Here is a 42873-nt window from a genome sequence, read left to right on the forward strand (position 1 = left end):
TATGAACTTCGGCTCAGTCAAAGGTAAGATGAGTAAAACTTATGACTGGCAGCTAGCAATCGTCTAATTTTAGACCCCATATTACCCCAGCGACGACTTTTGCAAGAGGTCTAATGGACTTCCAAACTGCGTTACAGATTGTGGCACGTCGGCACCAAAACAGTGTACGTCGCATCAACGAGAAAATCCCTCAAATGGAACGACGAGAAGCCTTATCAGAACAGGTGCGGAAAGAGCGGGAAGAACGCAAAGATTTATTGACCAATGGTTCTCGCTCTAGCACAGGTAAGAAGGGTTTTTGGCAAGGTATCGGTGACTGGTTCTCAGGCAAATAATTAAAGATGAAAGCTGATGCTTAATTTAAATAATCATCAGCCTCACCACGAGGCTGATTCCTTTCTTGATGAATCTCAAGTTGAAGAAAGTAAGGCAATCAAGTTTTATCGGTTCTCTGGGAACATCTCTGAGTTCGGTTTGTATTTTTCGGGCGGATTGACCCTAGCTCTACTCTGCCGATTAATTCCAGGAATGCTCATCACTTACGCTTTGTTATTAGCGTGTGCGACGGGTTATCTCGTTCTAACTGCCAAGGAAAATTCACAAATAAACGCCATTATTGGTTTGGCAATCACTGCTTCTTTAATCGGTAGCTTTTGGGATTTAATCATTAGCTTAATTTTGGTGGTTAATCCCCTGTGTTGGATAGGGATGATTTTGGCAGGATTCGCAGCCGGTTTATCGATATTTATCAGGAGGTCGGGGCAGTGAATCCAAAGCTAATTATGTTGTCTGCGATGGCATTGGGTGTCATTGGTTCGGCTTTCGGAGTGCAAGGAAGTTTCGACGGCAAGCTTTACTACTGCCTACCTGTAGAGAGTGGCTGCGAACAGCGCTCAATTCCCGACTGGATGCAACCTCCAACAGAAGCGCTAAACGTGCGACGAACCCCAGGAGCCGCGGGATGGAAACTGCTTGGCTCATTCGTGTCTCTCGCTGGCTTTGGAGTATCGATGACATTGGCGCGATCGCTCTCGGAAATGGAATCGAAAAAGCAGAAATATTCTCAAGTTTGGGAAGGAGTGAACCTCCAAAAACTTAAGTTAGAAGCACAAGCAGAGTTGGAAGCATTCAATCAGCAAGTGATGCTCCTTGCAGCGGAACAATCCTACTCTGTATTAGCACCGTACCAAGAGCCGCTGGAAGCTGAAGTTGTTTCCGAGGCTCAATCACCTGATACAAAAAATGCATCGGGCGAACCGTTATCGATTGAAAACAACAATCCACAAACTGTAGAACCCAGCACACCTAGCAGTCCTCCCTCAGAAGGTTTATCAGGCACAGTCCTAAACAAAGACTCAGAAACAATCGGCATGGCAATCCTGGATGGATTGGTGGGTTCTCGTCGCTCTACCTTACTTGTTGGCAGCACTGGCGCCGGTAAATCTGTCACCGAGGCATATCTTCTCTCTAAGTTTCAACAGCGTTACCCGAATGCAGAAATTTGGGCGATCGCTCAAAAGAATGATTCCTTCGGTGGTTTGGATAAAAAAGGACGAGTGATTTTATTCGATGCACTTGACCCATCAGAAGCCTTGAGAGGGATTGACCACATCCACGGCATTTACGATAAACGCCGCAGGTTGCCCGAAAGCGCCCGAACCGACCTCAACCCAGTGCGATTAATTCTCGCTGACTGGCTGAGTATCAATCAGGCACTAGAAGAGTTAAAGAACGAAGAACCCGTTAAAAGCTCTAAATATCTCACCAAGCTGGCAGACATCATTTACAACGGACGTGAGCTGAATGTCTGTCTGGTTGTGGACTTACAGAGCTTTAACTTAGCTGCCATTGGAATGAAAGCAGACCGGAACAGTCGCAAAAACTTTAATCTCGTTGGATTGGGAAACTACTCAGTCGATGAGTTTGGCAGCATTAACGAATCCTACGGCGTGTTGTCCAACATGATTGGGAATAAAGATATGGTTGCCGACGAGGATGAACGGTCAGTGCTGCTAGCAACATTCAAAGAACTCAAGCCAATATCCAAGGATAATCAGCGCCCAATTATCTTCACCACATTAGAGCCGAGTCGGGTCGCTTTACTTCCCGATTTGAGGCACTACAAGCCTGGTCAATCGGTACGGATGAAACTGGAAGGATATACCCCTGAATACCTGAATCGAATTCTGAGTCTTGAGTTTGACATTGATACTCCAGCACCACCAGAAGTACCTGGTGAGACGGCAGAAGTCATTCACGACAATGCTCAAGCCAAAGAAGTTTTGAGAAGTTGGTTTGCAGGTAAAGGATGGGTGAAAATTAATCGCGCTCGGACAATGTGTAAGTCGCTTCTAAAGCTAACGAAAGATTCAGATGAAGTCCGTTCGCTCATCAATGAACTCGTTCAAGAAGAACTGGTAATCGTCAATGAAACTGACGAATTTAATGTGGATGTGACCTCGTGACCAGGCGTGAGAAATCCGGTCAAAATCTCTAAATTCGTGATTGGGTCACGAATGGTCACGAGCGGTCACACCCTTATCCAGTGGGGGTCACAGGGTTTACACACTTCGGTGACGCTCGTGACCCGTGACTAGATGGTGACTAATTCCAATTGGTGATTGCTCACGTTGCTACCACTGATAATTGCCTGAATCTGCACTTGTGTTTGAGAGCTGAATCTCCGTCCCAATTGGGACGGAAAAATTTAAAGTATCCCGCTTGTGTAAGCAGCTAGGTAACGCAGTTACTAAAGTCTTTCCCCTCATTTCACAAATAACGAGTCAGCTCACTCACGATATATAGGAGGTGTTCAATGACTCCCAAACCTTTAACTGAGCGTCAACGTCAACTCATCCAAAATTACGCTTACTGCCAGTTACAGATGACCCCTCAGCAGTTCCGTAGTAAGTGGGCATTAACCTATGAAGAAGTTTCTCTAATCTGCGCTCGCTCTCCAGGAACAGTCAATTCTTGGTTCTCTCCTCAGAAAAAACATCGTCCCACTAGAAATGATATGCGTCACCTTGCTTTAGTTAATTTTCTCTTAGAGAACTACGAGTCAATTCCAGAAGACATCATAAATCTACTCTGTCCACCCTATTTAGATTAAGAGTCATCCTCGGTCAACAGTCAATGTCAAATCGGTATTTTTTGACTTAAGGCTTTCTATTATTTTTTAAAAGTTAGCAGATTGTTGGGAGTCTTCGACTCAGATTTTCTGCGCTCTTTTACTGGAGGAATCCTAATGAGTTTAACTTCATTCGTCAATGAAAAGGATGTTCGCGAACGCTTTAACGCAGAATTCCTTAAACCAGTCTTGATAAAAAATCAGGCGCTACTCGTTCCCCCTCTCACTCAAAATTCTCGGATAATGGGAACTGCTTTTGATTATCTGATGCGCTTTCATTTGAAGAGACTGAATCCACAAGCGGTTGAGCTTCCCTGGATAGCCGAAAATGCTTGGTACATTCTGGATAGCAGAGGTTTAGATGAATTGTGCCAGCAAGCATCTGGGATTCTGACTCAAGCAAAAGAACGTTATGCAGAGTTTCTCTCAACCCAGACTTTGACTGATGAACTTCTTGCCTCTACCTTACTACTGGCTAAACTAGATGGCTTTTATCGTGCCCTAAGAATGGATGAGAATCTTCTACAGGTTAATGAAGAAGACGTTCGGGATTTAAGAGCTTTAATCAGTGCCGTGGATTTCAGTTTATTTCAGACTTCAGGGACTGTTATCTTAAATCCACAATTCAAAAGCTCCTCTTTAGTGAAGGGTGCAGATGCAGATTTAATCCTTGATGATTTACTCGTCGATATCAAAACGGTGAGGGAACTGGATTTGCAGAGAAGGGACTTTAATCAACTGGTTGGATACTATGTGTTGAGCCGGATTGACGCTCTAAAAGGCGTACCGCTTCCCTACGATATCAAACGCTTAGGCATCTACTTCTCCCGCCACGCTTATCTTTTTACCTTCAATGTTGAAGAAGCTATTGATGAGGAAAAATTCCCTGAGTTCTTAGAATGGTTTCAAGTGAGAGCAGGAAGGAGCTTTTAAATCGGAATTTATCAATGGTTGACGCGATTGGGTCAGTCCATCTTTATGCCGATCCCCCAATGTAAATGAAGCCCCGCAATGTACCGGGGCTTTTTTCTGGGAGGGGCAATTGCCCTCAAAAAAAGATAATAGAGGATTGATAATTACAGCTCTACGGCAACTAATCGATCTAACCAGAAATGAACTAGCAGGATAGGGGTTTTACTAGCACCCCAAGGCTGAAGGCTTGGACATGAAACAATTACAGCAGCAGATTGAGGGGTGGAAAGCGTTGCTAGAGAAGTTGAGAGGGAATAAATAAGCGATCGCCTAATTACTGCGGGAATTAGGTGAGCGCGGTTAGGATTTGTTGGAGAGGTATTTTCTAGAAAGAGAGGCTAATAACTCTTGGAATAGAGATGGCTAAATAAGTTTGAGCCTTCACCAGTATCACTTACCAAGATGAAAAGTTTGTCAGTCTCAATCGTTCACTGTACAGACCAAGATTTTCTTGAAGCTTTTCGAGCAGATCTAGCTGACGCTACTGAGCAAGTAACAATTCTGTCCCCTTTTCTCTCTCAGAACAGAGCTATCCATTACTATTCAGTTTTGCGATCGCTAACCTTAAGACAGGTCTTGATTGATGTTTACACGAAACCAAAGCCTGAGCAGCCTCAACGCCTACGCGAACACTTTGACGGAGTTGAACGTAGATTAAAAGAGACTGGCGTGGGCTTTCATGTACGATCTGGTATGCACGAAAAAGTTGGTGTTCTCGACAACAAAATTCTTTGGCACGGTAGCCTGAACATTCTGTCCCATAACAATACGCGAGAATCTATGCTCCGGTTTGAGTCTCCTGAACTTGTCCGAGAGGTTTTGATTGATTTGGGACTTGCGACTGATGCTGTTGAGAGTGAAACCAACGAGTTTAATCAGGCGGATAGAAGCATTTCGACAGACTTGGAGTTCTACGAAAACACTCCCGGTTGTCCCCAATGTCAACAACCAATGCTCTTATACTCAGATGCAGGGTTGTGGATTTGTAAACATAGTCCTACCTGTTCTGGAACGTTACCGTTGAGTGGCACAATTTCTAAATTTCAGAGTGTCGAAAACATTAGAACTGTTCAGCGCTTAGAACTACCCTGTCCATTGTGCAAAGCCCCTTTGGAAATCAGCCAAGGTTATTTGACGCGCGTTGCCTGTTTATCCCCTGATTGTGGGTTCGCTCTAGATTCGCGTTTGGCAAATAGTCTTCTTAGGGTGCTTCGTCGGAGAGTAACAACATGAGTCTTCCATTTGAAGTTGAAAGTAAAGTCCGCTGCCGGAATCAAGTCTGGGAAGTCCTTAAGATTACTGATAATCAGGATGGTTCCTGGACGATTCGACTGTTGCCAGAAGACGGCGGCAAGCCTCTAAACTTCCTTTATCCTCATACACCAATTGAGCTGATTCGCTCCAGTCTCGATCAGTTACAAGAAGGGCGGATCGATCATATCGATCACTACCGTCTGTTCACCAGCGCGACGCGCCTATCTCTTGTCTATGAGTATGACAAACTTTTGAGCATCAGTAACTCAAAAATGGTGCCAGAACCTTACCAACTCTTGGCAGTTAAGAAAGTGATGGAGTCACTACGCCAACGGTTTTTAATTGCTGATGATGTTGGTTTGGGAAAAACGATTGAAGCTGGATTAATTATGCAAGAGCTAACTGCACGGGCTAGAGGAACTCGTGTCCTAATTGTTGTGCCAGCTTCTCTACAAGACCAATGGAAAAAGGAAATGCGGCGGCATTTTCATCGCACATTCTATATCTATAACCGTCATAAAATTGAAGGAATTCAGGAATTAGTCGATGAAAATCTGAACCCTTGGTTAGCCAAAAATTCGATTATTACCTCGATTGATTGGGTAAAACCTCTGTATGAAGGAAGTGGTATTTCTCGACGCAATATCAACCCAGTTTTTGACCAAATCGTGAAGGTGGAGAAACCTTGGGATTTAATAATTATTGATGAAGCGCACTATGTATCAACGGATTCCAATCGAGCTGACTTGGCTAAAGCCTTGCAAGAGCGGTGTGACAGTCTCTTGCTAACTACAGCTACTCCTCATTCGGGTAATCCAGAACATTTTTTCAACCTCCTGAATCTAATTGACCCCTTCATGTTTGCTGATTCGGAAGACCTTGATCGCACTGATGCTCGCGAACGTATAGATAAGGTAATGATTCGCAGAGGAAAAGAAACTATCTTTGAACTCAATGAAGCGGGAGAACTGGTCAAAAAGTTTAAAGACCGTGAGCCACATCCCATAGAAATCCCTTTTTCTAAGGAGGAGCGAGAGCTATACGAAGCTGTTTCTGAATATACGGCAACGGGATGGGCAACCCTAAGCCGGAAGCGCAAGCTCTCATCTGCCGAGAAAAACGTTGGTAAATTCTTACTTACCTTGGTACAAAAGCGTATGGTATCTAGTCTCTATGCGTTACGAGCTACCTTAAAACGACGGATTGATAGCATTGTTGAAGACCGAACAGCTAACAAGATACAAGGGGTAGATACTAAGCAAATCAAGCAGCTATTGAAAGATTACAACAAAAACGAGTTCATGGATGATGAAGACCAAGAGCTGGTTGAACGCTATCTTGAAACTAGAAGAATTCAGGCGATGTATGCCGAGAGAACAAATGAGAATAAAACTCTCCGTGAACTGTTAGACAAAGCTGATGAGTTAATCAAAACCGAACAAGATAGTAAGGTGCAATGGCTAACTGACTTCCTCAAGAAGTTGTTCGCTTATGACTCGAATGAGAAGGTAATTATTTTTACTGAATACCGTGACACTCTAGACTACTTGAAATCAAAATTGGAAAAGGAATGGTTTCTGGGAAGCGGTAGCATTGTTACCATTCACGGACGTATGCCCTTGGGTGATAATGAGGCGGAAATTGGCTCAAAGATTTATGCAGAACGGCGGTTTAATGAAGCAGATACCCGAATTTTGTTGGCGACTGATGCCGCTTCTGAAGGTTTAAACCTCCAGAGGTATTGTCATATTTTGATAAATTACGAACTCCCTTGGAATCCTAACCGTTTAGAGCAGCGGATTGGTCGGATTCACCGCTACGGTCAGCGGCGCAAGCCACAAATTTATAATCTGATGATTGAGGATTCCAAAGAAGCTGAGATTTTTAAACGGCTCCAAGAGAAAATTGAGATTATTCGCACGCAACTCGGCAGTATGGCTGAGGTGCTAGGAGTTTTAGAGAGAGTTTCCCTTGATGAGCTGATTCTAAAGGTTTTGGATCAGTCGGTTGATGTTACAGAGGCTGGGGTGATCGCTGATAAAGAACTCAAGCGTATGGAACAAATAGCTGCCGAGCTAAAAGAGATGCAGTTTCTCTCTGGTTGCCGTCAGTTTACCAAAGAAGATATCGAGTCTGCTGATGTAGCGATCGCAGACTCCCAAAAAGCGATTCCCCAGCACACTGATGTCCAAGCCTTTGTCGAGACGTTCCTGCGCGTTTATGGCGATTCAGGACGCAACGATCAAGATGGACGCAAGCTTCACCCAACTAAGCACAAGGGAGTATATCGGCTCTTGGTGCCTTCAGTTATCCAGGATGACAAACTGCCTAAGTATTATAGCCGCGTGACTTTTGATCGCAGTATTGCCACAAAAGATTGGTCGCGTCAGGACGAACCAGAGTTTATTGCCTTTGGACACCCTTTGCTGGAACGCATGGTTCATTACTGCCGAGTCACTAAAGCCGCAGAGTTGGGAGGTAAGTTATCATGCTTGGTTGCCGATTATATGGGTTTGCCAGGAGTGATTTTCAATTTCCGGCTCCGGTTTGAAGACCAGGTAGGGCGCGTAATCCGGGAGGAATTAGAGCCTGTATTCGTCGATCAGGAGGGTGCTATCCAACCGGAACTAGGGCGTAAGCTTTTCTTAGCGCCAAGTGTTCCTCAGACCGAACCCAACCACGATACTTTGGCAGTCGTGAGGCAGAAGATTAACCAACTGCAACAGGCGGCTGGCAATTACATTCGCTCCCAGTACCAAGACTATTATCAGCGAGTGGAAGACAGGCGAAACCAGGATATCGCTGTCTTAATCGAGGATTTGGAGCGGTTTGACTGGGGCATGAGAGAACATTTGCAAAATCGACGGAGTGAACTTGACGGCGGACAACAGTGGCTGTTTGAGGAGTTGGAAGACTCAACTGTCAAGGGACAGCGAACTAGGATTGAAAACCAACTCAAGATACACCAGCATCGGATGCAAGAGCGTCAGTCTGAAATAGAGAAAATGCGCGTGGGAGCCTTTCCAGCACCGGAGTTATTGAATATGGTTATAGTTACACCAGCATGAGGGAAAGCTGATGAGTAATCGTGTGGAAAGACTAACCCAGTTGCGCCGTCATGAGCAGGATAGCAAAGGCTATGCCCCCTCTAGTCGCTGGTACACAAAGCTAAGTTATGCCCTCAAATTTCTGGAACGGGCAGAGACGGAGACTGACCACATTAACCGCTTTCGGGAAGCCTGGTTTGCCATCTATAACCTCTCCATGATGATTCAAATTCCTGGTGAGGAGGAAAATAAAACCCTTATAAAACTTAGTAAGGAGTTAGAAACAGCCCCGGCTATCAGATCCCTTTCACAGGATTTCCCAACTTCCTTTTTAGAACTGCTGTTAACGGCTAAAAAACAGCTTCTCTGGGACGCTCAACGCAATCAGTGGCGGGAATCAAAACAATGTGTAGAAAGCTGGTTGCAAAAGCGCCAGAAGTCTCAAGAGTTATCCCCTGAAAAAGCCTGCACCTATGTCTTTCTGATTTTGCGAGATTTACGCAACACCGTAAGCCATTTCGATTCCAATCCTAGTAGTTCAGCGACAAAGAAGGCTCTGAATGCAGCGGCTGATCAGTTTATCCCTCTAGCAGCAGCGGCAATTGAAACCATCATTGAGCGTCCAATTAAAGGAACAACTGGGCGGACGATCGCTTACCATTCCTTTCTTTACCCCTTCCTGAAAAACTCGGATAGCTTCTTTTCCGACTATTATCTGGAGCGCTTATTTCCTGAAGAAGAGTTGGCAGATTTTGCTGAAGCAGAAGTCAAGGAACAACTCAGAGGTATTGCTAGGGAATGGCGATCGCGCCAAAGCACTCTGAGAACTGCTAACGAGAATACAACGCGGCAGTTATGGTATGAGTCGGTCTTGTTTCCTGCTCTAGGAACAACTGTCCATCAGGGAGTAACACTGGTAGCAGAGGATGGGGTATTTGACCCCACCTATGTTCTAGTGCGGACAGACTCAGGCGGAACCCCCCAGGCAGAATATCAAGGCAAAGATGCCAAAGGCAACCTGGCTTGCTTATTTTGGGTTTTGCCGTGGCTCACAAGTTTGGATGCGATATCCACCAATCCAGAGTTTGAGTCTCTGCCAGTGATGGAAGTTGCTCACCGCGCTTTAACTGCCTCTGACGTGCCTTGGGCAATTTTAACCAATGGGCAACAACTGCGTCTGTTGAGCCGGAGAACTGCCCACAAGCCTCGCTGTTTTTTGGAAATTGATTTGGCAGCAGTCATCGATCGCCGAGGCGATACAGAAGCGCTGTTATCATTCCGCTATCTCTTAGGTTTATTCGCTGGGGCTTCTTTCATCGAAGAAGATGAGCAGGGGCGGACTCGCTTAGACCGAGTTGTAGCCGGAAGCGATCGCCACGGTCAAGAGATTAGTGACGAACTGAAACAAAACGTCTTCGGTGCCTTGGAGGAAATTGGTGATGGGTTCTTAGATTATCTTCGCAATCATTCAGAGGAACTCGAAGCATGGCGACAGAAGAAACACTCAGCTGTAGCAGTAGCAGCCTTTCTTAATTCTGAGCAGTTACTGACGGATATTTATCAGGAATCCCTCAGTTTAATGTATCGGCTGCTGTTTTTGTTCTATGCAGAAAGTCGTAACTTGCTGCCGATAGAAAATGAGATTTACCGGGATTCTTACAGCCTGGAATCGATTCGTGATGACATTATTTCAGTGTTGGATGACCCCGATCCTACCAAGTTTTACGGTAAGGGAGATACTCAACTTTGGCAGCGGTTGCAGGAACTGTTTGGCTTAGTCAATCAGGGAGGATTGGGAACCCTTATCCCAGCTTACAACGGTGGTTTATTTGACCCAGAACTTCATCAGTTTCTCGAACAGTTTCAGGTTGGAGACTATCACCTATCACGGGCGATTGATTTGTTAAGTCGTACCCGCCCAAGTCCGAATCGACCACGGGGAGGGCGCATAAAAGTAACGTACCGCGACCTTGATATTCGGCATTTGGGCAGCATTTATGAGGGGATTTTAGAGTATTCCGCTCACATTGCCGACCAAGAATTAGTGGTAATGAAACGGGGGTCAAACGGCAAAAATTATGACGAGTATGTGTCTGTCTCGGAGTTGAAAGCAGAGGAGAGACAGCAGTTACAAGCTTATCGGGAAGCGACAGAAGAGAACCCAGAAAATCCTAAGTTACCAAAACGGTGCAAGGTGGTAGGGGTGAAGCCTCAAGGTTCCTATTTCCTGGTCTATGGCAGTCGAGAGTCGAAGCGCAAGTCTAGCGGTTCTTATTACACTCCGGATTACATTGTCCAGTACATCGTTGAGAATACCTTGGGTTCACTGGTGGCGGGTAAGAACCGGGAAGGCGAATTACAGAATGTGCCACTAACTGCGGATGAAATTCTGGGATTGAAGGTACTTGACCCTGCGATGGGTTCGGGGCATTTCCTAGTGGCAGCAACAGAGTTTTTGGCGCGTGCTTATGGGGAGGCGCTGATTAAAAAACCAAATAATAACGAGGCAATGAGTGATGAAGAGTTTGTCCGATATAAGCGGATAGTGGCGGAACGCTGCATCTATGGGGTGGATTTGAATCCGATGGCAGTAGAGTTGGCGAAGCTGTCGATGTGGTTATTCACGATGGATAGAAATTGTCCGCTGTCGTTCCTCAATCACCATTTAAAGTGTGGAAATTCGTTGATTGGTGCTTGGATTGATGATTTAGCAGAATTACCGGAGCCTGTCCGCCAGGGGAAGCCAAAGAAGCGCCAGAAGTCACCTGGACAGTTGAATATGTTTAAGGAGCAGTTTAAGGCGCAGGTTCCGGGAATGGTAAAGGATTTGTTTAGAATTATGGACCAAGAAACGCTGACTTATCAAGATGTTCAGGATAAAAAAGTGTTGGCTCAGGCAATTGAAGAGAAGAAGCGTCCGTTTAAAAGTTTTGCGGATATGTGGGTAGGAACGTTTTTCGGGGAACAAGCAAGGGATTATTATGCATTGTTAACGAATGTTGATCTGGCAAAAAATCATCAATCTCCGGCTGCTCAAGATAATAATTTTTTTAATTGGGAGCTGGAATTTCCAGAAGTATGGTTTGAAGAAAGTGGTCAACTAAGAAATTTCCCTGGTTTTGATTGTATTTGCCAGAATCCTCCTTGGGGTGCGACTTTCAATAATTTAGCGAAAGTTTTTTTACTGAATTGTTTTAAGGAGATTATTGTCAGAATACCTAACTCATTCATGTATTTTGTTTTGCAAGCAACTAGACTTCTATCTAAAAACAGTTATCTTGGATTTGTTTTACCAGATACATTGTTGTCACAACCCGAAACAGAAAGGGTTCGTGATTGTCTAAGCGAAGAGTTTAATTTAGAACGTGTTGTTAATCTAGGAAGTGGAGTTTTTGTTCAACCGGACGGTTCTGAACCGACAGCGCCAGCTTGTATAGTTTCTGTGTCTAGACCTTTAAAAGAAACAAAAGTTGGCATTTTAGATATTTCCCAAGTCAATAAAGATGAAAAACCGGCTTTCCTGAACTCAAAAAATCTGGAGTCTATTCCTAAATCAGCTTACTTAAGCCTACCTGGTAAGAGATTTTTGGCTACCGACTGTCTAGAGGAAAAATTGGTTATAGCATCAAAGTGTTATGGCAAAGGTCGCTTACTACTTGAAGATATAAAAGAAGATTTGTCTCAAGGAATCACAACGGGCGGTGATTACGCATTTGTTATAAATATCATTAATAACCAAATTAAAATTGAAGAAAAAGTTATAAAAAAAACCTTGACAGGTTCTTACTTAAAACCTTATTTGATACAGGATTGTCCTCTAAAAGTCATTTATACAAACGCTAACTTTAAACCAGAATTATTTCCACAAGCTACGAAACATCTCATGAAATTTCGCCCTCAATTAGAAAATAAAGTGGAAACACGTCAGGGAATTCGCCCTTGGTATCGTCTTCATAGAGCTAGAGATGAGGAAAAACTTTCATTTCCAAAGATTTTGATTAGGCAGACAGCAGATCGGTTAGTTGCTGCTCTTGACAGAGAGGGTTTATATGTTCTAGATAGCCTATATTTTATAACGCTAAAAAACGCCGGAATAAGCAGTATATATACTCTAGAAATTCTAGAAGCATTATTGAATAGTAGTGTCTGGAATTTCTTGTATATGTTAATAACGCAGGAGAAAGGGCGAGTTTTTTCACAAGTTAAAGCTGAAAATGTTAAGTGTCTCCCAATTCCCAAACCTGACGAATTAGAGGATCTAAAAGATGCCTTACAACAGAAACCTATAAAAATATCCACTTCTTGGCAAAATGATATAGATTTTTATGTAAGCTTAGCTTTTGGTCTTACTCTTTCAGATCATACTTATATTAGACAGATATTAGGTCGTGCATAATTGATAATAAATATTCACTTAAGGTAATACGAACCTGAGTTTCATCCCTATTCGCAGGAATGTAGTTATCTTACCTATAGATGCAACATTACAAACATTCCAATTAATTAGGGCTTCATATTCCTGCATTTACAAAACGAAGCCATCTAGCAGACTCTGCACTCCATCTACATTGATCTGCCACATAATAGGATTGGTTTTCTTTAAGCGGTTATCCGGTACAGTTAACAGCGCCAATACTCATTTAAACTCCTCAATACGCTCTTTAGTTACTTGCTACTCTAAATTATTTTAAATTATTGTTTTTATCTCATTAAATTTATAGCAATTTTTCTCTTTGGGCTTGGTCTTTTATCAAGCTAAAAGAGTCTTCAAAAGTTAATTCTGTGCCATCAGCTATCAACTCAGATGGAATTGGACTTGTCATATAAAACCTATATCACCTCTAACTGTGGATGAGCTATCAAGAAGGAACCCTAGAATCCTGAAGCCATCAAGCGGGTAACAGAGCCATAATAGAGCTTAGTGACTTTGGGCTTTAAGCAATTATACAATTCTCATGCAACCCATTGAAATCGTTGAACGGGTAAAATCCACCTACAAAAATTACATCAAAACGTCCTTCCCCATAATCAACGATGGGTTGCGCCAGCAGATGCACTCCCAGATTGACCAGGCGAACCTCCTCTGGCGGGGACCGTTCCTGTCTCTCCAGTGTCCCTATCAGCGTGGGGAACAAACCCTGGCACAGCAACAACAGACTCTGGGACTGCATCCCAAACTGCTAACAGCAGGGGCGTATATAGATGATAAAGGCGAACAACATCTGCCCTTCGGTCAGTGGCGACTCTACAGCCACCAACAAACCGCGCTCGAACAAATCCTGGCAGATGAGAACACGATTATTTCCAGCGGTACGGGTTCTGGTAAAACCGAATCTTTCTTTCTCCCCATCCTCAATCATTGTCTTCAGAATCCCCGACCCGGAATCAAAGCCCTGATTCTGTATCCGATGAATGCCTTAGCGAACGATCAATTTGATCGCTTTGCCAGGTATCTCGCAGGCACTGGCGTTACCTTCGCCCGTTACACAGGGGATACCCCTGAAGATGAAAACGATAAAGACAAAGACCCCCGCCCAGAAGGACTGTGCGAAGAAGCCATCTGGTATCGCCGCGACATCCGCGACCCGCAAAAACGCCCCAACATCCTGATGACTAACTACTCCATGTTGGAGTATCTCCTCCTGCGGAGACTGGATCGGGTACTCTTCGATGGGCAGTTGCAGTTTATCGTGCTGGATGAAGTCCACACCTACCACGGCGCACGGGGTATTGAAGTCGCTTGCCTTATCCGTCGCCTCAAGGAACACGTTGGCAAACTAGAGGGAAGTCTCACCTGCATCGGCACCAGTGCCACCGTCAAAGGGGATGACACCGCACCCGTAGCGCAATTTGCCTCCGAACTCTTTGGCGAAACCTTCAAACTCGAATGCGTTCGCACCGAACATTATCTCCCACTCCAGACGCAGCAACACCCTTACCTCCCTCCCACTCCAACTATTGAAGAGACAGACCTGCAAAAGCTGCGAGACCTTTCCAACCTGGATTTAGTCTATGACTTTTGTATCGACCACATCGCACCCGAAAAGTTAGTCGTCGAGGCGATGGATGCCGTAACTGCGATCGCAATCCAAAAGGAGGCAGCAGCAGAGTTTTTAGGACGGGTGCTTTCTGATAACGCTCTATTTCGCGCCATTGAAGAGGTACTGACACAACCCTGTTCTCTGGAAGAAGTCACTGCCTTCTTCCAGACTGGGATATCTCCCCAAGCAGCTCGGCAAGGTGAACGAGTAACCTTGGCTAACCAGCAAGGACTCAGGGCTGGTGCTGATGAAATTTATCTGCAACGTGAAGTAGAAGCTTACCTGCTGTTGGGGGCAAAAGCCAAGGTAGACGGTCAACCCCTAATTCGCCCTAAAGTCCATATATTCTGGCGGGGTCTACAGGGATTCTATCGCTGTACTAACGAACACTGCGGTACTCTCTATACCGAATACGTCGATACCTGTGAAATCTGCTATTCCCACTGCTTGCCTGTAGAGGCTTGCCGAAACTGCGGACAGGACTTTTATCGAGCTTATCCCAATAGCTTGGATGTAGATTTAGAGTCCTTTGTCACCAAGAAGACAACGAAGCGGAAAAAGGGCGGCAACTTACCCGCTCCCTTTACTCTGATAGATGAAGCGATTGGCGACGTTCTGCCCATTCACTTCACCTATGAACTCTACGATAATACGGAAACTAGCGAAGAAGAAGCCGATCCAGATAGCGACGAGGCTCAAGCTCAGACGGCTCCGGCTCGCTACTGTGCTGCTTGCGGCAAACTTTATCTAGATGGCTCTTCTGCCTGCAATTGTTCTGAGCGCCACACCGTTCGAGAGGATGCCCGCCGACTCTTCACCCCCAAGACTTACATCGGCAATATCTACAAATGTCCTGCCTGTGAAGGCGTCTATGGGGGAGGCTATGAAGTCGTGACTCCCTTGCGGTCTGCGACAATGGTCAGCATCAACATTCTGGTGGAGGCTATTTTCCAGCACCTCGCTCCAGAGCAGCGGCGGCTGCTAATCTTCTGTGATAACCGTCAGGATACAGCATTTCAAGCCGCCTATCTCAACAACAAGCACGGTCAGTTCATTGGTCGCCAGCTCATCTATCAGGTATTGCAAGACCATCACCAATCTGAAGGCGGCTCTCCTGTGAGTTTTGATCGGCTGCAAAAGCTGTTGTATCAACAACGCGATCACCACGCCATTTACTCTCCCAAATCCGTGCGGGATGCCAACGGTCGGCTCACTACAGAAATCCGCAAACCCCAAAACCCGGACGAAGTGGCGCAGGAGTACGTTGACATTCAGTTGTCTCTCGTGGGGGAAATTGCCAAGCCCGGTTCCCGCCGCATTAGCTTAGAAGGACTAGGTTTGCTGGCGATCGAATACTTTAATGGAGAAGAACCCCTGAGGGAAGTAGCCCGTCGTGCTGTAAAACTTCAGAGCGACTGGAACCTATCAGAGGAAGAAGTATTTCACATCTTGGCAACTCTACTGGATGAGATGCGTTTGAAACGGGCGTTGTCTCACCCCATGTTGCTCAAACCCCTAAGTAACAAAGACAGTGTATTTGGTCGTGCCAATCTTCCCGTTGGCTTCAAAAACCGGAAGCTGAACACACAAGGGCAACCTTACCGCACCTACGGCTTCTTTTCTGTTGCAGGTGGCGAAACCGCACTCTCGAACTTCTTAGGCAAACTCTTCGGCAAAGAGCAAGGGATTTCGGCTCTAACAGACTTTATCGACTTTTTGGTTAGAGAGGGGTTCTTGCTTGAGAAGGAAATCGGCAATGAGAAAGCCTCCCAAGAAGTCTGGATGGTCAATCACAACCGCATCATGCTCACCATCCCACAAACTTTATACCAATGCAACCGCTGTCGCAGCGTTACTACCCACAATGTCCGGGGAGTCTGTTCCCGCTGGCGCTGTGAGGGACGCTTAGAACCCTACAATGCGGCTCCCAACCAGAACTACTACGTCGATACTTACACTCATCGGAAACCCTTCCGGATGATTTCCAACGAACATTCTGCCCAGCTCTCTGGCACTCGGCGGATGCAAATTGAGCGGGACTTTAAACAGGGACTTTCAGATGTGCTGGTTTGCACGCCCACAATGGAGATGGGCGTGGATATTGGCGACCTCCCCAGTGTCTTCATGCGTAACGTACCGCCTGGACCGGCTAACTACGCCCAGCGGAGCGGACGCGCAGGACGAAAAGAGAGAATTGCGCTAATTAATGTCTTTGCCTTAGCCAGAGCGCACGATACCTACTTCTTTGACCGCCCTTCCGATATGATTTCAGGGGAAATTGAACCTCCTGACTTTTCTATAGAAAATGAGCGAATTATCCGCCGCCAAATTAACTCGTTGATACTTGAAAAGCTAGACTTCCAATTCTCGCAAAATTTGGGCGATCATGTCCCAGAAGGAGAAGAAGATTTTGCCTTTCCTGAACTTGAAACTGAAGTGCAACATTGCCGGAATACCATTGTTGTAGCTGTCTTTAAGGCATTTAATAAAGATAAGCAAGATGCCGAAAAACGTGAAGCCCTGGCTTGGTTAAACCAGTCTGAAGTAGAGCGAATAGTTGATAAATTTTATGTCGATTTACTTAAAGCGTTTGAGCCTTGGTTGACAGAGCGCGAAGCCCTTCTTGAAGAAATTTTTAATATCAGTGTGGAGAAGGCGAAAGTAGGTCGCAAGAATCCTAAGAAAGCCGCTGAGTTTACGGAGCGAGAAACCTTGCTTTATCAGTTAGTGGAGCAAACTGATAAAAAGTACCCGCTCTCTTACTTATCAGACCAAAGCTTTCTGCCTTCCTATGCATTCCCCTCGGATGCTGCCCGCTTAATTGCTAAGGATGAAGTGAAGCGTCCGATTCTCCGAGGAATGGGGATGGCTTTACGTGAATATGCTCCTGCCAACACAATCTACATGGACGGACGGAAGTATCAGGTGATTGGCTTAGACTTCCATCGTTCTCCCATACCAGACCTTAACCAGGAATATAAAACTTGTGAGGTTTGTGATTATGTCACTCTTGAGCAAGCGAAAACTCACTGCCCTTACTGCCAGCAAGAACTGAACCCCCAAACGCACTCAATTTTGTTAAATGCTACCTCTTTTGTGGCAGAACGCGCTGAGGCAATTGGCTCGGATGAAGAATACCGTCAGCGGGCTTTTTACGGAGGAAACACCTACTTACTTCAGGCAGCCGGGGAAAGCGATCGCTGCAATATAGACGGAGTTCTTTGTGAGTACTACCGACGTGGTGAAATCTTGACGCTCAACACAGGGTTAGTTGAGGAAAAAGGCAAAGGCTTCGTTCTGTGCCGCACCTGCGGTCACTGGCACGCTCCCACTAGCAAGTCCTCTTTTGAAGAACACAAGCTGCTGCACAATCGAAAGCAGTCCTGTGGCGGCAATTCTGGGCAATATCATCTGGGCTACAAATTTCCAACAGATGTGTTAATTTTGCGCTTCCAAGGAGTTCCTGAACGAACGGAAGAATTTTACGCCAGTCTGAAGGCAGCGGTGATTGAAGCGGCGAACTCAGTAGTTCGTGCCGAAACGGGTGAAATCGGTGGTTTTACACGCACTATTAAGGATAAGGGAGAAGAGCGTTGTGAGTTGATTTTGTACGACAGGGTTTCTGGAGGTGCTGGCTATGTTCGCAAAGTGGCGGCAAATCTAGAAGATGTCATCGCCGCTGCTAGAGCTATCCTCGACGGTTGCCAGTGCGAGAAATCCTGCTACAAGTGCCTGCGTTCCTACGAAAATCAATTTGAGCATCGATTACTGAATAAGCAATTGATTCGGTCTTACCTTGACTACCTGCTAGTTCTCAACAGCCCAGAAGAAAAAGCTCGGTTAGCAGAGTACGGAGAGGGAAGCCAACGTTTTAGTGGCAGTCATTCATCAGCTTGGCTACAACGGAGAATCAGAACTTTAGGGGGTTCACTTATCCTAATTTGCTCCGCCATTGATAACAGTGAAATTTCTCAAGCTAACCCTTGGGTGCAGTTTCTGGTTGACTACGCCAAAGATAATCCAGCAGTTCAGATTGAACTGGGATTGACTCAACTGCCAAGTCTTACCGAAATCCACGAGAAGAACTTCCTGGCCGTGAAAGCACTTCTCGATCTGATGGAAGCAGGTATTCAATTATTCCATATCCAAAAAGCCAATCTTGACGGTTGGCAGATGGTATTTGGCATCAATGGAAAAGAAAATTTAGCAGTCGCCACTCTTGATGAGCTGCCCTCCTTGTCGGCTCAATTCGATAGTCAACCTATTGCTTACAACTTCAATGCAGCTATTTGCCAGGAAACAATTAATAAACTTCGTTCCTTTATCGAGAAAGGCAAGTCCATCACCCCAGCGTATTTGAAGGTTCCAAGCAAGGAATCATTCCAACTCAAGGCAATTAAGGATGGCGAACAAGGCATAACCTACGAAGGGCTATTTGGTAAGTACTTAGCAGAAGCTCAATGGATTCGCATTGTCGATCCTTACGTGCGGACTGAACACCAAATACAAAATCTTGAAGACTTAATAAGCCAAGTTAGTGCTGCACCAGGATGCTGCTTAGAATTAGTAACAATGTATGAGAAAAACGACGAGTATGTGATGTCAGAAGAACAGATGTCCCGGAAGCGTCTGGATTCTCTTAAGCAACGCCTTGCAGCTAAGGGCATCGAGTTCTCGTACTCTTTTAATTCTCAGATTCACGATCGCCTCGTTGAAACTCAACAGTGGCAGATTATCTTGGGGCGTGGACTAGACATTTTCTACCCACCAGAATCGGGACCCATCGCCTTGCGTCGCAACAGACGGGCAAAAGCCTGTCACATTATCTATATTCCGAAGGGGGTTGTGTCGCAAAAATGAGAGGGGGAGAGGATTTATTTTTTTCTGACTTCAACCTAAATGGTATCCCAATGTTCAAGTAGCGGTACTTTTTGCCTGAAATCATCCTACTGAATGTGCGGTGGTAGTGTTGCTATGCCTATAAGCTACCGGAACTTAGCGGGACTTAGAGTGCGATTCGTTGCAGTATGAATCACGGTATAAAAAGCCCGTACATAATACTGCAAGACGACGAACGCTCAGAGGAATTGAAGCCATGAGTATGATTCGCAAAGAACCGATTACAAGACGAATTTAAGGGAATTTCCGAACGTTTGGAAATTCCCCAAATTCGTGTCTCTTAATCTTGTCTCATAATCTTATCTTTGACAAACGCGGAGCGATAGCAGCTTTCCTTAGATATTGATATCAATATTGATATCAACACCTGCCCATACTACTGATATCAGTGCTAGCAATATTGATATCAATAGCGATGACCCTTCTAGCCATTAAGCATCGCCAGCTTCGATTCTCTTCGGAATACCTTCATTGACTGCACCCTGCACCAGCGTCCTTCCGTACGGCAGATGCAGCAACGATACAGCCCTACGTTTCGTTTCTTCACCGCGACGGTCGTAACGAGCGGTGGTCAGGGGCGAACTATGTCCGACTAATCTTTGTACCGTAGAAATATCCGCCCCCGCATCCAACAAATTACTAATAAACGTTCTGCGAAAGTCGTGGGGTGATAAATCTTTCACTGACGCTTGTTCGCTACGTTTTTCCAGCGCATTTAGTACCGCCTGAGACGATAAGCGCTGTCCGACCAGAATTGTCCCGCCCTTATTCACTGGGTTGAGCAATGCTCCCAGATTACTCCCTCTCAGCTGTAGCCAATCGGCAATTGCTTCTCGACCCGCACCGGGCGTATAGCACAACCTATCTTTCCTGCCTTTCCCACCCAGTACCTTAATCTCCCCGGTTTCCAAATTGAAATCCTCAACATCTACCTTAACGACTTCCGACCTTCTCAATCCCGCCATCAAAAACGCCAACATCGCCGCATCTCTAAATCCAGCAGGCGAGGCATCCTGACAGCACACATCCATCAGTGCAGCAATTTCACCACCCGATAACGCTCTCCCACTCGGCAATCGCTCAGAAGCAATCTGCTTCAGGTCGCTCGCATTCAGGTAATCATCGGCGGATATCAACCCTAAGCGTCGGCACTCTCTCAATACTCCCCGCAGCGCCGACAGCATTTTATTCGCCGTCGCCGGGGAGTATCGCTCCATCAGTTCTGACCTCAGCGCCGAGGTGTGTTGATACCTGAGCAGCCACCAAGGAAGAGTCGTGGAATCGCAGCTCCCCAGCGTTAACATCCCAGCGATCGCGTTCAGTGCCTGCCGCATCGTCCGCCGAGAACCGCTACCCAAACCGGATAGATAAACCAATGCTGGATTCGCTTCCGCCAGTACGGTGACGGTGGGGGATAAGGCTTGGAAATGAGAGACCGTGACCAGCTCTTTCATCTTCAACTGTGGGAAGATACATTCTCATAAGATATATTATGGGGGAAATGCTCGGAATCAAGCGTTTTGATATCAAGATTGATAGCGATTGATATCACTAGAATTGATAGCATTGGGCTATCAGTATTGATATCGATAGCATTGGGCTATCAACGCTGATATCACTGGATCTCCCTCTACTCTCAATCATTCGACTGCCTTGATATCAGGACTGATATCGAGAGCGGTTGAACTCCTTAAAATTGATAGCATTTGGCTATCAATACTGATATCACTGAATCTGCCTCTCAATCATTCAGCCGTATTGATATCAAGTATTGATAGCATTGGGCTATCATTTTTGAGATCGCCTTTGATATCACCATGCCTGACTCTCCTGCCAGCCAAATGACTCGCGTTCCTACGCCGCTAATCCCTGCCGTGCGTGAATTATCTCGTCTGCATCGGCAGGGTCGGACGCCTCAAATTCTCTTAGGCTTACAGTCATTGATATCAGCGATTGATAGCAATATTGAGTTCAATCCTGCTATCGAGATTGATAGCACCGCGATCGCAGAACTGACTCAAAGGATTGAAAAGTTAGAGGCGGAAAGGGGTGATATCAATTCTGATAGCACCGCGATAGCAAAACTTAGAGAACGCTTATCTAGTCTGGAAACGGAACTGAGAAAGCTAGGGGAGTTGAGAGAAATGGTTGTTGAGCTAGCGGCGGCAGTAGAATCATTGCCCCGAACGGAAGGGGAAAAACGAGGCAGCCAGCTCTCCAGTAAGACTGTCCAAAAAAGTAACCCGCCTCATTCTAAAAAAAGTAGGGAGTCTCAAAAGCGTCAGTCTCCACGATCGGAACCGTTCATCCAGAGCCGTCTGGCAGAAAGGCTGGGGATAGATACCAGCACGCTCACCCGACGCCGAAATAGAGATGATTTTGGACAATGGGTTCAAAGTTTAGATCCAGATGGTTGGAGCTGGGAGTACGACTGGGAAGAGAAGAGATTTTATCCCGTTTAATTTCTCTTAAGTCTTGCAGGAGCGTTCCTGGCACTGCCTAATTTTTCCGACATCCACTTAACCTATGAGATAGGTGCTTCATCAAAAATAATCGGGCAGCGGTTGCTTTTCACTGCCATCAACAATGAACACGGGTGCGAAGGCTAACGGCGTGCCAATTGGCACGTCCCCTTATTGTGAGTCATAAGTGGCGATCGCCGATTGGCAAGACTAGAGAAAAAGCGCCGTGCCAATTGGCACGGGCGATCGCCCTGTATAAAGGATGCCTTGTTCTGTACTGGTAGATGGGCGATCGCATCTGCTTACAAGGAGGTTTTCCCTAGCCAGCGGCATCGGAGTGTGGGCAAGGACAGCGGTCAAACCAGCTTAATTGAGCGCTTCAATTGCACCTTACGGCAGCGAGTATCCCGGTTAGTGAGAAAGACGTTATCGTTTTCTAAGAAGTTAGAGAATCATGTTGGTGCAGTGTGGTACTTTGTCCACTACTACAATGCATCCTTACCTGTTTAGGACTATTAAAATACGTTATTATTCCGGATGCAGAAGGTTTTAAATGAATAACTGAGTGACCCCTCAAGAGGTTTTGTATGAGAAAATCTAGTTTTTTCAAGGTTTATGCTGTTTTTTTGTTAATAGTTACATTCGCAAGTTCTTTATCAAGTCCAGTTCATGCGTTCGGGTTGTCGGATCTTGATCCAACTAATCCAGATTCAGCCGTTCGCGATGCTGCAACCGAAGCTGATCCAACCAATTCTGATTCAGCAGTTCGCGATGCTGCAACCGAAGTTGACCCAACCAATCCCAATGCTTTCGTAAATCAGGGAGTTGCTGGAGAAGTAAATCCTGTTAATCCTAATTCAGCAATTAACGACGGATTAATAGAACTTGATCCAACTAATCCAGATTCAGCCGTTCGCGATGCTGCAACCGAAGTTGACCCAACCAATCCCAATGCTTTCGTAAATCAGGGAGTTGCTGGAGAAGTAAATCCTGTGAATCCTGATTCAGCAATTAACGACGGATTAACAGAACTTGATCCAACTAATCCAGATTCATTAGTTAGAGAAGGATTAACTGAAGTTGATCCAACAAACCCTGACTCAGCACTTAGAGAAGGATTAACAGAACTTGATCCGACAGACCCTGAGTCAGCGGTAGGAGAAGCTGTTGATAGAGCTAATCCAGTTTCATCCATTAGTAAATCTGCCAATGATCAACTAACTACAGCAGGACAAAATTTTCAGGATAGCTTCATTGAGCCAGCCAAGCAGCTAATTTTTCTTGCAGGAGGAGGGATTCTATTGTTAATGGCAGTTTCTAATCTTCTCTCGAAGTTGAAGGGGAATAAAAGCGCGTAAATGCGATATTGCTGAAGAGCAATCTGTTAAAATTGAGAGACGTTAATTCGACTGCGATATAGCAATCCTATATAAATTGTAGAGATTTTTGAAAACTCCCTTTCAAGAAGCTTTCTCTATTTAATGAACCATGTAGGATTGCTATATAAGAGTAAAGCCTGATTAGAATTACTATCAGTCCAACTTAATAGAACCCTAGCGGAATTTGATATCTACCAGGAATCAATAGATGAAACTTAATAAATATTTATCTTTATTCATTTGCACTTTTTTTATCTTACTACTGATACCAATACTTATTGGGACAATTGGAACTTCAGTAGCACAAGCTCAATGTGTGATTGTCTTCGGGCGAGAAATTTGTGGTAGCGATATAGATCCAACAAGAATTATTCCAGGTTCAGCAGAGGCGGCTGAGGAAGCATGGGCTATTGCAGGTAGAACAGGATATCCAGCAGCAGCTCGTTGGATGGAAAAGAATAACGGGCGTGGTCAGAGCTTGGACGAAACTCAAAAACAGTATTTACGTCCTTGGTTTGATAGTTTAGTTGATGACGTAGCAGTTATTTATAACGCCAATTTGATGGATGAATGGTCAGCGGCAGGCTACAGGATAGATGTTGGTAATTCCCACCAAACATACTGCTGGCGGATCTACATAGATGATCCCTATCAAACAGGAGAACTTAACCAAGTTTTCGACCAATTAGTTGATTTAGCTCACGAACTTGTACATTCAAAACAATGTCAAGCTCTGGCAAGTGAAGTTAACTTTGGTTATCAATACTTCAAAGAATATAAAAGAGCTGGACAAAATTATAGAAATAATATTATGGAACAAGAAGCGTATAAGCTTGAGTCTGAATTCAGGAAATGGCTAAATAATCAAAGATCCGCTACTCAACAAGCCACTACTATTCGTGCTTGCAATGAATCAGCACACTGGGCAATTGGTGCTGGCGTAGCATTTTGGTCTAACAGTACAGATGATTGGAGTACATACGGCTCAGCGTTTATTCCACAAGGGGAGTGTAGAGATATAACTCTACCCAAGTCTTATACGGGACCAGTTCATATGCTTGGCTTTGTAACTGATGAACCAGCTATTTCCTGGGGTCCTAGCCGATTTCAGAATTGGTTTTGTGTTTTCGCGGGAATAGCCGATCCAAAAAAATATTACTTGGCAAATGCAGCCACTGTCAATTGTGCATCATATCCAGACTGCCGACGTGTTCTAGGAACAGAACCGTGGGACGTTCGTCCTGGACTCAACACTTTCTCCTTCAGGTAAATACTCTATATGTCACCTATGCTGAAACTGCCAATGACGCACTGGTGCAGTACCCCCTCTTGTAACAACTGAACACTTCCCTAAATGGGACAATTAATTAGGCTCTTTCCCGACGCTGAATTGAGCATTCTAGTTGCTGATTTTTTAGGGGTTTAAATGGGACAGCTAAAACCGCATCGGGTCGCAATTTATTGTCGCGTTTCGACGGATGAGCAAAGTTGCGATCGCCAACAACGAAACTTGGATAGTTACGCATAACTATCCGGTTTTGAAGTCGTAGCAGTTTACAAGGAAACAGCATCAGGGGCACAATCCAACCGACCAGAACGAAAAAAAGTTATGACGCTAGCTAAGGCACGAAAAATTGATGCCATCATCGTCTCTGAATTAAGCCGATGGGGTCGCTCGACTCCTGACATTCTCAGCACCCTTGAGGAATTACGAACTCGGAAAGTGTCACTTCTCGCTCAATCAGGATTGGAATTTGATTGAACCAGCCCTCAAGGAAAATTGATTGCAACCCTACTGGCAGGATTAGCAGAGTTTGAGCGCGACATCATTCGGGAACGGGTTTGCTCCGGAATGGCAGCGGCTGCTTTTCACTGCTATCAACAATGAATGTGGGTGAGAAGGCACGCCGGTGTGCCAATTGGCACCGGGACGATGCGCTGTCAGAGTGTTGGGTTAGAGATTGCAGCTTTTACCAGAAGAGGACTAATCTGCCGCAACAGTACACGCGAAAGTTTCGCATTCTCAATAGAAAAAGGAACCCAGAATACATATAGAAAGCCATCATCACCGCCTGATTATTTCGATTCTGATGTCGGCTACATTTGATTGGTTGTGCTGTGCTTATTCCTGCACTGGCACCCCTTCGCGTGACGCTAGGACACCAAGGACAATTGCTACCAAGATTAATGCTGGAACATCGCCTAGGAGATGTCCACGTTCCGCAGAATCAATTACTGCGTGTACCGCCATGAACTCTATTCCAGCGATGAAACTGCCCCTCCAGGTTGGCATTTAAAGGAACAATTACGCAAAGGACTGCGCCAGCAAGTTCGGGCAAATGTATTTAAACTAGGACTGAAAAACTGGAAGGAAATTCCCACTAAAGTAGACGAATATGCGGTTAAGCATTTCATCAAAATTTAAGCGTATAAAATACTGAAATCTCTCTACCATATCTACCGTTTTAACACAAGTAGATACTAACAAAAAGAGTAACTTTCAGCAGCTATGCTTTAAACTCCTTCAAGGCTGTTTCCACTGAACGAAAGCCCAATTCTAGAGCCAAGTTATACCAATCTCTTTCTTCCTCTCCAAAACCTGTAGGCAAATGTTTAATTTTAAATAAATAGTCAGGGTCTGAATAATTGACTGAGCCTGCTGTTGAAATAGCGTTCCACCAAATCCCTTGGCTCGTAAAAACAATTCCAGCTTTGGCATTATTAAACATACTCAGATCGACTAAAGCAATGATTTTCTCTTCTTTCTCTAACTGAGCATACTTAGAAAGAGTATTAGCTACCTTTTGAATGGGAATTTCGGGAGAAATATATACATCGTAAGTATAAACGTCATTCTTTCCTGCTAAATACTTATCGACTGTAGCTACCAGAGGACTCTCTAATTTATCAACCAAAGTGTAGAGGAGAGGTTCTAACTTTTCTAAAACGGGCTTTGTCTCATTCTTCCTTCCTTTCAGAACCTGCCAGACTCCCAAGCCAGCACTGAAGGCAATTAAAGCAGCTCCTCCAGTTAGGACACTCGCTCCACCGAGAGCAGCCATAGTCGCACTAATTGCAGCAGCTCCTGATAAGCTACTTGCTGCCCCAAAAGCACTGATGGCAGCCCAAGCCGTTCCTACCGTCGCTGCACTGGTCAAGGTGCCAGCGACAGCAGCAATCCCCAAGTTCTTGCGGTCTTCTGTATCCATTTCAGAAACTAAAGAGACAGATACGAGAGCAGCAGCTCCAATCAATGCTGCTCCCCCTGTAGCTACTGTCAATCCTCCCAGCATTCCCAAACCACCCGCCGCGACGGACCCCCCACCTAAAGCAGCGAGGGTAGCATTCGTAGCCGCTGCTCCGCTCAAACTGCTAATTGCTGTTCCGGTGCCAGAAGCTAAACCCAAAGCACTAAAAATCTGGGTAGCGCTGGGAATAAATCCGGCTGCTGCTTTAGTGGCGGACTTGGCTCGTTTAGCAACTTGAGCTAACTCAGCCCCGGCATCTTCTGTATCTTGGTCAAAAAATCGATTCCGTGCCAGATTGTAAACACTTTTACACTCTTGTATCAGATTCGAGCGGAGAACTAAGAAATCCAATGCTCCTAAAGTGTATTGGTCGTCAATTGGCTGCCCAGTGCGAACTTTATGGTAAATCGCTAAATAGTGCTCCTTTTCTTCGGTACTAAGCACCGCATCGTTTTTAATTAAAGCTAAAATTTCTCGATCTACCGTGAAGGCTCTAGTTTTAGCACTAGAGAGAGAAAACACTTGTTTAAAAAAGGTAAAAATCTGAGCATTCTGAATAATGGAGTCAAGTTCAGTCAAAAGAGTTAAATAACTAACATCCGGTAAAGCTTCACCAGCACGGACGTATTGATAACTACTTCTCAAAGATTCCTTCTTTGGCTCATCGAGAGTTGAGAGCGATAAAGTTTCTTCTAAGCAAGACTCAATGGGGATAAGCTTGGCATTTTGACTTGCCAGTTGGTAACGTTCGTGAAGCTTTTGGTCTAGATGTTCGTCTGGATCTAATTGAGAAGAGGCAATTAAGACATCTAAGAGTTTGAGAGCCGCTAGATCTGAGGTGAACTGGGCTGAAGCAATTGAACTGTATGCGGCTCGGCATCGTTCCCGACTGTTCGGTTTAATTTCCGCAGTAGAGATGATTTGTTCAACCTTACCATCAATATCCGTAGCAGAATCAAACAAGGTATGCAAAACAACGACTGCATCGCTGCCCTGAACTCCGCAACCCTTAACGGTAATTTTTGAGCCTTCGACGCTATGAGGAGGAATTTTAATCTCAGTACTCTTCCCCGTTCTAAACGTTACTGTTCGCACTCCACCGCTTCTGGCTGTCTCTTTAGCGATAAAGATATGGTAAATCTCCTGGCTAGAAGCTTTCTTAGCCGAAGCCTCGCCACTGTTAGCGCTAGCACTTGCTGGAGAGAGCCAATCACTGGCAACCAGACTAAGGGTGCTGAAGGCTAACAAACCCATGAAGTGACGGCGGCTGTAGCAAGAAGCCTGGGAAGAGGCAGTAAGTCGGCTCGGCGACTGGATATCTAACTGTTTAGCAGGTTGTAGAAATGGCAGCCAAGTCATTGTCAATTAGGATAAGTCAACTAAAAGATCATGTTTTTAGAGTTCCCAACCGAGGAACTAAACTCACACTTTTTGAAAAGATGGTATGCAGCGTCCAGCTTATTTTCTTTAATAGGATAAAAATAGCTTTGGTTATAACGAAGTGCCACGTAATGCCTGAAATTATTGCTATATAAGGATTTCCGAAAATTTTTGGGACATTAGCTGAAACATCCCGGAAAACAGCTATTTACGGGTAAGTTTTTTAGCAAAATGGGTTAGAATGCTGATTCCGTCGTGGCTGTTGTCAGCCACCCAATCATCATTTACGGGCAAGTTGCAATTTTCCCGGATTTTTAACTGAATTTTCTGTTGTTCAAGTTTTTCACCAATGTACGTGGCACTTCGTTGCAGCGAAAGCTACCTTTAACCCTGGTTACGGAAAAAGCCATTAGCACCATACAATTATCTTTAAAAAGGTTACTTTCCACAGACAATAACTCTAGCTGCTAGCCGGTGCTAGCTTATCATCCTCCGTCAAAATGTTTGACTCTACTTGACTAAGATACTTGAGATGCATCTGTTCTAAATCGTTCAATACTGTACTTGCCTCAGTATCAAATTTGTAGTATTCAGTTAAGCTACCCAAGCGATAATTAAAGGGCTGGTAACGATGCTTGAAATAAAGCTCAACGTTGCCTCTGTGTTCCCAAGTACCCAGTACCTTAAGTTCAACGTTTTTGTAGTGCGAGTGCAAATCCCGCTTGATTTCTAGCATTCGTTCTTCAATGGTTCGCTTAGTCACGCCAATTTTATATAGAGTTTCACTACCACCCTTTATTTCTAAATAGTACAAGCGATGCTCTAAAATCCTTCTGAGCTGAGTTCGGTAAAGCCATAAATCAATTGAACGTTCTTTCAGGTTCAGGGATTTAAGAACCTTAGCAAGTTCAACCTGCCGTTCTACATCAGCTAATTTTTTAAGGAGAAGCGGTTCCTGAATCTGATTAAATTCCTTTAAGGGTAGCGCTCCAACTGGAATCATCCCTAGCTGAGTAAATTCGTAGCCAGGCGGATTTTGATAGGAGTTTTTCTGCAATAGTTTGGCTTTGATTAATGGCTTGAGTTCGCCAGAGAAAGGAATACTCCAGTCATTCTGACCGCATGATTTCCACAGGAGTTTTAGCAATTGCAGTGCTTGACCTGATAGCTCGATATTGAAGTGGTCATACAGAGGTAGGGTGGGGAACTCTCGCTTAACCGTTACGGAGCGACAGGTTTGCCCGGTATGAGCAAAATGATGTTCTTTGACTTGGCCCTTCTTCGCGACTAATTTGACTCCACAATAGGGGCAGATTAAATCGCTTTTTCCGCTAGGGACATCGGCAATATTAACCAACTTATTATCAGCATTGACGCCAAACTTTAGCAGCCACACATAAGCCATATAGGAAAAACTAGCTCTTCACGGACTATTGATAGTTAACTTCGAGGGTAGGTGAAATCAGGACAAGGCGCGATCTCCCCTCACAATCTGGGAACGTTAGGACTATCGCAGATGAGAAGGTGTGATAAACAAACCTGTAATATACCGCTGCCTTCTGCCTTAGTCCTTAGCCTGAAGAGTAAGCGCCAATTGGCACTCCTGCTATTGCGTCGCTGAAAAGTAAGTACCAATTGGTACGGGGAAAGTGCGCTGCCAAAGTGTAGGGTTAGCGATCGCTCCGAAGACGAAGATGGTGAAGACCAACTTGCCGCCGATGGTGGCAGTTTGCAAGCTGCTGTGGTGATAACTTGGAAGAAGCTGCCTTTGCTCGTCGGCAGTTGTATGTAGCCATGACTCGCGCTCAGGATGAGTTGCATCTCTTTGGGAATGGCAATGCCACCATTTTGAATGAATTGCAGCAGAGTCAGAAATTTGAGGTGGTCAGAGATCGAGCCGCAATATTATGGCGACATTTCCCGCTCGCTCTGTTCAAACATTTGGAAAAGTCACTCAAAATTTGTATCTTTAGTAGATCGCAATAGGCGTTCCTGTAGCAATTGGAGTGAATTGTTTGTGATCAGCGGAGTAGCATTGCATCAAACTCCTAGTGGATGGCAGTTTGCTAGTGAAGCGGCATTGGAGAAATTTGTATGGAGCAACCTCAAGCAACTATTTGGTGTTACTCCTCTCAAACAGCAACACGTTTCTAATGGCGAAATATGTGACATTCTTGCGGTGGGCGATGATAGAGGTCTTGTCATTCTAGAGTTAAAGAATGTAGAAGATCGGTACCTGACTCAGCAGCTAACCCGTTACTATTCAAGCCTTTTAGAAGAAAGACCATTTCTGGAAGATGTTGACTATTCTCGTCCAGTTCGGCTCATTGGAATCGCACCGGGCTATCACCGACATAACTTAATTGATAGCAAGTACAGCCGTCTTGACTTTGAGCTTTTTCATTTCTCTATCACTAAGAATGAGGAAGGGTTCTATTTTCATCTCCAACAGCTAGGGCAGGAATTTGTTCAAAAGAAATATCTAATTCCATATCAACCAATTGAATCATTAGGGATAGATAGTATTCCTGAACCCCCAGAACTCCTTGTTAAATGGCTAGGGGGCTGCACTAAGGAAGAACAAGAAGGCTTTCTCAGAGTAAGAAGTAGAATTCTTACTTTTAATCGACGAATGAAGGAGATGGTTGATAAAAGACTTATCCAATATGGGTCTGGGAAGACGAGACTCTGTGCAGAAATATATTTTCAGCAGAAGTCACAAAAGCCCATCCTATTTCTTTGGTTGCCCACTCCTAGTACCTACTTATTGAGCAGCTCTAGAAGGCTTATAGTTGGTCGTTTACGTGTTTGGACGAATGGACAGACTATCTCTCATGTTGGTCATGTAGCAGAGGGGATTGGCAAGATGAGAACGGAGCAGGAATGGGAGCAGATACCACCTGAAAAACGCCCTCATATGTTTCAAAGCTTATCAAGTAAATCGCGTACTCCGGTCGAAGTAGAGAGATATTTAGGATGTTGGAATAGTGCAGAAAAGCCAGATTTTTGGGATGCCCTATCAACTTTGGCTATAGAAAAATGGTTGGAGAGGGGATAAAACGAAACGTAGCGAGCAGCATCAGACCTTGGGCAAATTAGCTCTGATCCAACGGTCTAGGAATTGTTGCAAATTCTCATTGGCAAGGCATCCTGTTTAATCCTGGGGTCTCCTGTAACGCTAGTGTGAGCGATACACGCTCTCTCTGATTGCGTCCTATTCCCAGCTTCAGCCTCTAGGGTTCCGAGTGTTAAAGCAGCAAAGCTAGACTTAGATATTTTTTACTTGTTGCAATCATCACCGTACAGAACCCTGCCATCTCCAAGCTTCTGTGAATAAACATCAACACAGTACCCATCTCGCTTGCGCCAAGCATCATAGCCAGCCGTGAGAGCTGCAATAAAAAGCATCCCGATCCCAACTTTGAAGGCTACTCGCTTCCAACTAATTTGCGGCTGTTGTTGAGTCATTGGTTACGGGTCTATAGCCTCTTTTTTGCCTACAATAGATTCTTTTGCATAATACTTAGAAGTTTACCGCTATTTTCCAGCAGGATTTTGAGTAGATGAACTAATAAGTGCCAATTGGCACGCGGTGCTTGACCACTAGAACTAATCAGCATTCAAAATCACCTGAATTTCTGCCAGCCGCTTCCGAATTTCCTTTAGCTAAGATCAGTAAGTTCCATTGGTTCAATCCGCCAGCGGCTTAAATCTTTGTCCTATCTCTACAGTGCTTTGCCCAAACTGGAAAATTTAGAGCAGAAATATCCAGACCGATTCCAGCTAAAGCTACTAGGAACCTATGGAAAACTTATCGTGTGCGATCGCTCGTGGACGATGCTGGGAAGTCATAAATTTTTAACTTCAGATACCAAAAGCATGGAGCAAGAAGTGGGTTTAAGAACGAATGACCCGCGCATCATTACAGATTTGATTAAGCGGTTTGACACTGCTAAGGATTTGGAGAAGCAGTAGCCTACCCGGTTCTAGGGGAAACTTGAATAAACCAACTGCGAGACTATGCCGAAAAATCCAGAATACGATCGCTGCCAACTCAATCCTCACAATCCTTTTATAGTGTGTGTCGTGCATCCCACGGAACCCAATAGCGATCGCTGCCTCGACTTCCGACCTGCTGCCGAACCAGATGAACCGGACAAAGAATGGACACCAGAGGGAACCAGGCTTGTTAATGGCGATCTAGTGCTGGAGCGACCAACTTATGACGGTGAACCAGTGCCCATGCCTCGGCAACAATTCACGCCAGAGGAAAAGCTAGAGGTACTAGATTTTCACCCGATGTTTACGGGCAGATGTCCACAGTGCGAAATGCCTTTCCCCAAATATAAAACGCCCCCGATGCATTGGGATTGTCCGCAGTGCGGATGGAGGGATGATAGCGTGTAAGCAATCACACCTTTTAATTGCACCAACTCTCCACTAGCGTAGATATTTGTAGGGAGCCGCAGCCAATAATTATCGGTTTTTCAAAATAAACAACCGCCCTTACTTCCCCGTCTCTAATTAGGAAGCGCTGCCTCCTCAATCCGCTTAGGTATGGATTCCGGGAGCGGTTCCGCTGTATTCAATAGCATTTTGTTAAAATAAAACATCATGTTTTATTTTAACAAAATTAAAGATATCCGGTAATAGAACTAGGGCTGAACGATTGTCGTATCGAAAAATAGCTGAGCAGATAAATCTTTCAAGAAATACCGTGATGAGGATTGCGAAAGAGACTAGAGAAACTTCATTCCAGTAGAAAATCAAGTAAAGCCAATTGGCTTAGGAGTTTCAACAAAGGAAATGGTGCTTCTTATCCGTCGTTTATAATAAAAAAATTTATTTAATAAATTAGCGATCTAAACTGAGCCAAATAGTTTAACAAAAAAGACTTGGCACGTTTTTTGTAAAGTGATTATAAAGCAATCGTGAATTATTCAAATCGATAGTCAGTCGTTTACTAAACAGGGGAACACTCTTATCAGAGTTCTAATTTGATTAACCATGACTCTGAACCAGAAAACTCTGTCTAAATTGTCCGCACTCCTGGTATTCAGCATTACTAGCGCTTCTCAAGTAGCACAAGCTCAGCAGAACCGCTATGTAGTTGACCCAAGTAAACCGAAAGCAGCCACTTGCGATCCGGCTTATCCTGACAGAAATATTTGCATTCCCAAGGGAATTGGGAACTCGCTCAATTGTTCGCATATCCCCTTAAAAAACATTACTGTTAAACGTCCTGACCCACAGGAATTTGACGGAAATGACAATGACGGGCTTGGATGTGAGGATAAAAGCAGACCTCTGAACAGAACCACCTATAAGGTAAAGTAGTCGGTCGTATGCTAGACCTCTATTCCATCTGAGTGTGTGAGTAATCAGGTACTATTATCCATTTACCCGACATAGCATAGTACCAATGTGCTATGTCGGTTTTTTTATATAAAACGGAACTTTGTAAGCGCCTCTATTACGGCTAAACATCGCTTAAGACTTCAACAGTTCTCTTGAAGATAATAATGTGAAATTTAATTCTTTTGTGAATTAATTATAAAGCAACTGTAAATTATCTAGCACGATAGTAAGGGGTTAACTGGATAAGGGAACACTCAATCTAGACCCTTACAAACGTGTTCAATGAAAATTTCGCTGAAAGGCTCTGCTCTATCAATCCTCTTTTTATCCACTTCTCTTTTGTCAATCAGCCAAGTACAAGCTCACTCTGGAAGAACGGATGCTTCTGGCTGCCATCACGACCGCCAGAACGGAGGATATCACTGTCATAATTCTGGTACTGGAGGTAGCCCTTCAATCCCAAGTTCATCTCCTGTGGCCCCTTCGTCAAATCCCCTAAACTCGCCAGGGAATGAGATTCAGCTTCCCTCTCGCTCTTCAACAGATAATATTATGTCTGTTCAAGTTGCATCCGTGAAAGATGGAGATACTATCGCGGTTACAAGTTCCGGCAAGTTGTTAAAGATTCGCTTTGCTTGCATTGATGCCCCGGAAGAAGAGCAAAATCCTTGGGGGACAACATCTACAAGCCGCTTAAAAACTCTACTTCCTAAAGGACAAACGATTAATTTACGTGTGGTAGACACAGATCGATATGGTCGGACTGTCGCAGAAGTTTTTAAAGCAGGTAAGTCGATTAACCTTCAGATGGTCGCAGAAGGGCAGGCGGTTGTTTACCCGCAATACATCAATGGCTGCGCTGGGACAAAGAATCAATATTTGCAATCGGAGTCTCAGGCGAAACAGCAGCGACTCGGCTTTTGGAATCAAGTTAAACCTGTTATGCCTTGGAACGTTAGAAAAGCTGGAGTAGCGATTAGATAACTTACTCAGAAAATAGAGAATTAGTTAGACACACTTATTTGATTGAATTGCTGGACTTAAGATGTCCCAATTGGAACTTAATTGGGACGTAACGAAAGCAATCTCTTTAGAGGAAAGAGGAGACATTGCCGTTCACTGCTTCATAAAACAACCAGTTGCGCTCGCTGTTGTAAATCCAAGGCAATCGTCGCTAGGTCCGCCTCCGGCTTGAGTAGTTCAAGCTCCCAATTCGCTACCGCTTTATCGATACCTTGAAGCTGAGTGTGAGTATGAGTTGATGAAGTTACAGTGTAAACTCTCCCTTCAAATTTTACCTGTTGACCTGGAGTGAAGCAGGGTTCGGGTGCATGGTACCGCGTCCCTCTCCTGAATGACATACCGCTTGACGCTGACGATTTGGCTTCAAGCGCTAACTCCTTCTTAAGAGTAATCCGCACCTTTCGTTCTTCAGATAGTCCTAACCAAATGCCGTTTCTGATTTGAATGATCTCTTCATCTAAATACTGCCCTTGGTAAATATTGGAGAAAGAGTCCATCACGGAAAGAATCTCTGTCACCGGGGCAGCTAGCAATCTACGCCGACCTTCAATAATCTCTGTTTTGAGGTGCGAGGGAATTTCGGCAATCCAGCGTCCGTCCTTTTCCATTTTTAGAAGTTGCTGTTTTCTGGTTTTGGGAATTGATGCCCAAATTTCGCTCTTCACCTCAGGGGGAAAGTGTTTGAGGCGGTCAAATACCGCAGTGACTTGCTCTGGAGTCTTGACTAGCATTAGCGTGCGAACAGCATTCTCAACGTCTGCTGCCATACCCGACCGTGCTGCCCTGCCCGACCGTGCCGCTACCTCGAATGATTGGAGTGATGTTTCTACTGGTTTTTCGTCCACTTCTGGTTTATTCATCTCTTGATTACTGGCAGTGGACGGGGCTACCTCCAAGTCTGGGGGTGGGGCGTCCACTGGTTTTCTGTCCACTTCTGGTTTATTCATCTCTTTATTACTGATAGTGGACGCCGCGGCTAAATCCCTCTCAAGCCATGCCTGAAAGATTTCTAAATGTTCGGGCGACACATCCAGACCATAGAATCGCTTTCTCTCCCCCTGTCCATCTCTGCCTAGAGGTTTCAATTTGATTCCCAGACATGACATCAGTTTTCTCAGCACGACCACTGACGAATCTTCCAAGCGAATCGAGATACCCAGCGCCGTCCTAATTCTCCATCTCTGAGCAATGGCAATGGACGCCAGTAATTCCAAGTCCTCGTCACCCTTTCTAAATTCCCTGCCTTCTTCAAGCAAAAACTTCTCGATACCCAACCGCTGGAGTACCAAAACTTTCAGCCCCATTTGAGAGCGATTAAAGTCAGGCTTCCACAATGCTTTGGCTTCAGTGGCAGCAGCCGCACTTTTCTGGTCATGCTCGCTGAGGTAGTCTCTGCCCACAGTCAGGAAGTAGTGCAGGCGCAATTTGGGATAAAGCTTTTTATCGTCCATCTGGACAAGGGACGATGTAATCTCCTCTACTGCATAGCGAAGCTTCAGTGAATGCTTGCGCTCTGTCTGCCGCTCGGCTTTGGTTTTATTGATTTTGTTGGAAAGCTTTTCGTATTCACCAGATGAAATATCTGGTGCATTAGAAATCGCCTCTCCTTCCCTCTGGTAATTTGTGTCTCGGTTGAATTTGATTTCCTCTTTGATTTCCTTACCCTTACCCGTCTCGTCTAAGGGGATGATTGTGTGTCCGTCAGCCTTCAATCCTTCAACAATGTTGTCGGCATAATTACACATTGCCGCATTGTGACGAGCGGCGAGCTTTGCCCAAGCTCGCAGGGATTCGTTCTGGAAATTAGTATCGATATCTTCAAAATCAAAGCCCGCACGTTGCAACAGGAAAATATTCACCTTCGTCGCAGTGTGTTGAGATGCGAGCAGCGATTTGACGGAACTTGAACCATTGCCAATCCGACAGCCATTCATCCCCACCCGCGATGCCCAAAAATGGATATCTACCCCTTCCCTAAGCCTCACGAGTGCTTGCAGTGCGGATGCTGGCGCACAAACCCCCTGAAAAATGCCCCAGACGCCTGTAAAGTGTCCCTTGATATCAATAGAAATCCCCGTTTCCAGGGTGGGTGAACAAATGACGTAATCGTATTCCGATAAAATTTCGTTCAGATTGCCGACGCATCCGTAAGCGGGATGGCTGGGGTCTGACACCGATTCCGAGTCGATTCGTAAGCCTTTGCGCTCAGGATAGAGAGCTTTCAATCGGCTCTCAATGTTAATGGTGCCCCAGGTTGATTGTTCTTTCTGTGCCGACAGAACAATCAGAGGGATGCCGCCATTCTCCATATCAGCCTCTAGTGCGGCTATCAATTCACTAGGATTTTTCCCGCCATGTTGGTAGCAATGTCGTCCACCATCCTGGGCTTTCCACTCATTGACGACGATAAATGGATTGACTTGGAATTCCGCTAGACCTTTTATGAAATCAATGCTGACGTTAGATAAGTCAGCATCCGATAGAAACACCTGTCCAGTGCTTTCGCTGGACAGGTTCTGCTGAATCAAAGTCTTCAGGTTTTGCAGGATGACAACGCGATTCTTCTGGCAGGTTGAGCCGTTCAACAGGTGGGCGATAAGTTGCTCTACCTCGTCAATGAAAATTAAGCAATTTTTCCATTCATGCACATTAAACTTCGCGGAGGAACCTGAGTGCAGGGAATCGATACACATCCCCTGACCTAGCACTCCTTTAGTTTCTGAACCTCGCAGTTCCGAAATATAGTCAATCCCAAACCGATAGCACAGCTCTCCACCTAATTGAGTCCGGTGCGTAATGACTAATACCTTCTGTCCAAGGTAAGTCGCCTTCTGAGCTAAATGAGCCAGGGTTTGAGTTTTCCCCGTGCCTTTTGGAGATTTCAGAGCAACGAGTTTAGCACTGTCTGGTATTTCCAGTTCTCCTAGATAGCGACGATTGACTTGTAGATTAGGCTTATAGGTGAGCTGGAAATACTGCCGCGCCTCCCATTTTTCCAATGGCATCGCTTGGTCGTAAGCGACATAGAAACGTTCTACGCCATGCAACGCAATTAGGTCATCAACACCTTTGCCCAGCGTTCCATTCCAGATAATCACTTTCACAACCGACTGAGCAAGAGCAAACAATCGACCCGTTTTCGCAATCATCGCCCCAACCGTGGCGACGGTTTGAGGCTTCTCATCCTGGTCGAAGCAGATGTTAATCTGGCGGTCTGGTGTCGCGAATATTTCTAACTCTGGAATCAAGTGGCTATTTCCAGTGAGAGTCCCATTTTCATCTTTGGGGGTACGGAATCCTGAAGAGACACCCGGAAGTGCGATCGCCGCCTCGCCAGCCGTTAAAAGAGCGGCGGCTTTTTTGACGCCTTCGGTAATTACTATTGGAACGTTGAAATCCAACACCCACTGCCAGAAACTCTCTACTTCACCATTAGAGTTAACTTCTACTTTTTCAGGCATCGGGATATTACAGCGCTCACTCACCAGCTGCATGATGTGAAGCGGCACCTTCACAAATATCGCCCGTGTTGGGGTTCGATAAGGATGTTCGTACTTAATGAGTTTGCCGTCTTGAGCGCGTCGGGGTTGATCCGGCTTAAAGGTACACCACTCCTGCTCTCGCCAATTAATTAAGGGGTCGCGTCCAACACAAACCCATCCGCCTGCTTCAATGTGTCGATAGTTTTTAAGGACTCCATCCCGTAGGCGTCCATCGTTGCGGCGTGGGACACCAGGGGCGTAGAACAGATATTCAAAAGGCTCATTGTTCCGCACGCTCTTGAAATTGAGGCGGATGATGTCAGCGTCAATCTTGCTGGCTTCTAGTTCTTCGAGGTGTCGATCTAATAACACGGCACACCTCCACCAGCAAGATTGAGGGAGTGCCTATTGAAAATAAAAGTCTTTTTACTCATGTCTCTCCTGTGTTAGGAGAGCATCAGCCGTTTAGCAGTGAGGTCAACTTCTACTTTTTAGTGGTATGGTAGCCTACTGAACTTCAGTGCTAAATTGAAGTAACGACAGAGCGTTACATATACATCAGATGATAAGACAGAGAATCCGCCAAGATAACCGTGTCTTATTGCTGAGGCTTAGCTCTCGTTGCTCTCGTTTTTTAACTTGACTACGTGAAATGCTGTTGCTTCAAGAGCAGACAGGGTTTTGCGTTTTATTCTTTTTACTACCTCCAAGCTTTTGCGTAATGAGTGACTCGGTGGCGTAGGCTATTGAGTCACTTTGCGTCTGAAATCCCAAAGAAATTAAATATTCATTCAAAGCACGGCAGACGAGTTCACCCCGTGATACCCAATATAGCCGCGTGGCTTTGACAAGCATACTATTTTGGTATAGGTCAATCCACTGATTGATTCTCATGGTTTTTCGTTTTAGGGGATGACATATTTTACTCCGATTATAAGCGGCAATCTGTTCAAAAGAAACGCGACTTTTCTACCACACTATGTGACAGAAAGTGAGGCAGAAAGTTCAAAAATGGTGGCACATGGTGGCAGAAAGTATGGCAGAAAGTTCAAAAATGGTGGCAGAAAACGCAAAAGTGGTGGCACATGGTGGAAGAAAGTTCAAAAGTGGTGGCACATGGTGGCAGAAAACGCAAAAGTGGTGGCGAACTGCCGCACTCTTCTGATAATCGATCATCACGAAAATGTCTAAATATCTAATAATACCTAGATAATTCCGTAACCAGGAGATTTATTTCTAACATTAAAAATAAATTTCTAATGTTAGAAAGCTTACTTTTTTATAACAGAATTAAAGCAAATTTGTGCCTAAAAAAATACGTTCGATAACTCTAATTAAATGCTTCCTCATAGTGAAAAAGGTGTGGAACCGTTCCATAATTAGGATCATTTCCCTCTTGGCAACCCTTCATGTCTTAATTGAGACATGAAGCAAAAAACTTAGTTGATAGATTTCCTAGTTTTGAGCCTTTGCTTAGCACCTAATCTACCGCGTTATTGCGACGATGAGTGCGCTGCATTATTCCCCTTTAACCTTGCGGGTACGAGTAGATGGAGGGGTTTCTTTTTGGCGTTGGTGTTCTTGAATAGCTTGATTAATAATCCGGTCAACTAGATTGCTAACTTTTCTATCCTCTTCTTCAGCCCATGCAATCAAATATTCCTTAGTGTCAGGTGTACAAGTAAAGGTTATTTTTTCTGTCCTGCCATCGCCCATGTTATCTGCACTATTCTGAACATCTTCTATAGTCTCTAACATTTTCTACCTCTATGTTTTCCGAAAACTTCCGCAAACTTTAGAACTTCTGCTATATTATCAAATACAGACCGAAAACGCCCAAACCCCTCACCAAACGACAAAATCAGGTGAGATTGGGCGACAGAGTTTCCTTGCCAAAAATTATCTCAACCGCAGGCAACAAGCGGGATAGACGGATTTAACCTCAAAGATTTGGAGGAATTGAGCAATGGTAATGATGCATTCAATGCAGGCTGAACTGACCCGAAGTACCCCAGCAATCGCCGTTGGAGTCGATAACGGGGCAGGATTGGTCAAGCTGGCACTTGGTAGTGGCAGCCAACAAATGAAAGTTCGTACTCCCTCAAAAGTGCTGGAAATTAAAGAAGAATTACATGATGCTCTCACCTCAAAAGAAGGTGGACATTTCTTCTACCACTCAGGCGAAAGAGAAGACTTAATCGGACGAGAATTCTTAACTGGAACTTTAGCCGCCTGGAAAGCACCAACCACTCATATTAAGTTGAGTGATGACCCAGTGCTAAAAGTCGAATATGCTTTGCACACGTTATTAGGAGGCTTAGCTACCCTACCTTTCCACCCAGAGTGGAACTTGCATTTAGTGCTGTCCATCCACAACAAGCAAGTATTCCAAGCTCCATTAATTAAGAAAACAGCAGGCACTCACGTTATTAGTTTCAATGGCAAAAACACGCCGAACTCGCGGGTAAATCTCAAAGTAAGTTTAGTCGCGCCCGAAGGTGCAGGTTCTTACGGTTATTGTGTTTCATCGAAACCCGAACCCTTAATTGATAGAACAGCTCATGCCATTGCATTTGACTTTGGAACTTCTACCGTTATTCCAACTGTTTTTGCCCCTGGTGGCGCAATCATCCATCGTCAAGTTTTAGAAGTGGGCGGATGTATCGACTTACTCGATGCGATTGCATCTGACAGCGAACTCATTCAGTTCTTGGGTTCAGGGAAGGCAGGAAATGTCGAGACCATTCGACAAGGAATTGAGAATCAGAGCTTTCAATACGGCACCCGCTCATTTAACTTCCGCAGCATTTACGCCCGTCATCTCAAGCTGTGGTTAAGCGATCGCCTGCGCCTCGCCTTTAAAGAAATTCAGGAGTGGCGTGATTCCGCTCAGAGTTTTGTTGCGTGGGGAGGAGGGGTTGAAATGCCGGGAGTTGCAAAGATGATTGCAACTCAGGGAATCACCGCTGTTCCAAAGGGAAGTTGGGCGAATGCAATTGGATTGCAGCGGATGGCAGAAGGACGACTAGCAAGGGGGAAATAAGCAATGGCAGAGAACACCAGAGTCCGAGTTGAACCTGACATTGAGCAGTATCTGAAGTCTCAGTCTGAAAGGGTTTTGGGTAAGCCAGTGAATCAATTAACAGCTGCTGACTTAACCACACTAGCTAATCGGATTTTGTACGAACATCGGCTAGCTCAACAGATGGCTTCGCAAGTTCCATTCACCAAGTTGTTTAGCTGGTTGATGAATTGGGTTCCTAGTAGTGGCAATAAGGTTGTATCGCTCAGTCAATCAAGCGAAGCACCATCTTTGAAAGCATCTTCGTCAGACGATTTTGAATTTGATGCCAACTTAGGTGATTTGTTCGACAAAGATGAAGCCGCTTAATTTTCAAAAGTTTGTCAGTAACCCGCGGCAAAGTTTCTCAGGCTCTCACCGCGGGGTACTGGCTCCCATCAAGCACACGATCAGGAGCAACTTTAATCATGCCAAAACTTGTAGCCAGTAAGCCACTTAATTACTGGGTCAGCGCCGCTAAATCCGACCGGGCTTATTTAGTCATTGCCGAATTAGAACATCGATTCGGCAGCTACTTTGAACAACTGACTCGCCAAGAACTACACGCGGTCTTGACTTATTGCACTGCGAAAAGCGACGAAGCGAATACCTGGTCATTAGTGGAAAACAGCGACCTCAGCCAGCAGGTTTGCGATGCCTTGGATTTGATTGATGAGTTGGAAGGGGACTTTCAGCTTGGCTTAGCCAAATTCCTTGTTGAGGCAATCAGCGCACGGGGGAATCAACAATGAACTCGGTTTACATTGCCGACCACATCCTGCGAATCGAGGGTGAACACCAGGGGCATCCTGACCGAATTTTAGATAGTCTGCGACGAATCGCTGACCACGCAAACTTATTTGAACCGATGCCTAATAGCCTGACACCTTCCCAACAGCAACAAGTTTGGGAATTTATTCAGCAGTTTCGCTCCTCTTCAGAAGGTCAGGCAGCGCTTGTACAAGTCAAGATCGCGATCGCTGGAGGGTATCGAAGACTTCATGCGAAGGGGGTTACTCGTGTCTAACAGAGAAATCTGGGCAGATAACCTTCGCAGTGTCGGAGTGCCCGAAAAACTCTCAGTTCAAGCCGCTGATATTCTCAGCCGACAAGATGCAGGCGAACTACCCTATCCCCTGCCAGAACCAGACCAGCACATCATCAGCAGTGCATGGCAATGGTATGCCGCAAAGCAACGCCAGGAAGAAGATTCATGAGATACGCAATCGCTCTTGCAATTGGAGGGATTCTGCTGACCCCTAGCTTTCACCTGGGCAGCGCCAGAATGTTCTTCCACCGAATCAGAAAAGGGATGTACCAGAGGGAGACTAACCAATGAAAGATTACATGGGACTCGCTTTAATTCTCGGTGGGATTGGGTTCTACTTCATGACAAAACCACCGCAAACCGACTCTAAAGATTTAGTCATTGAACAGCAGTATCAGCGCATCCAAACACTTGAAGCTGAAGCGCGAGGTATGGAAAGAGCGTTGGGTCTGAGCCGATAAAACAATTAAGCGATCGCCCTCTCGCCTGGAAGGTGATCGCAGTTCATTACCAAGGAAATAATCATGGATTTTTCATCATCTAAAAGCACCGCCATCGTCAAATACCAACCGAAAAAATCAGCCGTTCATCGGGTACACGCATTAGATAAAACTCTTGCTGGGTTAACTAAAAACTATTTTGGGATTGACCTCGAACAACTCCCGAATATGACCGACCAGCAGCTAGCAGAGTTTGCTGACCGAGTCTCTGCAATGAAGCGATTGATTGACGTGCTACCAATCTTAGAGAGCCATTTTAAAACCCTGATTGAAGGGCAGGTGCAGTACGAAGAGTTTGTCGCAAATATTCAGAAAGATGCTGCCGCCGCTGCCAAGAAAATTGACCAACAAATCCTCAATGTATTCTTAGCTGGGAAAAACTACCAGCAGCACATTCGGATGATGGGAGAGAAAGCGGCAAACGGCGTCCGACTAATTGATGCAGAAGGACGTAGCGCTCTCACCTTGGAACGAATAGACCTCTTGCAAAAGTCGTCGCTGGGGTAATATGAGGTCTGAAATTATGCGCTCGCTCACCTGTCTTCTACGCTCACCCCTGGTAATTCATAAGTAAAGCTAATGAAATACG

General features: G+C 45.1%; 36 protein-coding genes and 3 pseudogenes. 29 read left to right on the forward strand and 10 right to left on the reverse strand.

The features are described 5' to 3' along the window. Positions 1-113 precede the first annotated feature (113 nt). The 9 genes from NDI34_RS19095 to NDI34_RS19135 all read left to right on the forward strand — a co-directional run bounded on the left by NDI34_RS19095 (position 114) and on the right by NDI34_RS19135 (position 19304). On the forward strand, positions 114-335 hold the full coding sequence (locus NDI34_RS19095) for a hypothetical protein (protein WP_348233508.1): 222 nt from the start codon (positions 114-116) through the stop codon (positions 333-335). A 16-nt stretch (positions 336-351) separates the two neighbouring features. Then, positions 352-768, forward strand: coding sequence for a hypothetical protein (locus NDI34_RS19100; protein WP_348233509.1), 417 nt, complete (start codon positions 352-354; stop codon positions 766-768). Next, positions 765-2465, forward strand: a complete 1701-nt coding sequence (locus NDI34_RS19105; protein ID WP_348233510.1) for a hypothetical protein — start codon at positions 765-767, stop codon at positions 2463-2465. The genes NDI34_RS19100 and NDI34_RS19105 overlap by 4 nt, the downstream gene beginning before the upstream one ends. A gap of 350 nt (positions 2466-2815) precedes the next feature. Then, the gene (locus tag NDI34_RS19110; RefSeq protein ID WP_348233511.1) at positions 2816-3112 is read left to right on the forward strand and encodes a helix-turn-helix domain-containing protein; all 297 of its coding nucleotides are present in this window, start codon (positions 2816-2818) and stop codon (positions 3110-3112) included. 135 nt (positions 3113-3247) lie between these two features. Then, positions 3248-4063: a hypothetical protein gene (locus NDI34_RS19115; RefSeq protein ID WP_348233512.1), complete on the forward strand. Its 816-nt coding sequence runs from the start codon at positions 3248-3250 to the stop codon at positions 4061-4063. A gap of 441 nt (positions 4064-4504) precedes the next feature. Further along, on the forward strand, positions 4505-5335 hold the full coding sequence (locus NDI34_RS19120; protein WP_348233513.1) for a phospholipase D-like domain-containing protein: 831 nt from the start codon (positions 4505-4507) through the stop codon (positions 5333-5335). Further along, positions 5332-8424 carry a helicase-related protein gene (locus tag NDI34_RS19125; RefSeq protein WP_348233514.1) on the forward strand — a complete coding sequence of 1031 codons (3093 nt, stop codon included), beginning with the start codon at positions 5332-5334 and terminating at the stop codon, positions 8422-8424. Before NDI34_RS19120 ends, NDI34_RS19125 begins: the two co-directional genes overlap by 4 nt. 10 nt (positions 8425-8434) lie before the next feature. Beyond that, on the forward strand, positions 8435-12799 hold the full coding sequence (locus NDI34_RS19130) for an N-6 DNA methylase (RefSeq protein ID WP_348233515.1): 4365 nt from the start codon (positions 8435-8437) through the stop codon (positions 12797-12799). A gap of 559 nt (positions 12800-13358) precedes the next feature. Continuing rightward, entirely contained in the window at positions 13359-19304 is a 5946-nt protein-coding gene (locus tag NDI34_RS19135; protein ID WP_348233516.1) for an MIT C-terminal domain-containing protein, read from the forward strand. A 470-nt stretch (positions 19305-19774) separates the two neighbouring features. On the opposite strand, the gene NDI34_RS19140 is transcribed toward NDI34_RS19135, so the two are convergent. Continuing rightward, positions 19775-20797: a site-specific integrase gene (locus tag NDI34_RS19140; protein ID WP_348233517.1), complete on the reverse strand. Its 1023-nt coding sequence runs from the start codon at positions 20795-20797 to the stop codon at positions 19775-19777. Between the two features lie 363 nt (positions 20798-21160). Here NDI34_RS19140 and NDI34_RS19145 point away from each other — a divergent pair, with 363 nt between their 5' ends. The 4 genes and pseudogenes from NDI34_RS19145 (at position 21161) to NDI34_RS19160 (ending at position 24454) form a co-directional block, all read left to right on the forward strand. After that, positions 21161-21805 (forward strand): hypothetical protein, encoded by a 645-nt coding sequence (locus tag NDI34_RS19145; protein WP_348233518.1) that lies wholly within the window; start codon positions 21161-21163, stop codon positions 21803-21805. A 312-nt stretch (positions 21806-22117) separates the two neighbouring features. Continuing rightward, positions 22118-22315: pseudogene (locus tag NDI34_RS19150) on the forward strand (IS1 family transposase); the annotation flags it as partial. A gap of 77 nt (positions 22316-22392) precedes the next feature. Next, positions 22393-23163, forward strand: a complete 771-nt coding sequence (locus NDI34_RS19155) for a hypothetical protein (protein WP_348233519.1) — start codon at positions 22393-22395, stop codon at positions 23161-23163. Between the two features lie 229 nt (positions 23164-23392). Continuing rightward, positions 23393-24454: a hypothetical protein gene (locus NDI34_RS19160; RefSeq protein ID WP_348233520.1), complete on the forward strand. Its 1062-nt coding sequence runs from the start codon at positions 23393-23395 to the stop codon at positions 24452-24454. A gap of 97 nt (positions 24455-24551) precedes the next feature. On the opposite strand, the gene NDI34_RS19165 is transcribed toward NDI34_RS19160, so the two are convergent. Then, positions 24552-24710 (reverse strand): hypothetical protein, encoded by a 159-nt coding sequence (locus NDI34_RS19165; RefSeq protein WP_348233521.1) that lies wholly within the window; start codon positions 24708-24710, stop codon positions 24552-24554. Positions 24711-24730: 20 nt separating this feature from the next. Here NDI34_RS19165 and NDI34_RS19170 point away from each other — a divergent pair. Next, a pseudogene (locus tag NDI34_RS19170) lies at positions 24731-25072 on the forward strand (recombinase family protein); the annotation flags it as partial. Between the two features lie 234 nt (positions 25073-25306). Here NDI34_RS19170 and NDI34_RS19175 read toward each other — a convergent pair. Then, a pseudogene (locus NDI34_RS19175) lies at positions 25307-25435 on the reverse strand (DUF6632 domain-containing protein); the annotation flags it as partial. On the opposite strand from NDI34_RS19175, the gene NDI34_RS19180 reads away from it, so the two are divergent. After that, positions 25424-25609: a hypothetical protein gene (locus NDI34_RS19180; RefSeq protein WP_348233522.1), complete on the forward strand. Its 186-nt coding sequence runs from the start codon at positions 25424-25426 to the stop codon at positions 25607-25609. The pseudogene NDI34_RS19175 and the gene NDI34_RS19180 sit on opposite strands and share 12 nt — an antisense overlap. Positions 25610-25691: 82 nt before the next feature. Here NDI34_RS19180 and NDI34_RS19185 read toward each other — a convergent pair whose 3' ends face one another. The 3 genes from NDI34_RS19185 to NDI34_RS19195 form a co-directional block, all read right to left on the reverse strand. Continuing rightward, on the reverse strand, positions 25692-27797 hold the full coding sequence (locus NDI34_RS19185) for a hypothetical protein (RefSeq protein ID WP_348233523.1): 2106 nt from the start codon (positions 27795-27797) through the stop codon (positions 25692-25694). Between the two features lie 475 nt (positions 27798-28272). After that, entirely contained in the window at positions 28273-29217 is a 945-nt protein-coding gene (locus NDI34_RS19190) for a competence protein CoiA family protein (protein ID WP_348233524.1), read from the reverse strand. A 201-nt stretch (positions 29218-29418) separates the two neighbouring features. Beyond that, the gene (locus tag NDI34_RS19195; RefSeq protein ID WP_348233525.1) at positions 29419-29547 is read right to left on the reverse strand and encodes a hypothetical protein; all 129 of its coding nucleotides are present in this window, start codon (positions 29545-29547) and stop codon (positions 29419-29421) included. 17 nt (positions 29548-29564) lie between these two features. On the opposite strand from NDI34_RS19195, the gene NDI34_RS19200 reads away from it, so the two are divergent. After that, positions 29565-29798, forward strand: a complete 234-nt coding sequence (locus tag NDI34_RS19200) for a hypothetical protein (RefSeq protein WP_348233526.1) — start codon at positions 29565-29567, stop codon at positions 29796-29798. Positions 29799-29847: 49 nt separating this feature from the next. Beyond that, entirely contained in the window at positions 29848-30870 is a 1023-nt protein-coding gene (locus NDI34_RS19205) for a recombinase RecB (RefSeq protein WP_348233527.1), read from the forward strand. Positions 30871-31091: 221 nt separating this feature from the next. Here NDI34_RS19205 and NDI34_RS19210 read toward each other — a convergent pair whose 3' ends face one another. Further along, positions 31092-31280, reverse strand: a complete 189-nt coding sequence (locus tag NDI34_RS19210; protein ID WP_348233528.1) for a hypothetical protein — start codon at positions 31278-31280, stop codon at positions 31092-31094. A 246-nt stretch (positions 31281-31526) separates the two neighbouring features. On the opposite strand from NDI34_RS19210, the gene NDI34_RS19215 reads away from it, so the two are divergent. The 3 genes from NDI34_RS19215 to NDI34_RS19225 all read left to right on the forward strand — a co-directional run bounded on the left by NDI34_RS19215 (position 31527) and on the right by NDI34_RS19225 (position 33149). Beyond that, on the forward strand, positions 31527-31787 hold the full coding sequence (locus tag NDI34_RS19215; protein ID WP_348233529.1) for a hypothetical protein: 261 nt from the start codon (positions 31527-31529) through the stop codon (positions 31785-31787). Between the two features lie 45 nt (positions 31788-31832). Then, positions 31833-32219, forward strand: coding sequence for a hypothetical protein (locus NDI34_RS19220; RefSeq protein WP_348233530.1), 387 nt, complete (start codon positions 31833-31835; stop codon positions 32217-32219). Positions 32220-32819: 600 nt separating this feature from the next. Further along, entirely contained in the window at positions 32820-33149 is a 330-nt protein-coding gene (locus NDI34_RS19225) for a hypothetical protein (RefSeq protein WP_348233531.1), read from the forward strand. Between the two features lie 367 nt (positions 33150-33516). On the opposite strand, the gene NDI34_RS19230 is transcribed toward NDI34_RS19225, so the two are convergent. Further along, the gene (locus tag NDI34_RS19230; protein WP_348233532.1) at positions 33517-33711 is read right to left on the reverse strand and encodes a hypothetical protein; all 195 of its coding nucleotides are present in this window, start codon (positions 33709-33711) and stop codon (positions 33517-33519) included. A gap of 11 nt (positions 33712-33722) precedes the next feature. Here NDI34_RS19230 and NDI34_RS19235 point away from each other — a divergent pair, with 11 nt between their 5' ends. Continuing rightward, positions 33723-34154, forward strand: a complete 432-nt coding sequence (locus NDI34_RS19235) for a thermonuclease family protein (protein WP_348233533.1) — start codon at positions 33723-33725, stop codon at positions 34152-34154. A gap of 140 nt (positions 34155-34294) precedes the next feature. Here the strand turns inward: NDI34_RS19235 and NDI34_RS19240 are convergent, their stop codons facing one another. Further along, positions 34295-38047 carry a plasmid replication protein, CyRepA1 family gene (locus NDI34_RS19240; RefSeq protein ID WP_348233534.1) on the reverse strand — a complete coding sequence of 1251 codons (3753 nt, stop codon included), beginning with the start codon at positions 38045-38047 and terminating at the stop codon, positions 34295-34297. Between the two features lie 639 nt (positions 38048-38686). On the opposite strand from NDI34_RS19240, the gene NDI34_RS19245 reads away from it, so the two are divergent. After that, positions 38687-38866, forward strand: a complete 180-nt coding sequence (locus tag NDI34_RS19245; protein ID WP_348233535.1) for a hypothetical protein — start codon at positions 38687-38689, stop codon at positions 38864-38866. Positions 38867-39193: 327 nt separating this feature from the next. Here the strand turns inward: NDI34_RS19245 and NDI34_RS19250 are convergent, their stop codons facing one another. Next, entirely contained in the window at positions 39194-39433 is a 240-nt protein-coding gene (locus NDI34_RS19250) for a hypothetical protein (protein ID WP_348233536.1), read from the reverse strand. A 214-nt stretch (positions 39434-39647) separates the two neighbouring features. Between NDI34_RS19250 and NDI34_RS19255 the strand changes: the two genes are divergently transcribed. The 7 genes from NDI34_RS19255 (at position 39648) to NDI34_RS19285 (ending at position 42791) form a co-directional block, all read left to right on the forward strand. Continuing rightward, positions 39648-40718, forward strand: coding sequence for a hypothetical protein (locus tag NDI34_RS19255; protein WP_348233537.1), 1071 nt, complete (start codon positions 39648-39650; stop codon positions 40716-40718). Positions 40719-40721: 3 nt separating this feature from the next. Further along, positions 40722-41066, forward strand: coding sequence for a hypothetical protein (locus tag NDI34_RS19260; protein WP_348233538.1), 345 nt, complete (start codon positions 40722-40724; stop codon positions 41064-41066). A gap of 98 nt (positions 41067-41164) precedes the next feature. Further along, on the forward strand, positions 41165-41488 hold the full coding sequence (locus NDI34_RS19265; RefSeq protein WP_348233539.1) for a hypothetical protein: 324 nt from the start codon (positions 41165-41167) through the stop codon (positions 41486-41488). Then, on the forward strand, positions 41485-41763 hold the full coding sequence (locus NDI34_RS19270) for a hypothetical protein (protein ID WP_348233540.1): 279 nt from the start codon (positions 41485-41487) through the stop codon (positions 41761-41763). Before NDI34_RS19265 ends, NDI34_RS19270 begins: the two co-directional genes overlap by 4 nt. Then, complete coding sequence (locus NDI34_RS19275; RefSeq protein WP_348233541.1) at positions 41756-41953, forward strand: hypothetical protein; 198 nt, start codon at positions 41756-41758, stop codon at positions 41951-41953. Before NDI34_RS19270 ends, NDI34_RS19275 begins: the two co-directional genes overlap by 8 nt. Before the next feature lie 118 nt (positions 41954-42071). Continuing rightward, a complete protein-coding gene (locus NDI34_RS19280; protein ID WP_348233542.1) occupies positions 42072-42245 on the forward strand; it encodes a hypothetical protein in 174 nt (57 codons plus the stop codon). Positions 42246-42308: 63 nt separating this feature from the next. Further along, a complete protein-coding gene (locus tag NDI34_RS19285; protein WP_348233543.1) occupies positions 42309-42791 on the forward strand; it encodes a hypothetical protein in 483 nt (160 codons plus the stop codon). Positions 42792-42873: the final 82 nt, after the last annotated feature.

Source organism: Trichocoleus sp. DQ-U1 (assembly GCF_039961925.1).
GTDB lineage: Bacteria > Cyanobacteriota > Cyanobacteriia > Cyanobacteriales > FACHB-T130 > FACHB-T130.

Bases quoted from the DNA above. Each gene is read 5' to 3' on its own strand.
- NDI34_RS19095 (WP_348233508.1), top strand. From the start codon at position 114: ATGGACTTCCAAACTGCGTTACAGATTGTGGCACGTCGGCACCAAAAC.
- NDI34_RS19100 (WP_348233509.1), top strand. From the start codon at position 352: ATGCTTAATTTAAATAATCATCAGCCTCACCACGAGGCTGATTCCTTT.
- NDI34_RS19110 (WP_348233511.1), top strand. From the start codon at position 2,816: ATGACTCCCAAACCTTTAACTGAGCGTCAACGTCAACTCATCCAAAAT.
- NDI34_RS19115 (WP_348233512.1), top strand. From the start codon at position 3,248: ATGAGTTTAACTTCATTCGTCAATGAAAAGGATGTTCGCGAACGCTTT.
- NDI34_RS19120 (WP_348233513.1), top strand. From the start codon at position 4,505: ATGAAAAGTTTGTCAGTCTCAATCGTTCACTGTACAGACCAAGATTTT.
- NDI34_RS19125 (WP_348233514.1), top strand. From the start codon at position 5,332: ATGAGTCTTCCATTTGAAGTTGAAAGTAAAGTCCGCTGCCGGAATCAA.
- NDI34_RS19130 (WP_348233515.1), top strand. From the start codon at position 8,435: ATGAGTAATCGTGTGGAAAGACTAACCCAGTTGCGCCGTCATGAGCAG.
- NDI34_RS19135 (WP_348233516.1), top strand. From the start codon at position 13,359: ATGCAACCCATTGAAATCGTTGAACGGGTAAAATCCACCTACAAAAAT.
- NDI34_RS19140 (WP_348233517.1), bottom strand. From the start codon at position 20,797: ATGAAAGAGCTGGTCACGGTCTCTCATTTCCAAGCCTTATCCCCCACC.
- NDI34_RS19145 (WP_348233518.1), top strand. From the start codon at position 21,161: ATGCCTGACTCTCCTGCCAGCCAAATGACTCGCGTTCCTACGCCGCTA.
- NDI34_RS19155 (WP_348233519.1), top strand. From the start codon at position 22,393: ATGAGAAAATCTAGTTTTTTCAAGGTTTATGCTGTTTTTTTGTTAATA.
- NDI34_RS19160 (WP_348233520.1), top strand. From the start codon at position 23,393: ATGAAACTTAATAAATATTTATCTTTATTCATTTGCACTTTTTTTATC.
- NDI34_RS19165 (WP_348233521.1), bottom strand. From the start codon at position 24,710: ATGCGTAACTATCCAAGTTTCGTTGTTGGCGATCGCAACTTTGCTCAT.
- NDI34_RS19190 (WP_348233524.1), bottom strand. From the start codon at position 29,217: ATGGCTTATGTGTGGCTGCTAAAGTTTGGCGTCAATGCTGATAATAAG.
- NDI34_RS19210 (WP_348233528.1), bottom strand. From the start codon at position 31,280: ATGACTCAACAACAGCCGCAAATTAGTTGGAAGCGAGTAGCCTTCAAA.
- NDI34_RS19220 (WP_348233530.1), top strand. From the start codon at position 31,833: ATGCCGAAAAATCCAGAATACGATCGCTGCCAACTCAATCCTCACAAT.
- NDI34_RS19225 (WP_348233531.1), top strand. From the start codon at position 32,820: ATGACTCTGAACCAGAAAACTCTGTCTAAATTGTCCGCACTCCTGGTA.
- NDI34_RS19235 (WP_348233533.1), top strand. From the start codon at position 33,723: ATGTCTGTTCAAGTTGCATCCGTGAAAGATGGAGATACTATCGCGGTT.
- NDI34_RS19245 (WP_348233535.1), top strand. From the start codon at position 38,687: ATGGTGGCACATGGTGGCAGAAAGTATGGCAGAAAGTTCAAAAATGGT.
- NDI34_RS19250 (WP_348233536.1), bottom strand. From the start codon at position 39,433: ATGTTAGAGACTATAGAAGATGTTCAGAATAGTGCAGATAACATGGGC.
- NDI34_RS19255 (WP_348233537.1), top strand. From the start codon at position 39,648: ATGATGCATTCAATGCAGGCTGAACTGACCCGAAGTACCCCAGCAATC.
- NDI34_RS19260 (WP_348233538.1), top strand. From the start codon at position 40,722: ATGGCAGAGAACACCAGAGTCCGAGTTGAACCTGACATTGAGCAGTAT.
- NDI34_RS19265 (WP_348233539.1), top strand. From the start codon at position 41,165: ATGCCAAAACTTGTAGCCAGTAAGCCACTTAATTACTGGGTCAGCGCC.
- NDI34_RS19270 (WP_348233540.1), top strand. From the start codon at position 41,485: ATGAACTCGGTTTACATTGCCGACCACATCCTGCGAATCGAGGGTGAA.
- NDI34_RS19280 (WP_348233542.1), top strand. From the start codon at position 42,072: ATGAAAGATTACATGGGACTCGCTTTAATTCTCGGTGGGATTGGGTTC.
- NDI34_RS19285 (WP_348233543.1), top strand. From the start codon at position 42,309: ATGGATTTTTCATCATCTAAAAGCACCGCCATCGTCAAATACCAACCG.